Below are 55003 nucleotides of genomic sequence, written 5' to 3' on the forward strand. Positions count from 1 at the left end.
CCCCCAGCAGGGCCAGAAGCCCGATCAGAAAAACCACCGCCACCGCGCGGTTCACCCAGGTCATGATATCTGCACGCATGCGCTGCCCCTTCTCCGGACGGAATTTCCCATCGGGGTGCCACCGGAACGATCGGTTTTCAAGCCGGGCCGAACAGCCCTCGCCTCACCTTGTCGTGCGCAGGCACCATCTTTTGTGCAAAAATATCCTCTGGGGGTCCGGGGGGCGAAGCGCCGCCGGCCACCGCGGGACGCCATCAATAGGAATAATCGGCGTAGATCCGCGACAGATCGCCCTGCCATTCACCGTGAAAGCGCTCCAGCATCTCATCCGCCGGAACCTGACCCGATTCCACACTCTCCTTCAGCGCGTTCAGGAAATGCGTCTCGTCGGGGATCAGCCCGCCTGCCCCCTGCCGCGCGCGGTTCTTCAGGCCCAGTTCCGAAATCGCCAGAACCTCGCGCGCCAGATCGTGCAGCTTGATGCCATTCGCCTCGCCCTGCAGGGCATGCTCTGTGGCGGCGCGGCGCAACCCCTCGCGCGTTTCATGATCCCAGCCCTTCACCAGATCCCAGGCCGCATCCAGCGCCTCCTGATCATAGGTCAGACCGACCCACAGCGCGGGCAATGCGCAAAGCCTGCGCCAGGGACCGCCATCCGCGCCCCGCATCTCGATGAATTTCTTCACCCGCGCCTCGGGGAACACCGTGGTCAGGTGATCGGCCCAATCCGACAGCGTGGGAACCTCGCCGGGCAGGGCCGGCAAGTCGCCCTTCAGGAAATCACGGAAGGACTGGCCCAGCGCGTTGATATATTTGCCATCGCGATAGACGAAATACATCGGCACATCCAGGACGTAATCCACCCAACGGTCATAGCCGAACCCGTCCTCGAAGACGAAAGGCAGCATGCCGGTGCGCGAATCGTCCAGATCCTGCCAGATATGGGCGCGCCAGCTGCGCATGCCATTGGGTTTGCCATCCAGGAAAGGAGAGCTTGCAAACAGCGCCGTCGCCACCGGTTGCAGCGACAGGGCCACCCGCAGCTTCTGCACCATGTCCGCTTCCGAGGCGAAATCCAGATTCACCTGAACCGTACAGGTGCGATACATCATCTGCTTGCCCAGCGTGCCGACCCGGTCCATGTAATCGGTCATCAGACGGTAACGCCCCTTGGGCATCATCGGCATCTGGTCCTGCGTCCAGATCGGGGCAGCGCCCAGACCGATGAAGCCCGCGCCGATCTCATCCGCGACGGATTTCACCTCGGCCAGATGCTGGTTCACCTCATCGCAGGTCTGGTGGATCGTCTCCAGCGGCGCGCCGGACAGCTCGAACTGACCGCCCGGTTCAAGGCTGATATTCGCGCCATCGCGTTCCAACCCGATGATATTGCCCTGCTCAAGCACCGGCGCCCAGCCAAAGCGTTTCTGCATCCCGGTCAGCATCGCCTGAATGGAACATTCGCCCGCATAGGGCAGCGGCAGCTTCTTTGGTTTGCAATAGCCGAATTTCTCGTGCTCGGTACCGATCCGCCAGTCCTCGCGGGGCTTCTCACCCGCGGCCAGATAGGCCGCCAGTTGATCGCGGCTTTCGATCGGGCCACCGCCCTGCTGGGGAATCGACATGAAGCAAAGCCTTTCTCGGGGTTGGCCACCGGCCACAGGTGACAATTGCGCCGGTTCAAGTCAAGTCGCCTGATCCGAGTTTCGCCAAACCACGCGCACCGCGTCGCGCTGTTCGGTCACATGGGCCAATGCGGTGGAAACCGCGCCCATGTCCAGCCCCGGCAGGGCGGTAAAGGCATCGGCCAGCGTCGCGGCGCCGGCGGCATCGACGGGGATCAGCAAGGCCTCGCCCACACCATTGCGCAGCCGCCAATAGCCGTGGCCGCGCAGCCGCAGCAAGCGTATCTCGGTCAGATCCCGCAATGCGATCTGCCCTCCCAAAGAGACCGCGCCGTAATAGCGGATCGCGCCTTCCTCGACCTCGACCACGCCTGGCGCGTCGACGCTGCGGCGAAAGGGCAGTCTTTGCCACGCGCCGACCATCAGCGCCGCGCCGACAAGCACCGCCAGCAGACCGATCAGGCCAAAGAACCAGCCGCCCTGCAGCATCAGCCACAGCCCGGCCAGCGCCACGCCCAGCGCCACCAGCGCCTCGGACCAGCGCGACAGCCAGGCCCGGATTTCCGGGCGGATCAGGGGCATCTGCCTACCATCGTAGCAGCGAGGTTTCGTCGCTGTCCTTGGCCTGAACCCATTCGGCCTGCCCGTCGCTGGCAATCTCGCGCTTCCAGAAGGGGGCGCGGGATTTCAGCCAGTCCATCAGGTAATCCGCCGCTTCGAAAGCGGCGCGGCGATGGCGGGCGGCGGTGGCCACGAACATGATCTGTTCACCGACGCCAAGGCGGCCGTGGCGATGAACGATGCGCCAGTCGATCAGGTCAAAGCGCCGTGCGGCCTCGGCCCCGTACTCATTCATCGTGGCTTCGGTCATGCCGGGGTAATGTTCCAGTTCCAGCGCCGCCATCCTGCCGCTGTCGTCGCGCACGACGCCGGTAAAGGTGACGACCGCGCCCGCCCCTGCCCCGAAGCCCTGCAACTCCTGGGCCAGATCGAAGGCTGCGGTCTGAACGCGGGCGGACATCGGCCCTTAGCCTCCGGTCATGGGTGGGAAAAACGCCACCTCGCGCGCGCCGTCCAGAGGCGTGTCCAGATCGACCAGCTTCTGATCCACCGCGCAGCGCACGGCGCGCATATCGGCAAAAGCCTGCGCATGCCAGTCATCCATCGCCGCCAGTTGCGCGACCAGATCGCGCACGGTTCGGGCCTCGGTCGTGATCGTTTCGCGCGGCTGGCCGATGCGTTCGCGCAGCCAGGCGAAATACAGCACCTCAAGCACCATCGCCGGGCTCTTTCAGATAGGGCAGCGCCTTGACGAAATAATCCCAGCCGGTCCAGAAGGTCAGACCCGCCGCCAGCCAGATCAGCAGCAGGCCAAGACTGGTCGCCACATCGGCCCAACTGTCCATCCACAGCGGCAATTCGGCCTCGCCGACCAAGGGGGGCTGTCCACGCTCGACATAGGCCAGCCCCGTGCCCAGAAACAGCACGGCGATGGCCACCATCTGAAAGGTGGTTTTCCACTTCGCCAGCTTTGTCACCTTCAGCAGCTTGGCATTCGCGCCCAGAAATTCACGCAGGCCCGAGACAAAGACCTCGCGGAACAGGATGATGGTGGCGGGCAGGATCAGCCAGGGATTCATGCCGGAATAGCCGGTGATGACGACGATCGCGATCACCACCATCGCCTTGTCGGCAATCGGGTCCATCGCCGCGCCAAAGCGGCTTTCCAGCTTCCAGGCGCGGGCGATATAGCCGTCGAACCAGTCGGTCACCGCAGCGACGATGAACAGCACAAGGGCCGCCCAATCCGCAAAGGGACGGCTGAAATACAGAAACATCAGCGGCACGGCGGGCGCCGCGATCAGCCGAAGCAGGGTCAGGATATTGGGTATGGTCCAGCGCATGATCGCAATCTAGGCGTTTGTGCCCGCCGTGGGAAGTGGGCTTGGCAGCATCGCCGGCGGCCAATCACCGCATGCTGCGGAAACTAGCCAGCGACGGGGCGATCCGCGCGCCTATCCCTTCTGGAAATGATCCAGGATCTTCTGCGCCATCGCGGCCGAGATTCCCTCGACCGCCTGCAGATCCGCAAGGCCCGCCCGGCTGACCGCCTTGGCGCTGCCGAAATGCGCCAGCAAGGCGCGTTTTCGCGACGCGCCGATGCCCGCGATTTCGTCCAGCGGATTGGCCATCACGGATTTCGCCCGCCGCGCGCGATGCGTGCCAATGGCCCAGCGATGCGCCTCGTCCCGCAGCCGCTGGACGAAATACAGGACCGGATCATTCATCCGCAGCGCGAAGGGCCGCTGGCCGGGGCGGTGAAATTCCTCTTTGCCGTGATCGCGATCCACCCCCTTGGCGACGCCGATCATCGGAATATCCTCGACCCCCAGATCGGCCAGAATCCCATCCACGGCCGAGACCTGCCCTGCCCCGCCATCGATCAGCAGCAGATCGGGCCATGCCTCTGTCTGGCGGTCTGGATCCTCTTTCAGCAGACGGGTAAAGCGGCGGGTCAGCACCTCTTTCATCATGCCGAAATCATCGCCGGGCGTGATTTCGGTCCCCTTGATGTTGAACTTGCGATACTGGTTTTTCTGATAGCCGTCCGGCCCGGCCACGATCATGCCGCCGACGGCATTCGTGCCCTGAATGTGGCTGTTGTCATAGACCTCGATCCGGCGCGGCGGGGCGGCCAGATCAAAGGCTTCGGCCATCCCTTCCAGCAGCTTCAGTTGCGCGGCGCTTTCGGACATGCGGCGGCCCAGGCTTTCGCGGGCGTTGCGCAGCGCGTTGGTGACAAGCTCGAATTTCTCGCCCCGCTGCGGCACCTGCAGATCGACCTTGCGCCCCGCGCGTTCGGTCATGACATCCGCGGTCAGTTCGGGATCCTCGGGGCCATGCGACAGCAGGATCAGACGCGGCGGAGGTTTGCCGTCATAGAATTGCAGCAGGAAAGCCTGCATCACCTCATCGGGCGATTCCGCGCCGCCCAGACGCGGGTAGAAATCGCGATTGCCCCAGCTTTGATTGCCGCGAATGAAGAACACCTGCACGCAGGCCTGACCGCTTTCCATGTGAAGCGCGACGATATCAGCCTCTGCCACGCCCTTGGGGTTGATCGCCTGCACCGATTGCACGGCGGTCAGCGCCTTGATCCGGTCGCGCAGCGCCGCAGCGCGTTCAAATTCCATCGCCTCGGAGGCCTCGGCCATTTCCTGCGCAAGATTGGCCTGAATCGTGGTGGACTTGCCCTGAAGAAACCGCTCGGCATCGGCCACCAACTGCCCGTAATCGGCTTCCGAGATCCGCCCGACGCAAGGACCGCTGCAGCGCTTGATCTGAAACAGCAGACAGGGACGGGTGCGGCTTTCAAAAACCGAATCCGTGCAGTTGCGTAGCAGGAACACCCGCTGCAACTGGGTCAGCGTCCGGTTCACCGCGCCCGCGCTGGCAAAGGGGCCGTAATAATCGCCCTTTTCCGATTTCGCCCCGCGATGCTTCTTGATCTGCGGATAGGCGTGGGATTTGGCGACCAGAATATTGGGAAAGGACTTATCGTCGCGCAGCAGCACATTATAGCGCGGTTTCAGCTGCTTGATCAGGTTCTGTTCCAGCAGCAGCGCCTCGGTCTCGGTCCGCGTGGTCAGGAACATCATCGAGGCAGTGTCGCGGATCATCCGCGCGATACGGCCCGAATGCCCCGACGGCCGCGCGTAATTCGACACCCGCGCCCGCAGGTCGCGGGCCTTGCCGACATACAGAACCTCGCCCCGCGCATCCAGCATCCGGTAAACGCCGGGGCTGCCGTCAAGCGTGCGAAGGTAATCCTGAATTACGGTATGGCCGGTCTTTTGCGTCATGGCGATTAATAAGTGATTCTTTTCAGCCGCTGCAAGTTTTGCCACCTAAAGGCAAGCCCGAAGCTTTCCACGACTCTTGTGGATAAGCTTGTGGATGCCCTGCAGGACAGTGGCGGATCGGTCAGCAATCGTTACATTTCCTTAACTTTGCCTAATTTTTCAGCATAAACTCAAGTCATTGATTTTTATCGTTTATTTTATTAGTGAGCTTACGAATAACGAAATTATCGCGGTAAATCAGTAGCCTGCACCAAAGATCCCTTAGGGGTGGACAAAACCGCGCAGCCTGGCTGCCGCAAGGTTATTCATGCCCGACCACGTCAACGGTCTGCCACCCAAGATGCTGCCCGCCATCGACGCATAAAAGCTGCCCGGTCACGGCCTTGGCGTCGATCAGATAGCCCAGCGCGGCGCAGATATCCTCAGGGTCAGAGCCGCGCCCCAACACGGTCGCGCGGCGCTGTTCCGCAAATTGCCGGTCGCTCTGCCGCCCCCCCGCCAAAGTCGGCCCCGGACCGATGGCATTCACCCGGATATCGGGCGCCAGCGCCTGCGCCAGCATCTGGGTCATCGCCCATAGCCCGGATTTGGCAATGGCATAGGTCAGGAATTCCGGCGTCGGCTTCAGCACCCGCTGATCGACCATATTGACCACCAGCCCAGTCGCGACAGGTTCGCCCCTGTCATCGCGCCCAGCAGTTGCCGCCTGCGCGGCAAAGGCCTGCGTCAGTTGGAACGGCGCGCGCAGGTTCGATCCGATATGGCGATCCCAGCTTCGCATCGTCGCGCTGCGGATATCGTCATGCTCGAAGATCGAGGCATTGTTCACCAGCAACGACAGCGGCCCCATCTGCGCCGTGACATGCGGGATCAGTTCAGCCGTCGCGCCCTCATCCAGCAAATCGGCCTGAAAGGCATGGGCCGCAACACCCAGGTCACGCGCCTCGGCCACCGTAGCCAGCGCCTCGGGTTCCGAGCGGTCATAGTGGATGGCCACATCATATCCGCGGCCGGCCAGATACAGCGCCATCTGTCGCCCAAGTCGGCGGGCGGCTCCGGTAATCAGGGCAGCAGCCATGTCAGTTCAATCCAAATCAGCCTGGGCGGACCTTCAGCGCCCGCCCCATTTCAGTCCCAGTAACCTTGCCAGAACGCGACGAAATCCCGGCCCGCTGATCAACGCCAAAGCGACCATGACCAGCAGGAAGACGATGACCACCTTGACCATCAGCCGCCCGTGCCAAAGCGGGCAAAGGCGCTGCGTTCCTCGGCGACATCCAGCACGGCTTCGGCTGACAGACCCAGTCTGCGGAACAGCGACTGGCGCGGCGAATGCACCATGAAGCGCGTCTTGTCGCCAAAGAGTTCCTTCATCTTCGGCACCAGATGGGCGATGCCATCGGCCAGCCCCAGATCGACCGACTGCCGCCCAGCCCAGAATTCGCCGGTGAAAAGATCGCGATCCCCGGCCAGACGATCACCCCGGCGGCGGGTCACATAATCCTTGAACGCCTCGTGGATCGGCTCCAGCACATTGCGCAGACGCTCCACATCCTCGGGCTTTTCGGGACGGAACGGGTCCAGCGTGGATTTCGACCGGCCGGCCGTATGCACGCGCCGCTCGATCCCCCATTTCCCGATCAGATCCTGAAAACCGAAACCTGACGAGATCACCCCGATCGACCCCAGCACCGAGCTGTCATCCGCCCAGATCCGATCACCGGCACAGGCCAGCCAATAGCCGCCAGAGGCCGCCATATCCTCGACAAAGGCATGGACCGGCACGCCGGTTTCCTCGGCCAGCCGCCGGATCCGGGCCGCGATCAGCGATGACTGCACGGGCGAGCCGCCGGGCGAATTGATAGACAGGGCGACCGCCGCAGGCTTGCCCTTGCGAAAGGCGCGCTCGATCACCGGGGCAAGGGTGGCATCGTTCAGCCCGCCGCGACGTCCGGCCATGCCGATGGCGCCGTGCAGGCGCAGCACCGCAACGCGCGGGTTCTTGTTGATGAAACGGTCAAGAAATGGAATACGCATGGGCCACAGATAGGGCCACGGACGCCCCATCACAAGCCGCCATGCCGATCATGTCACGCGAATGGTATCGCCGGGCATGAAGGTTGGGGTCAGCGCAATGATCCGGTCTTCGGGCATAGGGTCCTTGTCCGCCACCAGCCGCGCGGCACGACGGCCGATATCCACGCGCCGCGCATCGGTGGTGGCCAGACGCACCGGGAACCCGTCCAGCAGATCGACACCATTGAACCCGGCCAGACCGATCCGGTTGGGAATATCCAGCCCCTTTTCCAGGCAGTAAAGCAGCCCGCCAGCCCCGATCATGTCGTTGGAATAATAGAGGAAATCCAGATCCGGCGCACGTGTCAGGATCCGTTCGGTCAATTCGCGCCCCTTCAGAAGAGAGGAGCCGCCCTGATAATATTCCCGCGCCTCCAGCGGCACCCCGCCCGTCGCCAGCCCCTCCTCGAAGCCCACAAGACGCTTCCGCGCGCGGTGATCTTCGGGCATATGCGTGCCGACGAAACCGATCCGGCGATAGCCTGCGGCCAGGATCCGCTCGGCCATTTCCCGGCCCGCGCGGATATGCGAGATTCCCACGATCGTATCGATCCCCTCGCCGTCGGTATCCATGATCTCGACCACCGGAATGCCCGAATTTTCCAGCATCGCGCGCGACGCCTTGCTGTGCTCCAGCCCTGCCAGGATCACGCCCGAGGGCCGCCAGGACAGCATGTCATAAAGCACCATCTCCTCGCGCGCGGGCGAATAATTCGTGACCCCGATCACCGGCTGCAACCCGGTATCGTCCAACTCGGCCGAGATCCCGCCCAACACGTCCGGAAAGACAAGGTTCGACAGCGATGGAATCACGACCGCGACCAGGTTCACCCGCTGGCTTGCCAGCCCCCCGGCGATCTTGTTGGGCACATAGCCCAGCGTCTTCGCAGCGGTCAGCACCTTCTCGCGCGTGGCAGCCGACACATCGCCCCGATTGCGCAGCACCCGGCTGACCGTCATCTCGGAAACCCCCGAAGCTTCCGAGACATCGCGCAGGGTCAGCGGGCGGCGTGGGCGTTGTGGTGTCATCGGGCGCTCGGATGGAAAGGGCTTAAAGTTTGATCCTATCCGACGACCCGCGCCGCGACAACCTTGCCAAAGCGCCCCGCCCGCGCCAAAAGGGGAAAGGATGGCCCCGTGGCTCAACTGGATAGAGCAGCCCCCTCCTAAGGGGCAGGTTGCAGGTTCAAATCCTGCCGGGGTCACCAAATTTATATCTAAAATCAAATTATTGCAACAAAGCCATCGCAGCTTCATGCTGCAGTTTGCATGATTTTCCGGTCCGTTTCGCAAGGAATCCGGCCTTTCCCTGTACAAAACCTGTACAGATGATCCCTCATCACGCTGCTGCTACCGGGTGCAGCCCAAATGAAAACCCCGGCTCGGCGGCAACCGAAACCGGGGTCAAAGTCTATGTGAAAGTATCCGACTTTCCCATTCCTTATAGCATCACCAGAGAGATGCCGTCCAGAAAAGAGGTGCAGCCATGAGGCAGCATCTGACGCACGGCGGCCTTCCTGACGGCATGACACGCTGGCAGTTCTTCGGATTGATCGAGACCGCCCGGCGTCAGCTCGGCCTCAGCAAAGGTGCTGTAGCATATCTGAAGGCCGCAATCTCGAACACGATGGCCGAGGATTTTCTTGCAGGCCGAATTTGCAGCTTCTGAACCTCGGTCACCAAAATTTCGGCTCAGGCAGAACTGGACAGACGACAGATCTCGCGCATAGAGGGTGATTTGATCCAGCCGGGGGCTGGATGATATCCCAGCTGATGGTGTAGCTGGCGGCGGGCCTCGCGCTCTGATGCGGGCCGAGCTGGTCAGTCGCGCTGCGCAGCAGGCAGGCTGACCATGACATCATCGCAGACCGGCGCAAGGGTTTCCAGCGTCATGTAGCGGCCGCGCTGGACGGTCCATTCCTCGGTCTGCTCCATCAGGATCGCGCCAACCAATCTCCGGATCGAGGCCTCGTTGGGAAAGATCCCGACGACGTCCGTGCGTCGCTTGATCTCGCCGTTCAGGCGTTCGATTGGATTCGTCGAATGCAACTTCGCGCGGTGCTGGGCGGGGAAGGTCATGTAGGCCAGAACGTCCTCTTCCGCCGTGTCCATGAGCGTGGCCAGCTTCGGTAGCCTGGGACGCATCTGGTCCGCAACCAGCCGCCACTGGGTCTTGGCCGTGGCGTGGTCGGGCTGGGCAAAGGCCGTGGCGATAAAGGCCGAGACCACCCTGCGGCTGCTCTTGCCCGCATGGGCCAGGGCATTGCGCTGGAAATGCACCCGGCACCGCTGCCAGGTGGTCGACAGCACCCGCGCCGTGGCCGCCTTGATGCCCTCATGCGCATCGCTGATCACCAGCTTCACACCCGAGAGGCTGCGGCGCACAAGATCGCACAGAAACCCGGTCCAGAACGGCTCGGCCTCGGAAGCCCCGATCGCCATGCCCAGCACGTCGCGGCGGCCAGCCTCGATGATGCCCTGACCAATGAACGGGCGGCCCGCGCCAAGCGCGAGATGCTGCATGGCGTTCTGTTCGGCGGTGCTGATCCGGTAAAGGCCGGAATCGCGCTGCGGGCGCTGGACTACGAGATGCGTCACCAGCGCAGACAGGCCCGCTTGCTCATGACCCCCGATGAAATCCTTGCCATGCCCGCAGGCAAAGCGCTGGTCTGGGCATCGGGCTAAGGCATCCGCCCCTTCGCCGTGGACAAGGTGCCGTATTACACCTGCCGTGCCCGTGCGGGGCGGTTCTTCCCGACCCCGTTCCATGACCGCGACCAGAGCCGCATTCGCATTCCGACTTGGCTAGGGATGCGAACCCGCTGCGTGATCCGTGAAGCGTTGCCGGATGCGTATCGGGATTTTCCGCAATACGCGAATGGCGAATGGGCCTTCATCGAAGGCTACCGCCCGCCAGCCTCTCCCCACATATGACCGGAGTAATGTCATGATTTTGCATAATAATCGCAAGAGTTGTATACTTAAGATAGGATCGCCTTACGGAAAGCCGCGCGATCCGTGGGAGATGGGGCCATGAAGGACGGGCAGGACAGAGAAACAGGAACTGTAACCAGCGGCGAATTCAACGTCGCCGCGAAACCCCGCATTGAGATCGACCTCGAAAAGTATCAGGCATATTTTGATGGCTCCGGCCTTACGCCCACGCAGAAGGAAGATTTCCTGCGGGCGCTGTGGTCGGTCATCACCGCCTTTGTCGATCTCGGCTTCGGGGTGCATCCCATCCAACAAGCCTGTGGACAAGTCGAGAATTCCCCTGATCTGGCCTTACAGGCCGATTCCGATGGGGTAAGCTCACCGGATACCGATCTCACAACCACATTCAACGATGCCACGGACGGGGGCTGACCCGGCGATGGCATCGGAAAGGCAGGTCAACTGAACACACACCCCAAACACATACAGAAGCCGCAGGCGGCGCTGATCTATTGCCGCGTGTCCTCCGCCAAGTAACGCCTTGAGGGCGGCGGCGATTTCATGAAGCGCCCGGGCATGATGTCGCTGCTGGCCTATCTTTCGGCGCAGCCGGGCAAGCCCTATTTGGTCATCTTTGACGATCTCAAGCGTTTCGCCCGTGATACGGAGTTCCGTATCAAGCTGCGCCGCGAGTTGGCGCAGCGCGGGGCAAGGATCGAATGCCTGAACTTCAATTTCGAGGACTCGCCGGAGGGGCGCTTCGTCGAAACCATCATTGCCGCCCAAGGCCAGCTTGAGCGCGAACAGAATCGCAGGCAGGTCGTCCAGAAGATGAAAGCCCGCGTCGAGAAGGGCTATTACGTCTTCCACCCGCCCGTGGGCTATCGCTATGCCCGCAACCTCGAGCATGGCAAGCTGTTGGTGCGCGATGAGCCTCTGGCCTCGATCATCACCGAAGTGCTGGAAGGGTTCGCAAGCGGGCGTTTTTCCTCTCAATCCGAAGTGAAGCGCTTTCTCGAACCCAAGCCAGATTTCCCCAAAAGCAGCGCCAGCGGCGACGTGCGCGTGACCAAGGTGCGCGATATCCTCGAACGTCCGACCTATGCAGGCTATGTCGAGGCACCGAATTGGGGCGTGTCCCTGCGCAAGGGCTTCCATGAGGCGCTGATCGACTACGCCACGCATGAGCGTGTGCTGGCGCGGCTGCACGGCACGTTGCAGCCTCCCGCGCGCAAGGACATCAACGAGGATTTCCCGCTGCGCGACTTCGTGCTGTGCGACGATTGCGGCGAGCCGATGACCTCCTGCTGGTCGAAGGGCCGAAACAGGCATTACGCCTATTATCTCTGCGACACGCCGGATTGCGCCTCCCGCCGCAAATCGATTCCGCGCGTGGATATCGAAGACGGGGCACGGGCGATTCTGCGCATCCTGCAACCCGCCAGCCAGCTATTCGAGGTGGCGCGGGTTATGTTCCGCGACCTGTGGAACGCGCGGCTGGAAGAGGCCAGAAACAGCCGCCGGACGCTGGCCGATCAGCTCAAGGCGCTTGAAAAGCAGATCGACGGTTTGCTTGACCGGATCGTGGACACCGACAGCGCGACCGTGGCTGCCGCCTATAAGAAGCGCATCGAAAAACTGGAACGCGAGAAGCGTATATTGGCGGATCGGGTCGAGAATGCCGTGCCGCCGCCGGGCAGGCTGAACGACTTTATCGAACCGGCCCTGCTGTTCCTCTCAAGCCCCTGGAAACTATACGATAATGGGATATTCGCGCTCAAGCGGACGGTACTGAAACTGGCCTTCGTGCAGCCCCTGCGCCACAATCGAAAAGAAGGTTATCGAACCGCGAAAATCACCTTTCCGTTCAAGGTGTTAGCGGATTTTTTAAACCAAAAGTGCAGGATGGTGGAGCCGAGGGGAATCGAACCCCTGGCCTCGTCATTGCGAACGACGCGCTCTACCAACTGAGCTACGGCCCCATAGACTGATGTTCTGGACCCCGGAACCAGCCTTGTCAAGCGACCGAAGGGCTATTGCTTCTGGTCATCCCTTTACCACTGCCTCGCCCATGCGGATGATGTCGGCTGCGGAGCGTGCGCCTGCCTCTCGGGCGCGTTCGCGGCCGCCTTGGAAGACGATCAGGGCGGGGATTCCCCGGATCTGCCAGCGTGCAGAGGCCTGCGGATGGGCCTGCGTGTCGATCTTGGCCAGACGCATCCGGCCTTTCAGGCCGAGCGCGGCCTTTTCGAATTGTGGCGCCATCGCGCGGCAGGGGCCGCACCAGGGTGCCCAGAAATCCACCATCAACGGGATCTCATCCGTTTTCGCGGCTTTCTCCAGCGTCCGGAAATCGACCGCGACGGGCTTTTGCGGCATCAGGGCCGCGCCGCAGGTGCCGCATTTGGGATTGGCATCCAGCCGGTCGGACCCGACGCGGTTGGTTTGCGCACAACTGAGACAGACGAGTTTCCTTGCAGCCATGGCGTCTCCTGTCATCTGGCGGGGATAAGGAGGCGTACTACCCGCGACAAACTCTCAGGCCTGGCCCAGCAGGCCCACCACGCGCCGCACGGCTGCGGCGTAGCCTTCAAGGCCCAGCCCGGCAATCACGCCATCGGCGCGCAGCGAGACATAGGAATGGTGGCGAAAGGCCTCTCGCTTGTGGACCTGGCTGATATGGACCTCGATCACCGGGCCGTCGAAGGCGTTCAGCGCGTCCAGCACCGCAACCGAGGTGTGGGTCAGCGCCGCCGGGTTGATGACGATGGCCGCCGCCTTGTCGCGCGCCTCGTGGATCCAGTCGACGATCTGGCCTTCCCAGTTGGATTGCAGCATCCGAATCTCATGCCCGCCCGCCACATCGCGGCACAGATCCTCGACATCCTGCAGGGTCTCGTGGCCATAGATCTCGGGCTGTCGCTTGCCCAGCAGGTTCAGGTTGGGACCGTTCAGGACATAGATCGTGGCCATGGCATCCTCGGGGTTTGGGGTTTGCCCCTTGCTAGCTTGCCAGCACCGCTTATGCCACGAAAAACGCGATGGTCATCAGGACGCCGACCAGCGTGATGAAGGCGCGCAGCAGGGTCGGATTCGTGACGCGGCGGGCAAAGATGGCGCCGACATAGCCGCCCAGAGCGCAGGCGGCCGCCAGTGGCACGACATAGTGCCAGTCGATCAGCCCGGCCACGATATAGGTCGCGACCGACACAACGGATAGCAGCGCTGAGATCAGCGATTTCAGCCCGTTCATCGTGTTCAGATCGGTGAAGCCGATCAGGCCGAAAACCGCCAGCAGCATGATCCCAAGGCCGCCATTGAAATAGCCGCCATAGATGGTGACTGCCAGCAGCAGCGCCGCCGAACCGATCCTTCCCGGACCTGCCCCGCCCTTGCGCCGCACGGATGCAAGCAACCAGGGACCGGCGGCAAACAGCACCGTCGCCAGCAAGAGCAGCCAAGGCACCAGCGCCGAAAAGGCCTGCGGCGAGGTGACCAGCAGCAAAAGCGCCCCCAGAAAGCCGCCAAGGACGGCAATTGCCAGAATGTCGCGCAGGCTCAGCGCGCCCTGCGCCCGCACGTCGTGGCGAAAGGCCCATGCGCTGCTGATATAGCCGGGGGTCGCGGCAAGGGTCGAGGTGGCATTGGCCATGATCGGCGGCACGCCGACCCAGACCAGCGCCGGAAAGGACAGAAACGTGCCGCCCCCCGCCACCGCATTCAGGATGCCCGCAGCAAAACCTGCCGTGATCAGGACGATATAATCCAGCATGGGCGCGGTTCCTTTCCGTCATGCGCATGGCGTGCCCATCCCTTGCACGCGTTGCAGGGCACATGCCAGATAGAAAAGGAAAAACCCTTGAGAAGAGGGTGATGTGAGGGCCAGACCTCAGCCCCTTGTCGGTTGCGGCAAGGCACGGCGGGCATTGATGGGCCGCCCTGCCACGCAGCGCGAATAAGATGTTCAAGAGGCTGTCAGGACTGTTGGGCGGCAGCAGCGCCGGGGATCAAAGATCTTAATCCTCAAACAGCGCCTGCTGCCCCGGCGCGACGGGTGCGGCCAGCCCAAGGTGCTTCCATGCCCGGGCTGCCAGTTGCCGCCCGCGCGGTGTGCGCGCGATCAGGCCCTGTTGCAGCAGATAGGGCTCGATCACCTCTTCGATGGCATCGCGGCTTTCGGACAGGGCGGCGGACAGCGTCTCGACCCCGACCGGGCCGCCGCCGTAATGTTCGGCCATCAGCGTCAGATAGCGGCGATCGGCGCCGTCGAGGCCCAGATGATCGACCCCCAGCCGGGTCAGTGCGGCATCGGCAATCTGGCGGTTCAGCCGGCCATCGCCCTCGACCAGCGCGAAATCGATGACGCGGCGCAGCAGGCGTCCTGCGATCCGCGGCGTGCCGCGGGCGCGGCGGGCGATTTCCAGCGTGCCATCGGGATCGGCGTCGATTCCCATCATCCGCGCCCCGCGCTGGACGATCAGGTCCAGTTCGGCAATTTCGTAAAATTGCAGCCGGGTGGGGATGCCGAAACGGTCGCGCAAGGGGGTGGTCAGCAGGCCCAGACGCGTCGTCGCGCCGACCAGCGTAAAGGGCTGCAACTCGATCCGCACCGTCCGCGCGGCCGGCCCCTCACCGATGACCAGATCCAGTTCGAAATCCTCCATCGCGGGATAAAGGACCTCCTCGACCGCCGGGTTCATGCGGTGGATCTCGTCGATGAACAGCACGTCCCGCGCTTCCAGATTGGTCAGGATCGCGGCCAGATCGCCCGCGCGCGCCAGAACCGGACCAGAAGTCATGCGGAAATTCACGCCTAACTCGCGCGCCATGATCTGCGCCAGCGTGGTCTTGCCCAGACCGGGCGGGCCGAAGAAAAGCGTGTGATCCATCGCCTTGCCGCGCATCCGGGCGCTTTCGATGAAGACGCGCAGATTGGCCCGCGCCTCGGCCTGACCGACGAAATCGGTCAGGGCCTGCGGGCGCAGGGCGCGATCCTCGGATTCGTTTTCCAGCGGCTCGGGACGCAATGTGGGATCAGGTTGGGTCATCCGCGCGCCATCGCATGCAGCCGGGCGATCCGTTCCTCGGTCGGCGGGTGGGTGGTGAACAGCCGGTCCACGCGCATCGCATGCAGCGGGTTGATGATGAACAGCGCGGCCGAGGCCGGGTTCTGTTCCGCAGGCAGGTTCACCGTGCGCCCGGCCATTCGCGCGATCTTGGCCAGGGCCGAGGCCAGCGCCATCGGCTGACCGCAGATCCGCGCCCCTTCGGCATCGGCCTCGTATTCGCGCGCCCGCGAGATCGCCAGTTGCACTATGGTCGCGGCCAGGGGGGCAAGGATCATCGCCAGAATGGCACCGATCCCGCCGCCGCGATTGTCGCGCCCGCCAGTGAAGATCAACATGTTTCCCATCATCGCGATGGCCCCGGCCATCGTGGCGGTGATCGTCATCGTCAGCGTATCGCGATATTTGATATGCGCCAGTTCATGGGCAATGACGCCTGCGATTTCTTCGGTGGTCAGGCCGTTCAGCAGGCCCTGCGTGACCGCAACGGCGGCATTCTGGGGATTGCGGCCGGTGGCGAAGGCGTTCGGCTGTTCCGTCGGCAGCAGGTAAAGCTTTAGCATGGGAAGACCCGCGCGCTGTGCCAGCTCCTGCGTCAGCGCGTGCAGATCGCCGCCCTGCTGCGGTGTGATCTCGATCGCGCCCTGCTGGTTCAGAACCATCCTGTCGCTGTTCCACCAGGTATAGATATTCCCGGCACCGGCAATCAGCAGCGCGATGATTGCGCCGCCCTTGCCGCCCATCATCCAGCCCAGACCCATCACCAGCGCGGTGAGGGCAGCCATCAATAGAAAGACCTTGGCGTTTCCGTGCATGGCGCGTTCTCCTGACTGCCTAACCCTTCGGCGCCAACAGGCGCAGCGCCGCGCGGATCAACGCAGGCGTGGCGGCATCGGGTTCCGCACCCTGTGCCTCGGCCACGGCGGCGGCGGCTTCGGACTGAGCATAGCCCAGATTGGTCAGCGCCGACAGCGCCTCGGAGACCGCACGGGCCGATGACGATGCTTTGGGTGCGGGGGGGCGCGCCTCTGCCGCGGCCATCGAGGCCGCAGCAGAGGCGGCGTCAGGCGCGGGCTCGATGCCCGCGCCTGACGCTCCTGCGCCTGCATCGACCGTCAGATCGCCCCCAAGCGCCATGATCGCCGGGGCTTTGTCTTTCAGCTCAAGCACGATCCGCTGGGCCAGCTTGGGCCCGACACCCTGGGCCTTGCGAACCGCCGCCCAGTCGCCCAGCGTGATCGCCCGCGACAGCCCATCCGCGCCAAGCGTGCCCAGCACCGCCAGCGACACCTTGGCCCCCACGCCCTGAACGCTGGTCAACAGCCGGTGCCATTCCTTTTCCAGCATGGTCGGAAAGCCGAAAAGCTGCATCAGATCCTCGCGCACCAGCAGATCCGTATAAAGCGCCACGGCCTGACCGACGGGCGGCAGCGCCGCCGCCGTCCTGTCGCTGACATGCACGATATAACCCACGCCACGGACATCGATCATCACCTGATCGCTGCCCCGATGAAGGATCACCCCCGCCAGGCGCCCGATCATGCGGCCCCCTTGGCGCGAATCTCACGGATCGAGCGTCCCTGCATGTGATGAGCGTGACAGATGGCGATGGCCAGGGCATCGGCGGCATCCGGGCCTTCGAATCTCACGCCCGGCAATTGCACCCGAACCATATGCTGCACCTGTTCCTTTCCCGCATGACCGACGCCGACCACGGTTTTCTTGACCGCATTCGGGGCATATTCGCCCACCGGCACGCCCGCCTCCGCCGGCGCCAGAAGCGCGATCCCACGGGCCTGACCCAGTTTCAGCGTTCCGACCGCATCCTTGTTCACAAAGGTTTGCTCGACCGCCGCCAGATCCGGTGCATGGGCAGCGATTACTGCGCAAAGCCCGCGATATAGCTGCGACAGACGCTGCGCCAGATCGGCCGAACTGCCATCCGCCTTCGTCTGGATCACACCATTCGCGACATGGCGCAAGCGCGGCCCGTCAACCATGATAACACCCCAGCCGGTGTTTCGTAATCCGGGATCGATCCCAAGAACCCTCATGCCTGCCCCTTCGTCTTTTTCACCGGGTTAGCACGAAAGGCGAACATCGCCTAGGGGGAACAGATAATCGCGCGGCATTTGCTTGACACCCGTTGCGCGACGGGAAACACAAAGAGCAAGCAAAAGTAAAACAACGCCAGCGGATCGAGGTCGAATGTCACCAGTCCTGATTGCCATGTTGCCATTCATCGGTGCGCTTTTGCCCGGGCTTTTGATCCGTTCCGGACGTGACGTCGCGGCAACCGCCTGCGGGACAACGACATTCCTGGCCCTTCTGGGGCTGGTCCTGCACACCCCCGCCATCATGCGCGGCGAGGTGATTACCGCGAAGTTCAACTGGCTTCCCCTGATACAGCTGAATGCGAATTTCCGCATCGACGGGCTGTCGCTGCTGTTCGGGATCCTGATTCTGGGAATCGGGCTGCTGATCATCACCTATGCGCGCTTCTACCTGTCGCGCACCGACCCGATCGGCAAATTCTATACCTATCTGATGCTGTTTCAGGGCGCGATGGTCGGCATCGCGCTGTCCGATAACATCCTGCTGCTGTTGATCTTCTGGGAACTGACCTCGCTGTCCTCATTTCTGCTGATCGGCTATTGGCGGCACCTGCCCGCCGGGCGTCAGGGCGCGCGGATGGCGCTGACGGTGACCGGGACGGGCGGGCTGGCGATGATCGCGGGCATGCTGATTCTGGGCAATATCGCGGGCAGCTATGACATCAGCCAGATCCTGCTGGCGAAAGAGGCGATTCAGTCCAGCCCGCTTTACCTGCCCGCGCTGATCCTGATCCTGATCGGGGCCTTCACGAAATCGGCGCAGTTCCCGTTCCATTTCTGGCTTCCCCACGCGATGGCCGCGCCGACGCCGGTGTCGGCCTATCTGCACAGCGCCACCATGGTCAAGGCGGGCCTGTTCCTGATGGCGCGGCTGTGGCCGGTGCTGTCGGGCACGCCGGAATGGTTCTGGATTGTCTCGACCACGGGCCTGATCACCATGCTGCTGGGCGCGTTCATCGCGCTGTTCAAGGACGATCTCAAGGCGCTGCTGGCCTTTTCGACTGTCAGCCATCTGGGTCTGGTGACGATGCTGCTTGGCTTCGGGACCGAGGCTGCGGCCTTTGCCGCCATGTTCCACATCATCAACCACGCCACCTTCAAGGCGGCGCTGTTCATGACCGCGGGCATTATCGACCACGAGGCCGGGACAAGGTCCATTGCCCGGCTGGGCGGGTTGCGCAAGCTGATGCCCATCACCTTCGGCATCGGCACCATCGCGGCGCTGTCCATGGCGGGCATTCCGCCGCTGAACGGCTTCATCTCGAAAGAGATGATGCTGTATGAAACCAGCCATCTGGAACTTGCCCGCACCGCCTTCATGGTGATCGCGACCACGGCGGCGCTGTTCTCGGTCGGCTATTCCTTCCGCTTCATCGTCCAGGTCTTCCTGGGGCCACAGCGCGATGACTACCCGCACAAGCCGCATGATCCGGGCTTTGGCATGTGGGTCAGCCCCGGGCTGCTGGTGGTTCTGGTCATCCTGATCGGCCTGTTCCCGAACACCATGGCCGGCTGGCTGGTCGATGCTTCGGCCAGCGCGGTCACGGGGACGCCGCAACATGAAAAGCTGGCCCTGTGGCATGGCTGGAACGCCGCCGTCTATATGTCGATGATCGCCACCATCGGCGGCGCAATCCTTGTCTGGATGCACAAGCCGCTGCTGGCGGCCTGGAATGCGGCCCCGCGGCCCGAGGCAAAGGCGATCTTCGACACCATCGTGCTGGCCATGGTGCGTCTGTCGCGGACCGTCACCAACAATCTGAATACCGGCTCGATGCCCCGGGCGCTGGCGGCCTTCACGCTGACGGTGATCTTCTGTGGCATGCTGGCCTGGTATTCGGGACAGGCCGGACCGACCGACCGCCCGATGCTGCCGATCTATCCGGTGCCCTTCATCAACTGGATGCTGATCCTGATCGCCACGGGCTGCATGGTGACCTTCCACCGCGTGCGCGTGCTGGCGCTGATCCTGATCAGCATCGTCGGGCTGATGACCTCGGCCTTCTTCGCCTATTTCTCGGCCCCCGACCTGGCGCTGACCCAGGCCTCGGTCGAGGTGGTGACGGTCGTTCTGCTGCTGCTGGCGCTGAACTTCCTGCCCAAGCGCACGGCGGTGGAAACGCCGGTCGTGCGCCGTGGCTGGGATGCCTTCATCGCGACGCTGGCAGGGGTGTCCTTTGGCGCGCTGAGCTATGTCATCATGCGCAGCGATTTCACCATGCCCAGCATCGCCGATTACATGCTGAAAAACAGCTATAAGGGCGGCGGCGGCACCAATGTGGTGAACGTCATTCTGGTCGACTTCCGTGGTTATGATACCTTTGGCGAGATTACCGTGCTGGGCATCGCCGCGCTGGCCATCTTTGCCCTGACCCAGACCCTGCTGCAGGGCCGTTCCTCGCGGCGTCTGCGCAATTGGGAACATACCCAGTCCCGCGCGGGCGACCGCCATCCGCTGATGCTGGTGATCACCACGCGGGTGCTGCTGCCCATCTCGCTGGTGGTGGGGCTCTATATCTTCCTGCGCGGGCATAACCTTCCGGGCGGCGGCTTTGTCGCCGGTCTGGTGGTGTCGATCGCGCTGGTGATGCAATACATGGCCTCGGGCTATGCCTGGGCACAGCAGAGGCGCTATATCCCCTATCACGTGCTGATCGGGGCGGGCGTGGTCGCGGCCGGTGTGACCGGCATCGGCGCCTGGTTCGCGGGCAAGCCCTTCCTGACCTCGGCCTATGGCTATGTGAAGCTGCCCGGGATCGAGAAATTCGAGCTGGCAACCGCGATGGGCTTCGACCTTGGCGTGTTCCTGTGTGTGGTGGGCGCGGTGATGCTGATGCTGAACTCGCTCAGCCGGATCGCGCGCCATACCGGCAGCACGATCAACCGCAAGCCGATGGATATCGACCTGAGCGACGAACAGAAGAAAGGAGCCCACTGATGGAGCTTCTCGTAGCATCCGCCCTTGGCGCGATGATGGGGGCGGCGATCTATCTGATCCTGCGCCTGCGCACCTTTGCCGTCATTCTTGGCATGACCATGCTGACCTATGCCATCAACGCCTTTCTGTTCGTCAGCGGCCGTCTGGTCGTCAACCGCCCGCCGATCCTGCAGGATCACGGCGAAACCGCCAGCATGGCGATCTATACCGACCCGATCCCGCAGGCGCTGGTGCTGACCGCCATCGTCATCGGCTTTGGCATGACCGCCGTCGTGGTGATGATGTCGCTGGGCGCCTTCGTCGAAGGCGGAGATGACCGCATCAACATGCCGCTGGATGACCGGGAGATGCCGCCGCTGAAAACCATCGACGACAATCCGAAGATCGAGGAAGAGACCGCATGACCCACTGGCTGATCGCTCCGGTCCTTCTTCCGGCCCTGATGGGATCGCTGATGGTGCTGTGGATGCGCCACGATCTGCTGTTGCAGCGCGTGTTCGGTATCCTCAGCGGATTGTTGATCCTTGGCGTCGCGCTGTTGCTGCATCACGACGCCATCAGCGGCGATATCTATGTCTACCGGCTGGGCAACTGGACCGCGCCCTTTGGCATCGTGCTGATGCTGGACCGGCTGGCGGCGCTGATGCTGGTGCTGACCGCCGTGCTGGCCGTGGTGGTGCAGCTTTACGCCATCGGATCCGGCTGGGATCGCAAGGGCTGGCACTTCCATGCGCTGTGGATGTTCCAGCTGATGGGTCTGAACGGCGCCTTTCTGACGGGCGACGCCTTCAACCTGTTCGTCTTCTTCGAGGTGCTGCTGATCGCCAGCTATGGCCTGATGATCCACGGTGGCGGCCCGATGCGCCTGCGCGCGGGCGTGCAATATATCAGCTATAACCTGGCCGGTTCCGCCCTGTTTCTGGCCGCGCTTGGCACGCTTTACGCATCCACCGGCACGCTGAACATGGCCGATATGGCCGCCCGCGTCGCCGTCATGCCGCCCGAAGATACGGCGCTGCTGCGCACCGGCGCGGTGCTGCTGCTGCTGGTCTTTGCGGTCAAGGCCGCCATCGTGCCGCTGCATTTCTGGCTGCCCTCGACCTATGCCAACGCCCCCGGCCCGGTCGCCGCACTGTTCGCGATCATGTCGAAGGTCGGCGTCTATGCCATCATCCGCTTTTTCACATTGGTCTTTCCCGGCGATTCCGTGGTCGAGACGCTGGCCAGCGACCTGATCCTGCCCGCCGCGCTGATCACGCTGACACTGGGTCAGATCGGCGTCATGGGCACGCGCAGCCTGACGCGGCTTGCGGCCTTTGCCGCGATCGCCTCGATCGGCACGCTGCTGATCCCGATCGCGGATTTTACCGCAGGCGGGCTGACGGCCGGCATGTATTACCTGATCCATTCGACGCTGGCGGGGGCCGCGCTGTTTCTGGTGGTGGACATGATCGCGGCCCGGCGCGGCGGCGATATCTGGCTGCGCCTGCGCCCGGCGATCCGCAATACGGGGCTGGTCTCGGCGCTGTTCTTTGCCTCGGCCATCGCCACGGTCGGCCTGCCGCCGCTGTCAGGCTTCATCGGCAAGCTGATGATCCTTGACGCGACCTGGACCGATCCCTGGCGCAACGGCATCTGGGCGACAATCCTGATCACCTCGGTCATTGCCATCATCGGCTTCAGCCGCGCGGGTTCCATGCTGTTCTGGAAATCGCACGAGCTTGACCCCGAGCCCGGCAATGACACCGACGAAGGCGCCCGCCCGCAGCGTGGCGCGATTCCGGTGAAGCTGGAAACCGACGAGCCGATTCAGGACGTGGACGATTCCGCCGCACCCTGGCTGTCCTTCGCGGCCCTTGTCGCCCTGCTGGCGGGCACCGCCCTGCTGACCATTTTCGCCGGGCCGGTCACCGATTACCTGCAGGATACGGCCGCCCAGCTGACGCAGCCCTCGCCCTATATCGACTCTATCCTGCAAAACCAGGAGGGCACGAAATGATCCGCAGGCTCTTTCCCCATCCCTACCTGTCTGTGACGCTGGTGCTGGTCTGGATTCTGCTGGTCAACCGCTTTGCCTGGGGATCGCTGGTCTTCGCGATCATCCTGGCCATCGCCATCCCCATCCTGACCGCGCCCTATTGGCCGGACCGCGCGCGTCTGCGCAGCCCTGCAAAGATCGCGGGCTATGTGCTGCTGGTGATCTGGGATATCATCGTGGCCAATATTCAGGTCGCGATGATCGTGCTGTTCAAGCCCAATCACAAGCTGCAGCCGGCATGGATCACCGTCCCGCTTGACCTGCGCTCACCCGAGGCGATCACCGTGCTGGCCTCGACCATCACGCTGACGCCCGGCACGGTCAGCGCCGATCTGTCGCAGGACGGGCACGCGCTGCTGGTGCACTGCCTGCATGCCCCCGAACCGGAAGAGGTCATCGACGAGATCAAGACCCGCTACGAGGCGCGCCTGAAGGAGATTTTCGAATGATCAACTATGCTTTGTATTTCGCCTTCATCTGTTTCGGGATCGGTCAGTTGTTCTGCGCCTATCGCATCATCGTCGGCCCGGGCGTCGGCGACAGGATTCTGGCGCTGGACACGATGTCGATCAACTTCATCGCGCTGATTGCGCTGTTCGGCATCACCTTCCGGACCACCATGTATTTCGAGATCATGCTGCTCTTTGCAATGGTCGGCTTCATCTCGACCGTGGCCTATGCGAAGTTCCTGCTTCGCGGCGATGTCATCGAATAGGGGGGTGGGATGATGGAATTTGCACTGGAAATCCTGATCACCGCCTTTCTGGTCATTGGCGGGATCTTCGGCCTTGTCGGGTCTTTCGGGCTGGTCAAGCTGCCTGATCAGATGACGCGGCTTCATGCGCCCACAAAGGCCGCGACGCTGGGCGTCGGCGGGATCCTGATCGCATCGGCGCTGTGGTTCTTCGGGTTCGGCGAACGGGCAAGCTGGCACGAATTGCTGATCGTGATCTTCCTGTTCCTGACCGCGCCGATCACCGGGCTGATGATCGCCAAGACCAACCTGCACCTGACCTGGCGTGCCGAGGATCTGCCCGATCCCGGCGAGGACATGCATTGGGCGACCTATGGCGATTCCGCCGAAAACAGCCTGATGGATGAGGTTGAGGACAGCGACGCGCCGAAACGGGAAAACCACTTCTGATCCTGCGCGGGGGGCCGGGCGTCACCCCGCCTTTTCCGCGCGCCGCCAGCCCACCGGCTGGACGGTGAGAACCGCAATACCAGTCACGCCCGACCTTTGCGCATCCAGCTGGGGCAGCGCCCGATATTCGCTGACCCGGCAAGCGGCAAGGATGTAGCCTGAAGCGATCTCACCCTGCGCGTTCATCACATCGACGCGCAAATCTCTGGGCGTGGCCCGACAACCTGCTGCACCCCGAACCCAGCCTTCCAGCCGCCCGTCGCTGAGGCAAATCCCCTGTTCGAATGTCACCGCCTCTTGCGCGATCCCGCGCTGAAGTTCTGCGGCCGGGCTGCGCATCTGGCCGCCGGTGTGGAAACCGGCCTTGCGGATCTGCCGACCAAGCCTGCTCATCCTGGTCATACCCAACAGCGGCATACCGCCCTCATCAGCGAAATAGACCTGAAATTTATAGGTCAGCAGCGGATTGAGCGGCTTGGTGGATGGCATGGTCTTATCCCGCGCTTCGGGCCGGGCTGTCCGCGTCAGCCGCAGGCCCGCCAGCCGTGATCGAACCGCCCGACAAAGCCAGCAATCTTGAAGCGCCCATGATCTCAGCCCCGCCTCACCTGATGATAGCATAGTCCGGGGGCCCTTGCGCGCCTTGGTGTCGGGTGGGGTCATGGCGCGTGCGGAGGATGCCCGCCCCTGCGCATTGATCAGCAGGAAGAAAACGCCCGCGCCGAGCCATCATCGGACAAAGACGCCTTTCTGGCGATGTGCCAGATCGATGAATTTTTGCAGGGCATTCGACCGCACTCTGCCCGGCGGCGTGACTGTATAGACGCCGCCACGGCGCTGCGACCAGTCTGGCACAAGGCGTTTCAACCTGCCTTGCGCGATATCCTCGCGCAGCATGAAGTCGGGCATGATGGTGTAGGAATAGCTTTCCGTGACAAAGGCGCGGATCGCAAGCGTGTTGCTGATCTCTGCGACCGTGACCGGCTGTGCGACCTCGCTGATGTCGCCCTTGGTGAACTCCCACACCCGTTTGCCCGCCAGGGCCTTGCTTGACACGAAGGGCAGGGCCGAAAGATCTGCGGGGCTGCGCACCCCGGCCTTCTGAAATGTCGCGGGCGCGCAGACGGCGATCTCTTCGAAGTCCAGCAGCCTGCGGGCAAGATTGCTGGAATCCGACAGCCAACCGACGCGAAATGTCAGATCGAACCGGCCCTCGATGATATTGGTCCGTTCATCATCCAGCGTCAGGTCGATGGTCACGTCGGGATAGGTCTCGCGAAAGCGCGCGGCGAAGGGGGCGACAAAGGCGATGCCGTAATCCACCGGGGCCGCGATGCGCAACAGGCCGCGCGGTTCGCTGTGCTTCTGCTGCACCCGCTCATAGGCGTTGTTCGCCTGTGTCAGGGCCGATTTGGCATCCTCGTAAAAGGCCAGCCCCGCCTCGGTCGGTTGCAGATGCCGCGTGTTGCGCGACAGCAGCAAGGTGCCGACCTCATCCTCAAGCAATTGCAGCTGCTTGCTGACTACCGCCTTGCTGATCCCAAGCGTCAGGGCCGCGCCGGTGATCGTGCCCGCCTCGATCGTGGCCACGAAATAGGCAAGGCGGTTGAAGTTGTTCCTGTGATCCATGTTGGTATGTTAGCTTTTAGCATACAGTCATTCAATATCATATGTCTTTCGATGACAAATGGGGACCGCTAGATCCTGCCCTAGACGCAAGGAGATATGACATGACCCAGATGACACGACGTTCCGCATTGATCGGCCTCGGCTCGGTCGCGACCCTGCCGCTGATGTCGCGCCTGTCGCTGGCATCGACCACGCCGGACTGGACCGCGCTGCGCGGCGGGGAGGATGATTTCTTCCGCGCCCCGGTGATCCTGACCGGCCAGAAAGAGGCCATCCTGATCGATGGCAGCTTCACCTATGCCGGGGGCGAGGCCGTGGTCGCGGCGCTGAAAGCCTCGGGCAAGGAACTGACCACGATCTATGTCTCGGTCAACGATCCCGATTATTACTTCAGCCTGAAGCCCATCGTCGCCGCCTATCCGGATGCCCGCGTGATCGCGGCCTCGGATACGGTCGCGCTGATACGGCAGAAGGCGCAGGCCAAGCTGGAGGCCTGGGGGCCGGTGCTGGGCCAGAACGGCCCGCAAACCATGAACGATCTGACCTTCCCGCAGATCGACGACAGCGCCACGCTGACGCTTGAGGGCGCGCAGATCCAGATCGTGACATCGGCGACCATGGCCGACCGCCGTTACCTTTACGTGCCAAGCCTGGATGCGGTCCTTGGCGGCGTCTATGTCTTCGATGACCTGCATGTCTGGACCGCTGACACGCCCACCCCCGGGGATCGGGCGAAATGGATCGCGGAACTGGACGCCCTGATCGCGCGCAATCCGGACGTGGTCGTCGCCGGTCACGGGGCGCATCCGGGCAATTCCGGCATCCCGGCGCTGGAATTCACCCGCGACTATCTGCGCAACTTTGAAAGGGAAGTGGCCAGGGCCAAGGACAGCGCCGAACTGATCGCCGCGATGACCGCGCTTTATCCAGATCTGGGGATGATGCCCGCACTGGATATCGGCGCGCGGGTCGCCATGGGCGAGATGACCTGGGGTTGATCCGGGCGATACCGAAACCGAAAGGACATGACGATGAATATCCTGTTGATCGGCGCCACCGGCATGGTGGGCAGCCGGATCCTGAACGAAGCCCTGTCGCGCGGCCATACGGTGACCGCGGCGGTCCGCGACCCCGCCAGGTTGCCGGCCCATCCGGCGGTGACGCCCGTGGCACTGGACGTGACCTCGGCGGCTGCGGTCATCCCGCAGGCACAGGCCGACGATGTCATCATTTCGGCCGTCAGCCCGCGCAACAGCGACGATGCCGTGGCCGATGCGCTGGCCTTTACCGAGGCGCTGATCGCGGTGCAGAAAGCCACCGGGAAGCGCCTGTTGATGGTCGGCGGCGGCTCTTCGCTGAACATGCCCGATGGCAGCAGCGCGCTTGACGACGCGCCAAAGGCCATCCTGCCCGAAGCCACCGGCATGCGCCGCGCCTATGCACGGCTGGTCGATGCAGATACCGACTTCGCCGTTCTGGCGCCGGGCGGGACGATCGCACCGGGCGAACGGACCGGCAGCTTCCGCCTGTCGGGGCGCACGATGCTGACGGATGACACGGGCGCCCCAAGCCACATCAGCGCCGAGGATTTCGCCATAGCCATGCTGGATGAGGCGGAAACCCCACGCCATTTCCGCACGATCTTCAACGTGGCTTACTGACGGTCATCGACCGGCGGCGCAGAAACGACCGAGTGATCGCGCGCGCCGGTTTCTGCCGTCGCGTGGCTAAGCGCGTGCTGACGGCGAAAAGATGCGGCCTATTCCGCAATCGCCTTGTCCGTCAGACCATCCAGCGCCTGCGTGACCTTGGCCCGAAGCTCTTCGGTGTCGGCCAGATCATAGCGCTCGGCAAGGGAATCCGGCGTCAGATAGCCGATGCTGGTGCCCTCTCCGTCCTGCCAGATCAGCACCTTCAGCGGCAGGTCCAGCGCGACGCGCGGATCGGCCTGCATCAGCGGGGTGCCCATCGCCGGGTTGCCAAAGATCAGCACTGTGGCGGGCTGCATCTCCAGCCCGGCCTTGGCGGCGGCGGCCTGATGATCCACACGCGCGACCAGAGAGGCGGGGCTTTCCGCGATCACCGCCTCTAGCCGGTCGGCAGTGGTGGCCACGTCATGCGGGCTGGTCTTGACCACCCATTCCTCGGCCAGGGCGGCGGTGCCGGTCAGGCAGACGGCGATCGCGGCGAAAATCCGATACATGTTCTTCCTCCTCCTTGGTCATGGCGCAGGAACGTGGCCCGCGCGGGTCGGGTTCCGGCCCACGACGGGCGCGACGGATCACCTTTGCGTTGCCAGACTTGAGCAAGCCGGGCCAGTTTGCAACAACCGGCCCAGCAGAAGGAACCCGCCGTGCCCTCAGAACAACCGCCGCATCTTCTGTTGCTGGGCGCGGGCCATGCCAATCTGCTGGCCACGCGGCCCTTGCGCGCGGCGCTGCCCGAAGCGCGGATCACGCTGATCGATGCGGCGCCGCATGCGACCTATTCGGGCATGTTTCCGGGCATGATCGCGGGGTATTACCGCGCCGATCAGCCACAGGTCGACCTGCGCCGCTTTGCGGATGATCACCGGATCACCTTTCGGCAGGGCCGCATCACCGGGATTGATCCGGTCAGGCAGCGGGTGCAGCTGCTCGACGGCGAAGAAATCCCCTATGATCTGGCCGCGCTTAACCTTGGTAGTCACAGCGCCATGCCGGAAATCGCGGGCTTTGCCGAACATGCCGTGCCGATCAAGCCTCTGGACGGGTTCGCCGACAGGCTGGCCCGGACACCGGCGCGGGCCCCTGCCGCCATTATTGGCGGTGGCGTCGCGGGGGCCGAGATTGCGCTGGCCCTGCGCCAGTCCCGCCCCGTGACGCTGATCGAGGCTGGCCCGCGCATTGCGGCCAGTCTGGGCGCGCGGGCCAGAGGGTATCTGACCGCCACGCTGAGCCGGGCCGGGGTGAGCCTGCTGACCAATGCCCGCGTGGCGCGCATTGAACATGATGCGGTGATCCTGACCGATGGCGCGCGCATTGCCAGCCGGTTGACCATCGGGCTGGCGGGGGCGCGGCCGCATGAGTGGCTGGCGCGGGATCTGCCGGTCGATCAGGCGGGCTTTGTCCGCATCGGCCCGACCCTGCAGGTCGAGGGGCACGCGACCCTTCTGGCGGCAGGCGACAGCGCGGCCATGACCCATGCGCCACGTCCAAAGGTGGGCGTCTATGCCGTCCGGCAAGGGCCGGTGCTGGCGCAGAACCTGATCGCGCTGCATCGCGGGCAGACGCTGACCCGCTATGACCCGCAGCGCGACTATCTGAAGATCATCTCGCTCGGCGATGGCAGGGCGCTGGCCGAATGGCACGGGGTGACGCTGCACGGGCGCTGGCTGTGGCGCTGGAAAGATCGCATCGACCGCCGCTTTCTGCGCAGCCTGCGCGCTTAGCGGCAGTTCCCCGGATCCAGACGGATCTGGGCCAGCACCGGATAGTGATCGGCGGGCCATGCGCCATCCGGGCGCTTTCGCAGGGCCACCGGCCTGTCGGTCAGCGTGACCGCGCAATTGACCATGACGTGATCAATGGCCCCGTAAAGGTTCAGCCCCCGATTGAAATGGAAACTGCTGCCCTTGATGGCCGTCAGCGACAGACCCGCGCGCTCCAACACCCCCACCGTCGGGCTAAGCCAAAGCGCGTTCAGATCGCCCGCCAGCACCACGGCCTCTTTGGCCGCGATCCAGGGCGCGATCCGTCGGGCAATCAGATCGACCGAGCGCATGCGGTTTTCGCCGCTGCTGAAATCCAGATGAACATTGATCACCCGCAGCGCCTGCCCGCTTTGCCGGTCGCGAAACCGCGCCCAAGAGGCAAAGGCTGGATAGGATCCGTTGAAGGTCCGCGAATAGATCACATCGGGGGTTTCTGAAAAGAAGAACCAGCCCTGATCCAAAAGCTCCAGCCGGTCACGGCGGTAAAAGATCGGCTGGGTCGAGGGGAAGCTGCGCCAATCGCCGCTGGCCGCAGCGGCAAATTCCGGCAGCGCGGCCAGCAGATCGTCGCGGGCCAGATTGATGCTGCCATCGCCGCCATGGCGAAAGCTCTCCATCTCCTGAAAGGCGATCAGATCGGCCTGCAAATCACGCAACTGGCTGGCCATGGCACCCCGACGGCGCTGCCAGCCCGCGACGGACCAGGGATCGTCATCCGGCGCATCCAGCATGATGTAATGGCTGTTCTGCGTCACGACGCGCAGGGCACCCGGCTGTGGGTCGGGCGGCGGCGCGCCGCGCGAATTCCACAGATGCGCCAGAAGCGGCAGGGCCATCAGCGCAAGAAACAGGAACAGAAGAACAATTCGCCATCGCATGAAGGCGTGATTTTCGCGGATCACCCGGCAAGTCAAGCGGCAAGGCGCGCTTCACGAAACAGTGTCCGCGCGTAACTTTCAGCCCGCGCCGACCGTATCGTCACCAAGGACGACACCGAGGAGGACCCCAGATGAAACGCCGCCTGTTCCTGGCCGCCGCTGCCACCACGCTGATGCCGCTGCGCCTTGCGGCCGCACAGGCCGTCCCGATTGCCTTTGACGGTCGCTGGAAGGCGCTGAAATTTCCGCGCCTGACCCCGACCCGCTTTGGCTTGGGCGGCGGCACCCTGACGATCCAGGGGCAGGGCGGATCCTCACTTATCTATCTGCCCGCGCCCGAGGCCGCGCGCGCCGCCCGCACTGCCCGCTGGTCCTGGTCTGTCAGCCGCAGCGTTCCGCCCACCGATCTGTCGCGAAAGGGCGGGGATGATCGCAATATCGCGCTGTATTTCGTCTTTATGGACCCGCAGGCGGCGGCGCGGCTGTCGCCCGATACCTCTCCCCGCAGGCTGCTGTCCAATCGTTCGGCCCGGGTGCTGATCTATGTCTGGGGCGGCAATCACGCGGCGGGCAGCGCCATCCCCAGCCCCTATCTGGGCGGGCGCGGCGTGACCATTGCGCTGCGCCCCTCGGGGACGGGACAGGCGCAGGCGCGGGCCGATCTGGCCGTCGATTACGCCCGCGCCTTCGGTCAGGCCCCTGGCACGCTGGTCGGGCTGGCCGTTTCCGCCGATAACGACGACACGGACAGCGCCCTGCAGGCCAGCATTTCGGGCCTGACGCTTAGCTGAGCGTCAGCACCGGCCCGCCGGCGGCCTGCGCATCGGCGCTGTCATGGGTTACCAGCAGCGCCGGGATCCGGGCGCGGGCGATGGTGTCGAAGGCAAAGCGGCGGATCGCGTCGCGCCGGTCGGGATCGAGGCCCGAAAAAGGTTCATCCAGCAGCACCGCGCGCGGCTGCGCCAGAAGCGTCCGCATCAGCGCGACCCGCGCGCGCTGACCGCCCGACAGGGTGGCGGGATCGCGCGGGCCAAAACCCTCCATCCCCGCCTGCTCCAGCGCCTGTGCAACCGCGTCACGCCGGGCCTGCCTGCCCCGGACCCGCGCGGACAGGCCGAAGGCCAGATTATCCGCGACCGACAGATGAGGGAACAGCACCGCCTCCTGGAACATCATGCCGATACTGCGCCGTTCGGCCGGCAGGGCCAGCACGTCCTGACCGTCCAGCGTGACCCGCCCGGTGGCGCGGAAATCCGGCGGCAGGTGGCCACCAATCGCCGCCAGCAATGTCGATTTCCCGATCCCCGACGGCCCGGTGATGCTGGTGACCACGCCTGGCGCGACCTGCAATGTCAGCGGCCGGAACAGCGCCTGACCGTCCGGGGTCAGAACGCCAAGCTGGTCCAGGATCAGGGTCATGCGGCTCCTTTCAGGGCGCGGCGGTTGCGATGCAGCGCGGCGGGCAGGATCAGCGCCGCCAGAAAGATCGCCCAGGGCAGCACCGCCTGCAAGACCGCATGCACCGCCGCCACCCGCCGGTCAGAGCCCGAAGACAGGGCGACAGCCTCGGTCGTCAGCGTCTCGACCCGGCCGCCCCCCAGAAACAGCGTCGGCAGATATTGCGCCACCGAGACGGCAAAGCCCACCGCCGCGGCCGTGCAGATCGGCGCCAGCAAGACGGGCAGCTTGACCTGCCACAGCCGCCGCCACGGCCCCGCGCCAAGCGCTGCGGCGCTGCGGTCCAAGCGCGGATCCAGCGCCGACCACGGACCCGCCAGCGCGATCATCACATAGGGAAAGACGAACAGCCAATGCCCCCAGATCACCGCGACCATGGGGGGCAGCGGCCCCAGGATCATCAGCCCGGCCAGCCCGATCAGAAAGGACAGTTGCGGCAGCAGCAGGGGAATATGGATCGCGGCGCGCAGCCAGCCCTCTTGCCCGCGCCGCCCCAGCCGGTCGCCGCTGTCCAGCCACAGGATCGCGGTCAGCAGGGCCAGCGATGTGGCAACCGCGCCGATCAGCGCCGTCGTGGCCACCGTGCCCGACCAGCGTGCGGCATCGGCCCAGACCCGCAGCGACAGCGAGGCAGGCCACAGATCCGGCCAGCGCCAGGCAAAGCTGATCGACCAGAGGGCCAGCGCCGCGAATGCCAGCCCGGCCAGCAGCATCATCGCACCGGCCACGGCGACCGGCAGGATCAGCAGGGGGTCCGCCCAAACCGCGCGCCGTCCTTGCCGCAGGATCGCGCGCCCGGCACCGGCCAGCAGCCGCGCCGTGCCAAGGATCAGCGCAAAGGCCGCAAGCGCCAGCGCCAGTTGCAGCAGCCCCCCGGCCGAGGCGGGCAGGATCGCCCTCAGATCCGGGTCGGCAAACATGCGGGCGACCAGCACCGCCAGCGTCGGCGGGTTCGACGGCCCCAGGATCAGCGCCATGTCCACGACCGAGATCGAGAAGGCCAGCACCACCATCACCGGCAGCCGCACCAGCGGCCAAAGCTGCGGCAGGATCAGCCACAGCCAGCAGGCCGCGCGGCCGTAACCAAGGCTTCGCCCCGCCGCCAGATGCTGCCGCAGCGGGATCTGCGTCGTCGCGCCCAGCAGCAGGAGCAGCAGGAAAGGCAGTTCCTTGACCACAAGACCAAGGATCAGCGCCAGCCCGAAGGGATCGCCCACCGTCGCCAGATCCGGCGGGCGCGCCCAGCCCACAAGCGGCGCAAGCGCGCGGGCCAGCCAGCCCGACGGCGCCAGCACAAAGGCCAGCCCGATCGCCACCGCCGCATGCGGGGCCGCCAGCAGCGGCGCCAGCAACGGTCGCAGCCGCCGCATCCGGCCGTGCAAGGTCGCCAGCACCCCGACCGCCAGCAGCAGCGACAGCGCAGTTGCCGTCAGCCCGGTCCACAGGCTGAGAACAGCGGCGCGGGCCATGCCGGGCATCGCGGCCAGATCCTGCCAGGGCTGCAGGCTTGGCCCCACGGCCCCCAGTGCCGGGAAATGCCCGAAACCGGCGCCAAGGCTATGCGCAAGGCCCAGACCGACAGGCAGGATCAACCCGCCCAGAATGACCAGCCCGGCACCTGCGCGCAAAAGCCGCGCCGATCTCATCTGGTATAGCGGGCCTGCCACTCGGCCGTCAGGCGTGTCATCCAATCGGCATGCGGTTCGGGCAGGACCGGCCCCAGCTGATCCAGTGCGGGCAAAGCCGGATCGCTGGGCAGTTCGGCAAAGGCGGCGCGCGCCTTGTCGTCCAGACGCGCGGGATCAAGCACGGAAAACGATCCCAGAACCTCGATATTCTGCATCCGGGCCTGGACCTCGGGATCCAGCAGCGTATTGGCGACCACCTTGGCCCCGGCCATATTCGCGGCGTTATAGGGGATGGCCACGAAGCTGACATTGCCGATACTGCCCGCCTGCGGGACATGCACCCGGACGGTTTCGGGCAGCAGACCATCACGGATCGCCGCCGCGGCAGAGGCCGGATCAAAGGACATATGCACGTCGATTTCCCCATCGTTCAGCAATTGCTGTTGGACCGACTGGTTTTCGGGAAAGGACTGACCCTCGCGCCAGAGGTTCGGGCGCAAGGCGTCATACCAATCCCACAGCGGTGCGGTGGCTGCGGCAAAGCTGTCATCGGTGGGCGGCACGGACAGGTCGGTGCCCTCGGGCGCCAATTCGACCAGCGCCTGTTTCAGGAAGGTCGCGCCCATGAAATTCGCCGGATCGGGATGGGTGATGCGACCGGGGTTCGCCGCCGCGTAATCGACCCAGCCCGCCATATCGGCAGGCGGTGCGTCGATGCGGGCGCTGTCATAGTTGAAGACGAATTTCGCCAGCCGCCAGGGCGATTCCAGCCCCTCAACCGGGACGGTGAAATCGACGCTATTGGCCGATCCCGGCGACAGGTCCAGATATTCCGCATTGGGCAGATTCTGAACAAAGGGCCCGTGCAACAGGCCCTGCTGCTTCATCGCCAGGAAATTCGGCCCGTTGATCCAGATCAGATCGACCTGCCCGCCCTCATCCCGGCCTGCGGTCTTTTCGGCCAACACGCGGGCGACAGCCTCGGCCGTATCGGTCAGCTTCACATGCCGCAAGCCGACACCATAACGCTCTTGCGTGCGCTGGCCGACCCAATCCAGAAAGGCATTGGTGCGCTCATCCCCGCCCCAGGCGTGGATATGCACGGTCTGACCCTTGGCGGCGTCAAGGGTGGTCTGCCAGTCCTCGGCAAGCGCGGGGGACTGGGACAGGCCAAGGGCGAGCATGGCGGAAAGCAGGGGTTTCATCGGGTCTCCTTCAAGGGTCGGCGGAAGGCTGTCCAGCCCATGCGCCAGCGCAACAGTGTGGTCACCGCGCAGGCTGCGGCAAAGATCCAGGCAAGGATCGGGAACAGATCGGGCAACAGGCACATCAGCAGAAAGGTCACGATGGTCTCGAACCCCTCCGTCAGCCCGCCCAGATAATAGATGCCCTTTTGCGGGAATGCCTCTGCCGTCTCGCCCCGGCGGGCGGCGATGGCGGCAAAGGCCAGAAAGGAAGAGCCTGTGCCGACGAAAGCCGCGATCAGTACGGCGGCGGGCAGCGCATTCGCCGCCGGATCGTGAAAGGCAAAACCCAGCGGCACCAGCGCGTAGAAGACGAAATCCAGCGCGATATCCAGAAAGGCACCGCGATCCGTGGGACCGACGCGACGCGCCACGGCACCATCCAGCCCATCCATGAAACGGTTCAGCAGGATCAGCAGCAGCGCCAGCCAGAACCAGCCCAGTGCCAGTGCCGGGATGGCCAGGATGCCGATCGCGAACCCTGCCACACTGATCGAATCCGCGCTGACGCCACGATCTGCCAGCACCGTCGCCAGGGGGCGCATCGCCGCGCGTTGCAGCGGAAGAAGCCGGGCGTCGATCATCCGCGCCTCCACTCGTGAAACCGTTCCAGCAGGGCCAGCGCACGCGGATTGACATGGGCGCGACGCCAGACGCCGGCGGTGGATTTCGCGGCCTCAGCCCAGGTGGGATAGATATGGATGGTGCCCAGGATCTTGTTCAGGCCCAGCCCGTGTTTCATCGCCAGCACGAATTCGGCGATCAGATCGCCCGCATGATCGCCGACGATGGTGACGCCCAGAATGCGGTCCTTGCCGGGCGGGGTCAGCACCTTGACGAACCCATGCGCGGCTCCGTCGGTGATGGCGCGGTCCAGTTCCGCCAGATCGAAGCGCGTCACCTCGACCGCGATGCCCTTGTCGCGGGCCTCGGCCTCGGACAGGCCGAGGCGGGCGACCTCGGGATCGGTAAAAGTGGCCCAGGGGATCACCCGGTAGTCGGCCTTGAAGCGCTTCGGCATCCCGAACAGCGCATTGACGCTGGCAAACCAAGCCTGATGCGAGGCCGTATGCGTGAACTGAAACGGCCCGGCCACATCGCCCGCCGCAAGGATATTGGGAAAGCGCGTTTCCAGAAACTCATTCACCTCGACCGTGCGACCGGCGGGGATGTCCAGCTTTTCCAGACCGAACCCTTCCAGCCGGGCGCTGCGCCCCACGGCAACGATCATCTGGTCAAAGGTGATGCGGCGGGTCTGACCATCGGCCTCGACCTCAATCCACTTGCCGTCATCCGCGCCGCAGCCGACCGCCTTGTGCCCGGTCAGCACGGTCACGCCATCCCTGCGCAAGTACTCCTCGACGAGGTCCGAGACCTCTTCATCCTCGCGGATCATCAGCCGTGGCGCCATTTCGATCTGCGTCACCTCGGATCCCAGCCGGGCGAAGGCCTGCGACAGTTCGCAGCCGATCGGCCCTCCGCCCAGAACCACCAGACGGCGCGGCGGATGGTCCTGATCCGACAGCCGGTCCCATAATGTGTCCGAGGTCAGCGGATCGACCTGATCCAGACCCGGCAAGGGGGGCATGGTGGCGCGCGCGCCCGTGGCGATGATGACGGCGCGGGTGCTCAGACGCTGCGTGCCGCCATCCTGCAAGGCAATCTCCACCGTCCAGGGGTCGATCAGGCTGGCACGGCCCTTGATCACCTCGACCCCCAGACCGGTATAGCGTTCCACACTGTCATGCGGGGCGATGCGGGCGATGGCCTGATGCACGCGCGCCATCACCTGCCGGAACGGGATCTGCGGCGGGGTATCGGTCAGCCCCCAGTGACCCGCATGGCGCATCTGATGCGCCAGCGTCGCGCTGCGGATCAGCGTTTTCGACGGCACACAGCCATAGTTCAGGCAATCGCCGCCCATCTCACCCGCCTCGACCAGTGTCACCCTGGCCTTGACCGCCGCCGCGATATAGGCCGAGACCAGCCCGGCAGAGCCTGCGCCGATCACCACCAGATTGCGGTCAAAGCGTTTCGGCCTGTCCCATCCGGCATAGACGCGCCGCCGCCGCCACAGGCCCAGCACGGCCCGCGCGATCCAGGGAAACAGCGCCAGCAGGGCGAAGGACGCCAGAATCGGGCCCGAGACGATCCCCGACAGGCTGTCCAGCCCCGCCAGCTGCGTGCCCGCATTCACGTAAACCGCCGTCCCGGCCAGCATCCCCGCCTGACTGACCCAATAGAAGGTCCAGACCGGCATCGGTGTCAGCCCCATCAGCAGATTGACCGCAAAGAAGGGCACGACCGGGATCAGGCGCAGCGAGAACAGGTAGAAGGCGCCATCGCGCTTCAGCCCCGCCTCGATCTTGTCGGCCCGCGACCCCAGCCTGGCCCGCACCCAGTCCCGCGCCAGATAACGCGCGCCCAGAAAGGCCAGCGTCGCGCCGATGGCAGAGGCGAAAGAGACCAGCAGCAATCCCTGCCAGAAGCCGAACATCGCCCCCGCCGCCAGCGTCAGCCAGACGGCGATGGGCAGCGACAGGGTGGTGATCGCGACATAGATCAGGAAAAACACCACGGCCACCGCGACCGGGCGCGCCTGTTGCAGTTCCGTCAGCCCGGCAAGCTGATCGCGCAGGCCATCAAGGCTCAGATCCTGACCGCGCAGGAAAAACAGCACCAGAATGACGACCAGCGCAAGAATGGCTATAAGAGCAGGTCGTTTCACAATGGTTCCTTCCCGAGGTTCAGCAGATCAGATCGTCATATCACTGTTGAAAGCAACTCGTTCCAGAAGGCGAAACGTTACATGATTTTTCCTTGTGGCATTACCCGCGCAGCCCGGCAACCGCCCGGACCGCTGCCTGTCCGATGCGGCGCAGCCCTGCGGCATCCTGGCCCGCGCGGGCCCGCTGCACGATCCCGCGCGCCATGGCGGCGATCAGCGACGCGCTGACCTGTGACGGGCAGTCACCCTCTTCCGGCCAGCCATCGGCGACAAGCCGTTCCGCGATCCGCGATTCCAGCGCGACCAGCCTGCGGTTACACTCTTCTTGCAGCAGGGCGTTATTGGTCGCGGCCTCCAGAAGCACGCTGGAGACAAGACAGCCCCGCATCCGCGGATCGCCTGCGGACAGTTGCACGATCTGGGCAAAGAAGGCGGTCAGATCCTCTTCCAGCGACCCCTTGGGACCAAGCGCGCGCCAAACCGGCCTCAACCGCGTTTCCGCGTAATGTGCCAGCGCCGCCAGAAACAGGCCCTGTTTGCTGTCAAAGGTCTTGTACAGGCTGTGTCGCGGCATCCCCATGGCCCGGCACAACATGTCCACCGGCGCCTGATCATATCCCTTCATCCAGAAAATGCGCATCGCGGCATCCACTGCGCTGGTCTGGTCATAGCCTCGGGGGCGCCCCCTGCTCCGCAGGAATGAGGTGTCAGGCATGAACTGAACTTGCATCAACGATCCGGTTTCAGGATAGCTGACACGCTATCAGCCAACAAGTTAACCATACGTAAATTTGCGTCAGAACTGATTTATTTTCCTTGGGCGCAGCGGCCCCTCAGCTGCCCCATTCCAAGACGATTTTCTGCGCCAGCCGGGACAGGTCGGGCGCCACCAGATCCGGCTGCGGCACATGCGCACCGGGCAGCGGCGCGTTGACGCCATGCGTGACCAGCGCGCCCTTGCCGCCAAGCGCCTGCATCCCCATCGTGTCCCAGACATGGCAGGCCACAAGGCACAGGTCCGAAAACGGCGCCTGCAGCGCATCGGCCACCAGCTGATAGGTCTGCGGCGCGGGTTTGAAATGGCCCGAGGGCGCGACGCTGAAGGCGCCTTCGAAGAAATGGCCCAGACCGGCCATATCCAGCGTCGACGGCCCGTCCGAGGGCGGCGAATTCGTCAGCGTGACCATGCGAAATCCGCTGCTGCGCAGCAGATCCAGCGCCATGGCCGCGTCCGGATGTGCGGGCATGGATCCAAGCCTGCGGCGCAGATGCGCCACATCGCTGTCGGAAATCGTCCGCCCGCGGATCTGCCCCATCATCTGCAGCACCGACCCGGCCAGCGTGGCAAAATTCTCTTTCACGCCGATCAGGGTCAGGCTTTGTGAATAAAGGATCAGCTGCGCGAACCAGTCGCGCATCACCGCCGGATCGCCAAAGAGATCGTCGAAAACCGGTTCAAGATAGGTCAGATCCAGCAGGGTCTCATTCACGTCAAACACCAGAATGGGGCGTGTCGGCATGCTGCACTCCTTCCGCTTGCCTATGGACCGGAACCGGCCGGACATCATGCGGCGGCATTGTTACAGGACCGTCGCATGTCCCGATCTTTCACCATCGCGAAGGTTTGCGCCATAGCCCGGCATGGATTCGCAGGTCGGTTTTCCGGCGCGGCACAAAGGCGCCGCCCGGCAGTTGACAGGGCGATCCGACCCCGGGGCAAGCGGCCTACCAGCTGAGATAGCGTTTGCCGGCCAGCGCGCCCAGGGTGCTGGCGATCAGCATTGCCAGCCCATACCAGATGGTAAAGAACAAGGGCGAATCCTCGACGCAATGCAGCGCATAGCCTGCGGCAATCCCGGCGGACCCCGCCAGCCCGATCAGCGCGCCGGTCAGCGCCGGCCGCACCGATGCGCCACGGCGGAACACGAAGATCCCTGTGATCAGGGTGGGCAGCGACAGCAGGGTGATGATAACCATGCAGCCGATGGCCGTATTGCCCATGATCCCCGGGATCACCTGTGACGAAGGTGTCTGAACCAGACGCGCCGTGAACAGCGCCAGCGCGGCAATCGCGGGGATGGCCAGAACGCCCAGATGCAGCGGCAGACCCGGACGCGAGGCCCGCAGCGCCAGTGCCAGCGCAGGCACCGACAAGGCCAGCGGCAACAGCGACTTGGCCAGCACCTCGGGTTGACGCATAAGCTGGCCCAGATTGGCGCGCGGCCCGAATATCATCAGGAACAGCGCCACGGTCACCACCATCGCAGCCAGCAGCACGGCTGTCGCAAAGCCCGCCGACAGCCGCGCCGGGGGCGGGCTGGCTGCAAGACGCCGGATCAGGTCGTCAGTGGCTTCTGTTGCGGGGCGGTTCGTCATTTCATCCTCTGTGCCAGTTCGGACAGGCGTTTCATGGCGCGATGCAGCGCCACACGCGCCGCACCCGGCGATACCCCCAGTTCTTCGGCGGCATCCTCGGTGCTTTGGCCTTCGATGCGCACGGCGCGCACCAGCGCGGCGGATCGGTCGTCGATCATGCCCAGCAGCCGGTCGGCATCCCGCGCGGCAAGCGGCATGGGTCCGGGTTCGGCCTCCAGCATCTCGGCCACGTCGTCAATCGGCAGATGGATCTGCCGACCGCGCTTGCGAAAAGCATCGACGACCTTGTGGCGGGCGACCGCGTAAAGCCAGGGCCGGATGGGCGAAACCCCGTCCCAGCTGCCGCGCTTCAGATGGATCGCCAGCAATACCTCTTGCAGCACATCTTCGTGCAGATCGGGCGGCAGCCCCCGGCCCCGTGCGCGGATCAGCGAGCGTAGCGGCGGCGTCACCTCGGTCAGGAAACAATGGAACGCCTGCCCGTCGCCCTGATTGGCGCGGGTCATCAGCTCATTCCAAATCCGATCCTTGTCCAGCACGGCCTCCGCCCTTGCGGCAGGCAGTCTAGCACCGCCGCTGCCCGGCAGGCAATGCCAGCCCGCGCCGATATCCACCGCCATCGTCATGCGCGGCCGACCCGCGCCGGGTCCGGGCGCATATCGCTGGCAAGGGATCGCGGCGAACAGGTCATCGCCGCGCCCGATCCAGTCCAAGGGCATAATCCACCGAGACACGCCCCGGCCCATAGGCCGCCACGGCCAGCAGCGCCGACGCCCACAGGCCATGCGTGATCCAGGCTTCGGGATAGACGAAGATCTGGATCACCGCCGTCATGGCCAGCAGCCCAAGCGCCGACAGCCGCGTCAGCAGGCCCAGCACCAGCAGCACGGGCAGCGCATGTTCGGCCGCCGTCGCCATCACCGCCGCCAGCTTGGACGGGATCAGCGGCAGGGCATATTCATGTTCGAACAGGAACCAGGTCGAGTCCTTGATGGTAAACCCCTCGACCTTGGTGCGGCCGGATTGCCAGAAGATGATCGCCGGAAAGATCCGCAGCATCAGCGCCACGAGATCGGCAGGGATCCGGGCGCAGAGGGCGTTGATGCGCCTCAGCATGGCGCACCTGCCCGGCTGATCGCGCCCTGCTGCATCAGCCAGATCAGGCGCGGGGCCGGATCGTGGTAAGGATCGACCTGCTGCGCCTGCTCGGCGGCAAAGGCCAGCGTCTCGCCCTGATGCAACGCCTCGATCAGGGCGGCATCGGCGGGGGACAGCGCCTCGACCAGCACATTGAAACAGGGGCTGCGCAGGATCAGCGCGATCTGCGGACCGGGCGGCAGGGGCGATTGCTGCGCCCCCGGCTGGTTCTGCGCCCAGATCGACACGGCCGGATGGGACAGCGACAGGATCGCGACCGAGGGATGCAGCGTCAGCCGCAGCTTTTCCGGATCCGCCGTCGCCAGAATGGCAGGCTCGATCAGATCGGCATCTGCGGCGTGAAACGCCACGCCGCGCGCATATTCGAGACGTGCGACATCGGCCATATAGGGCCATTTCGCCAGCGGCGCGAAACCTGCCAGAAAATCTGCGAAACCTGCGCCCCATTGCGACAGGACCGGGCTGCGCGGCGGATCGGCCGCCAGATAGGCCTTGGCCAGCGCGGAAAAGAAATCCGCACCGACCAGCCGCTCGATCACCGGAAAGCGGCGGCCAAGCGCCTGAGTCAGGCTGACGGCCACATTATTGCGATAGACGGCATAGCGCCGCGCGGCCTCGTCCGGGTCTGTCGCGGTGACGCCCGCAGGCAGATCGCCGCCGCTTAACGCGGCGCGGAAGGCGCTTTGGATATCAGCATGCATGAGCAGCGACCCCGGCCAGGATACGGTCGGCGCGGGCGGCCTCTTGCGCCAGCACCGACCATTCGGGCACGTCATTGTCCCACTCGACCAGCGTCGGCAGCGGGCCCATCCGCTCGATCACCTCGGCAAACAGCGTCCAGACCGGGTTCGAGACCGGCGCGCCATGGCTGTCGATCAGTAGCGGCCCCGAGGGCAGATCCTCGGAATCATGGCCGCCCAGATGGATTTCGCCAACCTTGGCCATGGGGAAATCGGCCAGATAGGCGCGGGGATCCTTGCGGTGATTGGTGCAGGAGACGAAGACATTGTTCACATCCAGCAGCAGGCCACAGCCGGTGCGTGCGGCGATGTCGGCCATGAATTCGGTTTCGGGAATGGTGGATTGCGCGAACAGCACATAGGTGGCCGGGTTTTCCAGCAACATCCGCCGCCCCAGAAATTCCTGCACCTGATCGACATGGTCGCAGATCGTGGCCAGCGTTTCTTCGGTATAGGGCAAGGGCAGAAGGTCGTTCAGATATTCGGCCCCGTGGCTGGACCAGGCCAGATGTTCGGAAAAGCTGTCGGGCTGATAGCGGTCGCACAGCGATTTCAGCCGCGCCAGATGCGCCTGATCCAGACCGTTGGCGCCGCCGATCGACAGCCCCACGCCATGAAGCGAGATTGCGTGATCGTTGCGCAGCGCGGTCAGTTGCGCATGCGGCAGACCGCCCGCGCCCATGTAGTTTTCGGCATGAACCTCGAAAAAGGCGGGCGGGTTCATATCCTTGCGGATGTCGGCGAAATGTTCGGGCTTGAAGCCAAGGCCGGCACGGGGTGGCAGACGGGTCATGATTTCCTCCTGATTGTCCGGGCGCGGGCTGGCCGCGCCCGGCATGTCTTATGCGGGCAGATCGCGATCCAGCGGCTCCAGCGAGCCCTTGCGCATGCTGCCGTCATCGGCGGCGGGCACTTCGGTCGTCATGCAGGTGCCGGCGGGAACCAGTTCCCAGGCATTGCCCTGATAATCCAGGGTCGAGGTGCCTGCACAGGTCGTGCCCGGCCCGGCGGCGCAGTCATTTTCACCAGCCATGGAAACGCCGTAGCATTTCTCCATTTCTTCGGCCTGAACCGGCGTCACAGCCATTGCGCCCAGGGCGCAGGCCAGCGACGCACCAAGCGCCAGGCGTGAGGTCATTTTGGTCATGGTGTAGTCTCCCTTTTGATCGGAAGGCATCGTCGCCTTCTCATGAAACTGCTCGGGGCGGGGGTAATGTTTGTTACAAATTTCTCTGCAAAAAATCTGCAGAGGGCTGGATAACCTTATAAAAACACGGTTTTTTCTGCGGTTTCGGACTGCGCTTGGCGTGGCATGGCAGCGCCCCGGTGGCGCCTTTGCCACCTCTGCACTGGACTAAGCGGCGGAAATTTGACGTGATGGCCGGAGACAGCCCCAAGCGATATGGTTCATGCCCCAGCTTACCCTGCGCCAGATCGAAGTCATTCGCGCCGTCGTGCTGACCGGAACGATCACCGGCGCGGCGCGGATGCTGAATGTCTCGCCCCCCGGGATCAGCCGCCTTGTGAAACATACCGAAGAATCGCTGGGCGTGCGGCTGTTCGAACGCCGGGGCAGCGTCTATGTCCCTGCCTCCGAGGCCACCGCGATCTTCGATCAGATCGGTCGCGTGTTCAGCGGGGTCGAGAACCTGAACCGCGCCGTCGATTCCCTGCAGCGCGGCGAGGCGGTGGACCTGTCCTTCGCCTCGGCCCCGTCGGTGGCGCAGTTCATCGCGGCACGCGCGGTGCGCCCGGTCCGGCAGCGTTATCCCGATCTGTTCATCGACCTGAACATCCTGAAGATCGAGGAAACCATCGACTATCTGATGCTGGATCGCGGGGAATTCGTGCTGATGAGCAGCGCGGTCGAAAATGCCGGGATCAGCAATGATATCGCCGCCCGTGGTCGGCTGGCGGCCATCGTACCCGAGGGGCATGCATTGGCGGGCCGTAACGAAGTCTCGGTCCATGACCTGATCCGCTATCCGATGATCGGGGTCGATCCCAAGGATCCCTATGGCCAGGTCTGCGCCTTTCCGCTGCAACAGGCGGGGTTGCCGGTGCGCTATTCGATGCGCGGCCGGTTTGCGCAAACGGTTGTCAGCCTTGTCCGGCATGGGCTGGGTGTCGCGGTCATCGATGAGTTTTCCGTGGCCGAGCTTTACATGCCCGGCGTGGTCCGTCTGCGCCTGACCGAAGAGGCGCCGATCACCATCTATATCGTGACCAAGACCGGCCGCGTCCTGTCCCCCTTTGCGGAATATGCGCTTCTTCAGTTGCGACGCGAATTGCAGCGCGCCACGGAATCACGACCTTGGGAACAACGCAAGGCAAGATAGGCCGCCCAGATTAACATGATGTTAACGATCGGTATGAATTTGTATTTGCGGTAAAGGTCGGTTCTTCACATGATGCAATCCATGGAGACTGCAGGATTCTCTTGCAGCAAGGGAGGCATATATGAACCGGACTTTCGTAAAATTCGCAACGGCCCTGGCCCTGACCACCAGCCTTGCTGGCGGCGCGGCACTGGCACAGGATTATCCCAGCAAGGAAATCCAGGGCATCATCCAATGGGGGGCCGGCGGCTCGACCGATACTGTCATGCGCACCGTGACCCCGCATGCCGAGGCGGTGCTTGGCGGCACGGTGGTAATGAAGAACATGACCGGCGGCGTCGGCGCCATTGCGACGAAATTCGTCTATGCGCAGAAGGCTGACGGCTACACCCTGCTGATGGGCGCCGAAAACCCGCTGCTTTACAAGGTGATGGGGCTGGGCGATATCGACTATTCCGAATTCACCCCGATCAATATCCTGGCCCGCGGCATTCCCATTCTGGTGGCCAATAACGACGCGCCCTTCGACGATTTCGCCGGGATGATCGCCTATATTCAGGCCAATCCGAATACGGTGAAATTCGGCTCGACCGGGCCGGGCGGTCTGGCCTCGGTGGTGACGGCAATGCTGAGATCGCAGACCGACATGCCCGTGACCGAGGTGCCCTATGACGGCGACGGCCCGGCGCTGACCGCGCTGCAAGGCGGCGCAATCGACGTGATGCCCGCAGTTCTGGGCGCGACGGTCGAGGGCATCAAGGGCGGTCGGATGAAGGCCATCACGCTGATCGACACCGAACCGTTCGAGGCCTTGCCGGATCTGCCCGCACTGGGCCAGACAAACCCGGAATATGCGAGCTACCTGCCCTGGGGCCCGTTCTTCGGCGTCTTCGTGAAGAATGGCACCCCTGACGAGATCGTCACCAAGCTGACCGAGGCCTATGCCACCGGTGCGCAAAGCGAGGATTTCGTCAAGCTGATGGCCGATCGTGGCTATGTGATCGAAAGCATGGCGGGTCAGGAGGCCACCGATTTCCTGAACAACTGGCAATCGGTCACCTCATGGCTGATCCAGGATGCCGGTCTGGCCAAGAAATCGCCGGAAGAATTCGGCATCCCGCGCCCCTGACAGCGCCCCGCGCCGCCCCGGAATTAGCCGGGGCGGATCCTTTCTGATCGGACAGAGGAAACGCCATGTCTGACAATCGCAAGCGCAGCGCCGGAGAGCTGGGATTCAACGCCCTGCTGTTCATCGCCAGCCTGGTGCTGCTGTGGAACGCCTACAAAATTTCCGGATTTGAATCGATTAGCTCTCCCGGCTCATTGCCGATGGCGGTCGCCCTGGCAATGGTGGTCAGCTCTGGCCTGATCCTGCTGGAGAATTTTCGCACGCCGGACCGCGACGGCACCGTCTTTTTCAAGGATATCCTGCCGCCGGTCGTGATCGTGATGATGCTGTTCATCTCGGGCTATGCGGTGCTGCTGGTGCCTTTGGGCTTCCTGCCGACCTCGCTGCTGTTTCTGTTCGTCTCGATCCTCTACCTGCGGCATGGCGGACCGGTCTTTGCCTTTACCGTGTCGCTGGCCTCTCTCATCGGCGTCTATGTCGTCTTCCGTCTGATCTTCAGCGTGCTGATGCCTGCCGGGATCGTCCCCGAGGGCGAGATTCTGGCCGCGTTCGGACGTATTTTCACGGGGGCTAACTGATGCAGGCGCTTGATTATTTCCTGATCCCCTGGCTGGATCTGAAACTGCTGTTCCTGGTCGCGGCGGGCACCTTTGCGGGTGTCTATGTCGGCGCGATCCCGGGGCTTTCGGTGACCATGGCCGTGTCGATCCTGATCGGCTTTACCTTTACCTGGGACGTCTATCCGGCGCTGTGCCTGATGGTCGGTATCTTCATGGGCGGGGTCTATGGCGGCTCGCGAACCGCGATCCTGCTGAACATTCCCGGCGCGCCTTCGGCCATTGCGACGGCGCTGGATGGCTATCCGCTGGCCCAGAAGGGGCTGGCCGGAGAGGCCATCGGCATTTCCACCGTCATGTCCTTTGTCGGCGGGCTGATCGGCATTGGCGTGCTGGCCCTGGCCGCGCCGACGGTCAGCGAATTCGCCCTGAAATTCCAGCCCCGCGATTACATGCTGCTGGCCATTCTGGGCATCCTGCTGGTCGGCTCCCTGTCCGGGGAAAGCCTGATCAAGGGCATCTTCGCAGGCTCGATGGGCCTGCTGATCGGCACGGTGGGCATGGACCCGCTGACCGCGCAGGAACGCTTTACCTTCGGCTTCACCCAATTGTGGGGCGGGATCAGCTTTATCGCGGTGATGATCGGCATGTTCGGCGTGTCCGAGGCGCTGGCCCAGTTGCACCATATCGACAAGCAGGCGGTGAAGCAGAAGATCGGCCGCATCGTGCCAAGCTGGTCGGCGGTGCGGAAATACCTGCCGCTGTCGCTGCAGACCTCGTCAATCGGGGTGATCATCGGCGCCCTGCCGGGCACCGGCGGCGATATTGCCGCGCTGATGGCCTATGACCACGCCAAGCGCATCACCAAGAACCCCGAGGTGCCTTTTGGCGAAGGCGCCAAGGAAGGGCTGGTCGCGCCCGAAACCGCCAATAACGCGGCGGTCGGCGGGGCTTTCATCCCGATGCTGACGCTGGGCATTCCGGGCGATGCGGTGACCGCGATCATGATCGGCGCGCTGTTCATCCACGGGCTGAATCCCGGCCCGATGCTGATGATCGACCAGCCGCAGATGTTCTGGTTCATCACCGGCGCACTGGTGCTGGCCAATATCTTCATGCTGATCTTTGGCCTGACAGGCATCCGCATCTTTACCAAGATCGTGGAAATGCCGCGCGCGGTGCTGATCCCGCTGATCCTGCTGCTCTCCATCGTCGGCGCCTATGCGGTCAATAACTCGATCACGGATGTCTACTGGATGCTGGCCTTCGGGGTGCTGGGCTATTTCATGAAAGCCTATGGCTATCAGCTTGGCCCGGTCATTCTTGGGGTGATCCTGTCGCGTCTGCTGGACGATAACTGGCGCCGGGCGATCCTGTCCGAAAACGGCAGCGTCGCAGGGCTGTTCAAGGGCATCCTGACCAGCCCCCTGTCGGCGGTCCTTCTGCTGATGGTGCTGTTCATCTTCTTCAGCCAGACCCCGCTGTGGCGGATGCTCAAGCGCAAGATCGGGCTGACCCCGGTGGAGCATGACCAAAACGCCCCCGGTTCGGGCGCCTGAGGAGACGGCACGGATGAAAACCTCGATCGCGACCGTCTCTATTGCGGGGAACCTGCGCGAAAAGCTGGCGGCGATTGCCGAGGCTGGCTTCGACGGGCTGGAGATCTTCGAGCAGGATTTCCTGCAGGATGCCGCCAGCCCGCGCGAGGTCGGCCAGATGATCCGCGATCACGGGCTGGAGGTGATGCTGTATCAGCCCTTTCGCGATTTCGAGGGCCTGCCCGAACCGCTGCGCGCCCGCGCCTTTGACCGCGCCCGCCACAAGTTCGACCTGATGGCCGAACTGGGCGCGGAACAGATGCTGATCTGCTCATCCGTGCATCCGCAGGCCCTGGGCGGGATCGACCGCGCCGCCGACGATCTGGCCGAACTGGCCGGGATCGCCGCGCAGCGTGGATTGCGCCTTGGATATGAGGCGCTGGCCTGGGGCCGCCATGTCAACGATCATCGCGACGCATGGGAAATCGTGCGCCGCGCTGATCAGCCCAATCTGGGGCTGATCCTGGACAGTTTTCACACGCTGGGCCGCGGGATCGACCCCGAAACCATCCGCCGCATCCCCGGCGACAAGATCTTTTTCGTCCAGCTTGCCGATGCGCCGCTGATCGAGATGGACCTGCTGTACTGGTCGCGCCATTTCCGCAATATGCCGGGAGAGGGCGACCTGCCGGTGGTGGAATTCATGCGCGCGATTGCGGCCACCGGCTATGACGGGCCGCTGTCGCTGGAAATCTTCAACGATCAGTTTCGTGGCGGCAGCCCGCATGGCATTGCCCGTGACGGGCACCGCTCGCTGATCTGGCTGATGGATCAGGTGCGGCGCAGCGATCCGGCCCTGTCGGTCGATCTGCCCGATATTCCTGACAATATCCGCGTCCAGGGCGTCGAATTCATCGAATTCGCCTCGAACAAGGGCGAAGTTCCGGTGCTGGAAACCGCGCTGCGGCAGATGGGCTTTCACCGCGCCGGGCAGCATCGCAACAAATCGGTCAGCGTCTGGCAGCAGGGCCAGATCCGCATCGTTCTGAATACCGAAGAAACCGGCTTTGCCCACAGCTTCTTTCTGAACCACGGCACCGGCGTATGCGATATCGGTCTGCGGGTCGAGGATGCGCAGGCCACGGTCGCGCGTGCCGCCGCGCTGGATGCGACGCTGTTCCATCAGCCGCTTGGCCCCGGAGAGCTGGACATCCCCGCGATCCGGGGGGTCGGCGGCTCGATCCTGCATTTCATCGATGAGAAAAGCGGTCTCGACGATGTCTGGCAGGTCGAGTTTCAGGCCACCGCGCATGAGGGTGGCGATTTCGGCCTGACCCGCGTGGATCATCTGGCCGAGACGATGAATTACGACGAAATGCTCAGCTGGACCCTGTTCTACAGCGCGATTTTCGATCTGCAGCGCCGCCCGATGATCGATGTGATCGACCCGGACGGGCTGGTCCGCAGTCAGGCGATCTCCAGCCCCGATGGCGGCACCCGGATCACGCTGAACGGGGCGCAGTCGCATCGCACGCTGGCGGGCGGCTTTCTGGCCGACAGCATGGGATCGGCCGTGCAGCATATCGCGCTTGGCAGCAGCGATATCTTTGCCAGCGCCGAGGCGATGGCCGGCGCGGGCTTCGAACCGCTGCCGATCCCCGAAAACTATTACGACGATCTTCAGGCCCGCTATGGCCTGCCTGATGACGAAATCGCGCGGTTGCGCCGCTGGAATATCCTCTATGAAGCCGATGAGGCCGGGGGCGAGTTCCTGCAGTTCTATGGCCGTCCGCTGCAATGCGGGCTGTTCTTTGAAATCGTGCAGCGCCGCGGCGGATATGACGGATATGGCGCGCTGAACGCGCCGTTCCGCATCGCGGCGCTGAAACGCCTAATGCGCGGCAAGGCAATTCCGCGCAGTTAAGACCCCAGCAGAAAGAAATACGGATGATTTCCGGCTATACCAAAATTCTGACGCATATCGGCGTCCCCACCGAAAGCTTCAAGGCATCGATGATCTATAACCCCTGGTTTCAGGCCAAGGGCATTGACACGGTGGTCATTCCCATGGGCTGCGAGGTTGAGGATTTCGCCACATTCCTGCCCCATGTCGCGCGGCTGCGCAATTTCGCGGGCGCACTGATCACCATGCCGCATAAGGTCGCGGTGGTCGATCTGCTGGACGAGGTCAGTCAGGCCGTGCGCATCTGCGGCGCCAGCAATGCGGTGCGCCGCGATCCCGATGGCAGGCTGATCGGCGATATGTTCGATGGCGAGGGCTTCGTGCGCGGCGTGCTGCGCAAGGGGCGCGCGGTCAAGGGGGCCTCGGCGCTGGTTGTGGGTACGGGCGGGGTCGGATCGGCCATCGCGGCCTCGCTGGCAGGGGCCGGCGCGGCGCGGCTGGCGCTTTACGATATCAATGCGGACTCGGCCGAACGGCTTGCCCGCAATATCCGCGCCGCCTGCCCGCAGATCGAGGTCACGACCGGCAGCAACGATCCCGCGGGCATCGACATCGTCGTCAACGCCACCCCGCTGGGCATGTCCGAGGGTGACCCCATGCCCCTGCCGGTCGAGCGTCTTGACCCCAGCAGCTTCGTGGGCGAGGTGGTGATGAAGCGCGAAGAAACTGCCTTTCTGGCCGCCGCCAAGGCAAGCGGCTGCATGACCCAGATCGGCACGGATATGCTGTTCGAACAGATCCCGGCCTATCTGCAATTCTTCGGTTTCCCCACCACCACGGCGGAAGAGCTGCGCGAGCTTGCCCAGATCCGTTATTAGGCCGGCGCCACCCGGAAAATCGAAAGCCCCGGCGAGGACCGGGGCTTTTTGATGCGGTGCGCGATGCCTTAGCCGCGCAGGGCCTTGGCCTCTTTCCGGCGGGCATGCAGCGCGGGTTCGGTATAGCCAGAGGGCTGGCTGGTGCCGGTGAAGATCAGATCTTCGGCAGCCTTGAAGGCCGGGCCGTCGAAATCGGGCGCCATGGGGATATAGTTCGGATCGCCCGCATTCTGACCATCGACCTTGACCGCCATGCGGCGCAGCGCGTCCTGCACCTCGGCCTTGCTGACCACGCCCTGCTCCAACCAGTTCGCCATATATTGCGCGCTGATACGGCAGGTGGCGCGATCCTCCATCAACTGGACATCGTCGATATCGGGCACTTTCGAGCAGCCGACCCCCTGATCCACCCAGCGGACGACATAGCCCAGAATGCCCTGACAGCTGTTGTCCACCTCGCGCAGCACCTCATCGCGCGACATGGGCGTGTCGCCGGTAAGGGCCGGGGTCAGCAGCTTGTCCAGATCGGGCACCGGGTTGCCCGCCAGCTTGTCCTGCACCGCAGCGACATCGACCATATGGTAATGCATCGCATGCAGCGTGGCGGCGGTCGGGCTGGGCACCCATGCGGTATTCGCGCCGGCCCTGGGATGGGCGATCTTTGTCTGCAGCATTTCCGCCAGCGCGTCGGGCTTGGCCCACATGCCCTTGCCGATCTGCGCCTTGCCACGCATGCCTGCCGCCAGACCGATCAGCACATTGCGATCCTCATAGGCGGACAGCCAGCCCGATTTCCGCATGCCGTGACGCCCGACAAAGGCACCGGCCTGCATCGAGGTGTGGATCTCATCCCCGGTGCGGTCCAGGAAGCCGGTATTGATAAAGACGATCCGGTTGCTGATCGCCTTGATGCAGGCGGCCAGATTGGCGCTGGTGCGGCGCTCTTCATCCATCAGGCCCAGCTTGACGGTATATTGCGGCAGGCCCAGGATCTGTTCGACCCTGGTAAAGACACGGTCGGCGAATGCGGCCTCATCCGGGCCATGCATCTTCGGCTTCACGACATAGACCGAGCCGACGCGGCTGTTGCCCAGACCTTCGCTGCGGTTCAGATCATGCATGGCGGCAGCGACGGTGACCATCGCATCCATCAGCCCTTCGGGCGTCTCCTGCCCATCCAGCAGCACGGCATCCGTGGTCATCAGATGGCCGACATTGCGCACCAGCAGCAGCGCGCGGCCCGGAAGCGTGATCTTGCTGCCATCGGGGGCAGTGATCTCGCGGTCCTTGGCCAGCCGACGGGTCATCTGCTTGCCGCCCTTCTCGAAGGTTTCGGTCAGGTCGCCCTTCATCAGGCCCAGCCAATTGCCATAGACGCCGACCTTGTCTTCGGCATCGACGGCGGCAACGCTGTCTTCGCAATCCTCAATGGCGGTCAGGGCCGCCTCCATCACCACATCGCGCAACCCCGAGGCCGAGGCCGCGCCAATCGGATGATCGCGGTTCACGACCAGTTCGACATGCAGCCCGTTATGGCGCAGGACATAGCCGGTATCCTTGCCAGCCTGATGCGTGCCGATAAAGGCGGACGGATCGCGCAGCGCGGCATCCTTGCCGTCAACGGTGGCGTGCAGACCATCCTGATCGGCGCGGTACTCTGTGACATCCGCATGGCTGCCCGAGGTCAGCGGGAAGGTATCGTCCAGAAACTTCGCGGCCCAGGCCACGACCTTGTCGCGGCGGTCGGGATCAATCCCCCCGCCACCCGAGGGCGGCGGCCCGACCACATCCGAGCCATAGGCCGCATCATACAGCGATCCCCAGCGGGCATTGGCGGCGTTCAGCGCGAAACGCGCATTGCTGACCGGAACCACAAGCTGCGGACCGGCGACCGAGGCGATCTCGGGATCGACCTTGCCATTCTCGATGGCAAAGACGGCGGGTTCGGGAACCAGATAGCCGATTTCGGTCAGGAAACCGCGATAGGCGGCGGCGTCCCAGTCCTGATTGCCCCGCGCCTTGTGCCAGTTGTCGATCTGGCTTTGCAGCGCCTCGCGATGGGCCAGAAGGTCACGGTTCTCGCCCGCGAAGTCCCGCAGCAATTCGGCATAGCCGGACCAGAACCGATCGGCATCCACACCGGTGCCGGGCAAAAGCCGGTCTTCGACAAAACCGGCAAGTTCCTGTGCAACTTCAAGACCCTGTCGTGTCGTATATGCGGTGGCGGCCATCACAACTCTCCTCTTCGCCGGGGGCGGAGCCTGTGCAAGTGGTCAATGCGGCTCCGAATCCCGGTATACTTTGGCGTACAATATTTTGCTTTCCATACGTGAGGCAATGTTATTTTCCAAGATCATTTGGAAGACTTTTCCATTTTTTGAAAAAATCTTTGCCGGTGGGAAAGCCGCCGCTGCGGCGCGGATCTGACAGGGATATGATGCAAGGTGATCGGGTGGTGACGGCTGTGGCCGGAACCTGCTGACCCGGGACGGATCTTTCCGGCCCCTTGGGCAAAAGACTGCTGGATTTTCGTGCCCCGTCACGCCGCATGAACATTCCCGATGCAGGCAGGTTATCTGGGTCAGGCGCGCGATCGGGCGCGCCATCCAAGGACGGAAGAAGGAGTTCTGAATGTATCGTCACATCGCACTTGCCCTGGGGATCGCCCTGACCGCGCCGGCAGCTTTCGCCCAAACCGCCGAGCAGGCCCCGACAGAGGCGCCGCAGGGATCCGCGATCGATCCGGGTCAGGCCTATCTTGCCGCGCGCAATCAGCTGGGCATCCTGAAGCATTGTCAGGAACAGGGCTTTACCGGACCGGAAGCCGTCGCCGCGCAGGAAAAGATGCTGGGCATGCTGCCCGGTGGCGACGCCGATGCGGGCTCCTCGGCCGAGGAAAAGGGCGCGGCGGGCACCGTCGCCATTGGCGAGACAGAGATCGCCCTTGCCGATGCCGCCTCGCAGCAGGGCACCACGGTCGAGGATCAGTGCCAGCAGATCGAGGCCGCCGTCAATCAGGTCGCCTCGCAACTGCCCGAAGGGTAGACAGCGATACCAGATGGCAGCACTGGCGGAATGCAGCGGGTCGGTCTTGTACCGGCCCGTTTCGCTTTGCGGTTTCCCTTTGCGGCGGATCAGGCGACGGTATTTTCAACGCCCGCAGGCAGGCCCAGCGGGCAGGATGAAAAGCTTTACAAGCCCTTCGTTTATGCCGATCCTGACGGCCATCCAGAAGGAAGCATCGCGTGACCGAAAGCCGAAAGCCGCCCCGAATTCATGATGTTGCAAAGCGCGCAGGCGTATCCGTCGCAACCGTCAGCCGGGTGATGTCGAACCCATCCATCGTGGCCGAGGCAACGCGGATCGCGGTCCAAAAGGCCATCGCCGAAACCGGCTATACGCTGAATGTCACCGCCCGCAACCTGCGTCAGCAACAGGTTGGCGGCGTGCTGGCGCTGGTGCCCAATCTGGCCAATCCGTTCTTTTCCGAAATCCTGGCGGGCATTGCCGATGTGCTGCGGGGCAATGGGCTGAACCTGCTGGTGCTGGACACCTCGGCCCGGGATGGGCGCAGTCAGGCCGAAACGGTCGGACCCTATCTGACACGCTCGCATTCCGACGGGGTGATCGTGCTGGACGGATCGCTTGGCGCGCAGCTTTTCGCACAACCGAACTGTCCGCCCATCGTGCAGGCCTGCGAATGGTCCGAGGATCTGGCCGCGCCGCGCGTGCTGGCCGATAATGCCGAGGGCGGACGGCTGGCCGTGCAGCATCTGACCCATCTTGGCCACCGCCGGATCCTGCATGTGACCGGCCCGGCCGGAAATTCGCTGACACGGGCGCGGCGCGAGGGGGTGCTGCGCGCCATGGCAGAAGCCGGGCTGGACGCAGGCGCGGAGCTGACCGAGGTGGAAGGGGATTTCACGCTGAAATCGGGGCATGCGGTGGCGCGCGGGATCCTGTCATCCGACAGCCGTCCGACGGCGGTGTTCTGCGACAATGACGAGATGGCTATCGGGCTGATCAACGGGCTGGCCGAGGGCGGATTGCGGGTGCCGCAGGATATCTCGGTCATCGGCTTCGACAATATCGAAATGTCGGCCTATGCCCTGCCCTCGCTCAGCACGATCCGGCAACATCGCGCCCGGCTGGGCCGCCGCGCAGCCGATTGCCTGCTGGCCCAGATCCAAGGCAAACCCTTCCCGGAAGAAACCATTCTGCCGGTGGAATTGCTGATCCGTAACAGCACGGCACCGGCGCCGCGCTGACAGACCGCTCAGCCTTTCAGCCGCGCCGACAGGGACAGAAGATCAGCCCATGCCTCGCGTTTGGCCGGCGGGTTGCGCAGCAGATAGGCCGGATGCGTCATGGGCAGCGCCGGGCGACCAAAAGCCTCGGTCCAGGTGCCGCGCAGGCGCAGGATGCCGCGTCGCCCCAAAGCCGCCTGACAGGGGATATTGCCCATCAGCACCACCACATCCGGCGCGGCCAGTTCGATATGGCGGCGGACAAAGGGCATGCTCAGCGCGATTTCCTCGGGGCTTGGATCACGATTGCCGGGCGGACGCCAGCTTAGCACATTGACGATATACAGCGCCTGTTCGGCATCGACCGCGTCGCGCGACAGGCCGATGGCGTCGAACATCCTGTCCAGCAATTGCCCCGCACGGCCAACGAAGGGACGGCCCTGACGGTCCTCCTCATCGCCCGGAGCCTCGCCAAGGATCAGCACCCGCGCCTTGGGATTGCCATCTGCGAAACAGAAGTTCCGCGCCCCCTTCTTCAGCTCGATCCCGTCATAGGCCTGTTGCGCCTCGGCCAGCGCCTCCAGTGTCTGGGCAGAGGCCGCAAGCGCGCCCGCCTGCGCAACCATGGCATCCAGATCGGGGCCATCATCGCGCCTTACAGGCGGGGCGGCGGGCGGCGCCGTCATCTGCAGCGGCGGCGCGGGATCGGGGCGTGTGCTGGCGGGCAGTTCGAAACGGTCGGTCGCCGCATCCAGCACCGGCTCATCCGCGCCCATCTCGACCTGCCATTCCAGCAGCGCAAGCGCGGTCTCGGCGTCCAGCGCGATTCCCTGATATGTCGGATTATGCTCCATCGCAGCCGCAAGCTAGGGGCAGGCCCGCCCGCAGGCAAGCCTTAGTCGGTCATCAGCATATAGCCGGTACCGCGCACGGTCTGCAAAAAGCGCGGCTCTTTCGGGTCGCTTTCGATCTTGCGGCGCAGGCGCGTGATCTGGACGTCGATGGCACGTTCCGAGTTTTCAACTTCATCGCCGGTGCCGCCGCCACGGCCCAGATCCTCGATCAGATCCGCGCGGCTGACAGGTTGGCCCCGGCTGGCGGCCAGACGCCGCAACAGCGCCTGTTCGGTGCCGGTCAGGCGGATATAGCTGTCATCCTGCCACAGCTCTCCTTTTTCCATGTCATAGCGCAAGAGGCCAAGGGTCAGGATCTTGGGCTGCGCGGCCTCGACCGCGGGCACACGGCGCAGGATTGCGGCGATCCGCAGCAGCAATTCGCGCGGCTCGAACGGTTTGGTCAGATA

Annotated in this window: 57 protein-coding genes, 2 tRNA genes and 2 pseudogenes (2 of these 61 cut by a window edge); 22 read left to right on the top strand and 39 right to left on the bottom strand. The window is 64.1% G+C overall.

What is annotated here, in order from left to right; all coding sequences use genetic code 11:
• The 10 genes from JHX87_RS10655 to JHX87_RS10700 form a co-directional block, all read right to left on the bottom strand.
• On the bottom strand, positions 1-79 hold the start of the coding sequence (locus tag JHX87_RS10655) for a hypothetical protein (RefSeq protein WP_271884988.1). 332 nt of this gene lie to the left of the window's left edge; 79 of the gene's 411 nt are visible here — the first part of the coding sequence; it begins with the start codon at positions 77-79; its stop codon lies beyond the left edge, outside the window.
• A gap of 175 nt (positions 80-254) precedes the next feature.
• Entirely contained in the window at positions 255-1625 is a 1371-nt protein-coding gene (locus JHX87_RS10660) for a glutamate--cysteine ligase (RefSeq protein ID WP_271884986.1), read from the bottom strand.
• Positions 1626-1685: 60 nt separating this feature from the next.
• On the bottom strand, positions 1686-2207 hold the full coding sequence (locus tag JHX87_RS10665) for a hypothetical protein (RefSeq protein ID WP_271884985.1): 522 nt from the start codon (positions 2205-2207) through the stop codon (positions 1686-1688).
• A gap of 4 nt (positions 2208-2211) precedes the next feature.
• The gene (locus JHX87_RS10670) at positions 2212-2646 is read right to left on the bottom strand and encodes a molybdenum cofactor biosynthesis protein MoaE (protein WP_271884983.1); all 435 of its coding nucleotides are present in this window, start codon (positions 2644-2646) and stop codon (positions 2212-2214) included.
• Between the two features lie 6 nt (positions 2647-2652).
• Positions 2653-2904, bottom strand: coding sequence for a molybdopterin converting factor subunit 1 (gene moaD, locus JHX87_RS10675; RefSeq protein WP_271884982.1), 252 nt, complete (start codon positions 2902-2904; stop codon positions 2653-2655).
• Positions 2894-3529 carry a CDP-diacylglycerol--glycerol-3-phosphate 3-phosphatidyltransferase gene (gene pgsA / locus JHX87_RS10680; protein ID WP_271884980.1) on the bottom strand — a complete coding sequence of 212 codons (636 nt, stop codon included), beginning with the start codon at positions 3527-3529 and terminating at the stop codon, positions 2894-2896. Before pgsA ends, moaD begins: the two co-directional genes overlap by 11 nt.
• 111 nt (positions 3530-3640) lie before the next feature.
• On the bottom strand, positions 3641-5488 hold the full coding sequence (gene uvrC, locus JHX87_RS10685) for an excinuclease ABC subunit UvrC (protein WP_271884979.1): 1848 nt from the start codon (positions 5486-5488) through the stop codon (positions 3641-3643).
• 301 nt (positions 5489-5789) lie between these two features.
• Complete coding sequence (locus JHX87_RS10690) at positions 5790-6566, bottom strand: SDR family oxidoreductase (RefSeq protein WP_271884978.1); 777 nt, start codon at positions 6564-6566, stop codon at positions 5790-5792.
• A gap of 149 nt (positions 6567-6715) precedes the next feature.
• Positions 6716-7525, bottom strand: coding sequence for a S49 family peptidase (locus JHX87_RS10695; RefSeq protein WP_271884976.1), 810 nt, complete (start codon positions 7523-7525; stop codon positions 6716-6718).
• A gap of 48 nt (positions 7526-7573) precedes the next feature.
• Entirely contained in the window at positions 7574-8593 is a 1020-nt protein-coding gene (locus tag JHX87_RS10700; protein ID WP_271884974.1) for a LacI family DNA-binding transcriptional regulator, read from the bottom strand.
• 102 nt (positions 8594-8695) lie between these two features.
• Between JHX87_RS10700 and JHX87_RS10705 the strand changes: the two genes are divergently transcribed.
• Positions 8696-8772, top strand: a tRNA-Arg gene (locus JHX87_RS10705).
• 278 nt (positions 8773-9050) lie between these two features.
• Positions 9051-9233 (top strand): helix-turn-helix domain-containing protein, encoded by a 183-nt coding sequence (locus JHX87_RS10710; protein ID WP_271884972.1) that lies wholly within the window; start codon positions 9051-9053, stop codon positions 9231-9233.
• 152 nt (positions 9234-9385) lie between these two features.
• On the opposite strand, the pseudogene JHX87_RS10715 reads toward JHX87_RS10710, so the two are convergent.
• A pseudogene (locus JHX87_RS10715) lies at positions 9386-10042 on the bottom strand (IS256 family transposase); the annotation flags it as partial.
• A gap of 555 nt (positions 10043-10597) precedes the next feature.
• Between JHX87_RS10715 and JHX87_RS10720 the strand changes: the two are divergent.
• Together JHX87_RS10720 and JHX87_RS18520 are read left to right on the top strand one after the other, a co-directional pair.
• Complete coding sequence (locus JHX87_RS10720; protein WP_271884970.1) at positions 10598-10930, top strand: hypothetical protein; 333 nt, start codon at positions 10598-10600, stop codon at positions 10928-10930.
• A 147-nt stretch (positions 10931-11077) separates the two neighbouring features.
• Positions 11078-11842 (top strand): annotated as a pseudogene (locus JHX87_RS18520) (recombinase family protein); the annotation flags it as partial.
• Positions 11843-12404: 562 nt separating this feature from the next.
• On the opposite strand, the gene JHX87_RS10730 reads toward JHX87_RS18520, so the two are convergent.
• The 8 genes from JHX87_RS10730 to ruvC all read right to left on the bottom strand — a co-directional run bounded on the left by JHX87_RS10730 (position 12405) and on the right by ruvC (position 17618).
• A tRNA-Ala gene (locus tag JHX87_RS10730) sits at positions 12405-12480 on the bottom strand.
• A gap of 64 nt (positions 12481-12544) precedes the next feature.
• A complete protein-coding gene (locus JHX87_RS10735) occupies positions 12545-12982 on the bottom strand; it encodes a thioredoxin domain-containing protein (protein WP_271884967.1) in 438 nt (145 codons plus the stop codon).
• Positions 12983-13036: 54 nt separating this feature from the next.
• Complete coding sequence (aroQ, locus tag JHX87_RS10740) at positions 13037-13471, bottom strand: type II 3-dehydroquinate dehydratase (protein WP_271884965.1); 435 nt, start codon at positions 13469-13471, stop codon at positions 13037-13039.
• A gap of 49 nt (positions 13472-13520) precedes the next feature.
• Positions 13521-14270: a sulfite exporter TauE/SafE family protein gene (locus JHX87_RS10745; protein ID WP_271884963.1), complete on the bottom strand. Its 750-nt coding sequence runs from the start codon at positions 14268-14270 to the stop codon at positions 13521-13523.
• A 244-nt stretch (positions 14271-14514) separates the two neighbouring features.
• Positions 14515-15546 (bottom strand): Holliday junction branch migration DNA helicase RuvB, encoded by a 1032-nt coding sequence (ruvB, locus tag JHX87_RS10750; RefSeq protein ID WP_271884961.1) that lies wholly within the window; start codon positions 15544-15546, stop codon positions 14515-14517.
• Positions 15543-16379 carry a M48 family metalloprotease gene (locus JHX87_RS10755; protein WP_271884959.1) on the bottom strand — a complete coding sequence of 279 codons (837 nt, stop codon included), beginning with the start codon at positions 16377-16379 and terminating at the stop codon, positions 15543-15545. Before JHX87_RS10755 ends, ruvB begins: the two co-directional genes overlap by 4 nt.
• Before the next feature lie 19 nt (positions 16380-16398).
• Positions 16399-17106: a Holliday junction branch migration protein RuvA gene (ruvA, locus tag JHX87_RS10760; protein ID WP_271884957.1), complete on the bottom strand. Its 708-nt coding sequence runs from the start codon at positions 17104-17106 to the stop codon at positions 16399-16401.
• Positions 17103-17618: a crossover junction endodeoxyribonuclease RuvC gene (ruvC, locus tag JHX87_RS10765; RefSeq protein ID WP_271884956.1), complete on the bottom strand. Its 516-nt coding sequence runs from the start codon at positions 17616-17618 to the stop codon at positions 17103-17105. Before ruvC ends, ruvA begins: the two co-directional genes overlap by 4 nt.
• 154 nt (positions 17619-17772) lie before the next feature.
• On the opposite strand from ruvC, the gene JHX87_RS10770 reads away from it, so the two are divergent.
• Genes JHX87_RS10770 through JHX87_RS10795 form a run of 6 tightly spaced genes read left to right on the top strand, consistent with a single transcriptional unit; the run spans position 17773 to position 23798 of the window.
• A complete protein-coding gene (locus JHX87_RS10770; protein WP_271884954.1) occupies positions 17773-20616 on the top strand; it encodes a monovalent cation/H+ antiporter subunit A in 2844 nt (947 codons plus the stop codon).
• A complete protein-coding gene (locus JHX87_RS10775; RefSeq protein WP_271884952.1) occupies positions 20616-21020 on the top strand; it encodes a Na+/H+ antiporter subunit C in 405 nt (134 codons plus the stop codon). The genes JHX87_RS10770 and JHX87_RS10775 overlap by 1 nt, the downstream gene beginning before the upstream one ends.
• The gene (locus JHX87_RS10780; RefSeq protein ID WP_271884949.1) at positions 21017-22615 is read left to right on the top strand and encodes a monovalent cation/H+ antiporter subunit D; all 1599 of its coding nucleotides are present in this window, start codon (positions 21017-21019) and stop codon (positions 22613-22615) included. The genes JHX87_RS10775 and JHX87_RS10780 overlap by 4 nt, the downstream gene beginning before the upstream one ends.
• Positions 22612-23103 carry a Na+/H+ antiporter subunit E gene (locus tag JHX87_RS10785; RefSeq protein ID WP_271884948.1) on the top strand — a complete coding sequence of 164 codons (492 nt, stop codon included), beginning with the start codon at positions 22612-22614 and terminating at the stop codon, positions 23101-23103. The genes JHX87_RS10780 and JHX87_RS10785 overlap by 4 nt, the downstream gene beginning before the upstream one ends.
• Positions 23100-23369, top strand: a complete 270-nt coding sequence (locus tag JHX87_RS10790) for a K+/H+ antiporter subunit F (protein ID WP_271884946.1) — start codon at positions 23100-23102, stop codon at positions 23367-23369. Before JHX87_RS10785 ends, JHX87_RS10790 begins: the two co-directional genes overlap by 4 nt.
• Before the next feature lie 12 nt (positions 23370-23381).
• Entirely contained in the window at positions 23382-23798 is a 417-nt protein-coding gene (locus JHX87_RS10795) for a Na+/H+ antiporter subunit G (protein WP_271885356.1), read from the top strand.
• Positions 23799-23819: 21 nt separating this feature from the next.
• On the opposite strand, the gene JHX87_RS10800 is transcribed toward JHX87_RS10795, so the two are convergent.
• Positions 23820-24287 carry a phage tail protein gene (locus JHX87_RS10800; RefSeq protein WP_271884944.1) on the bottom strand — a complete coding sequence of 156 codons (468 nt, stop codon included), beginning with the start codon at positions 24285-24287 and terminating at the stop codon, positions 23820-23822.
• A 240-nt stretch (positions 24288-24527) separates the two neighbouring features.
• Complete coding sequence (locus JHX87_RS10805) at positions 24528-25427, bottom strand: LysR family transcriptional regulator (RefSeq protein ID WP_271884942.1); 900 nt, start codon at positions 25425-25427, stop codon at positions 24528-24530.
• Positions 25428-25528: 101 nt separating this feature from the next.
• On the opposite strand from JHX87_RS10805, the gene JHX87_RS10810 reads away from it, so the two are divergent.
• Both JHX87_RS10810 and JHX87_RS10815 read left to right on the top strand, forming a co-directional pair.
• Complete coding sequence (locus JHX87_RS10810) at positions 25529-26425, top strand: MBL fold metallo-hydrolase (RefSeq protein ID WP_271884940.1); 897 nt, start codon at positions 25529-25531, stop codon at positions 26423-26425.
• A 33-nt stretch (positions 26426-26458) separates the two neighbouring features.
• Positions 26459-27088, top strand: coding sequence for an NAD(P)-dependent oxidoreductase (locus JHX87_RS10815; RefSeq protein ID WP_271884939.1), 630 nt, complete (start codon positions 26459-26461; stop codon positions 27086-27088).
• Between the two features lie 98 nt (positions 27089-27186).
• On the opposite strand, the gene JHX87_RS10820 is transcribed toward JHX87_RS10815, so the two are convergent.
• On the bottom strand, positions 27187-27630 hold the full coding sequence (locus tag JHX87_RS10820) for a DUF302 domain-containing protein (protein WP_271884938.1): 444 nt from the start codon (positions 27628-27630) through the stop codon (positions 27187-27189).
• A gap of 150 nt (positions 27631-27780) precedes the next feature.
• Here JHX87_RS10820 and JHX87_RS10825 point away from each other — a divergent pair, with 150 nt between their 5' ends.
• Entirely contained in the window at positions 27781-28857 is a 1077-nt protein-coding gene (locus JHX87_RS10825) for an FAD-dependent oxidoreductase (protein WP_271884937.1), read from the top strand.
• On the opposite strand, the gene JHX87_RS10830 is transcribed toward JHX87_RS10825, so the two are convergent.
• The gene (locus JHX87_RS10830) at positions 28854-29777 is read right to left on the bottom strand and encodes an endonuclease/exonuclease/phosphatase family protein (RefSeq protein ID WP_271884936.1); all 924 of its coding nucleotides are present in this window, start codon (positions 29775-29777) and stop codon (positions 28854-28856) included. The two genes, JHX87_RS10825 and JHX87_RS10830, sit on opposite strands and share 4 nt — an antisense overlap.
• A 131-nt stretch (positions 29778-29908) precedes the next feature.
• On the opposite strand from JHX87_RS10830, the gene JHX87_RS10835 reads away from it, so the two are divergent.
• Positions 29909-30568: a DUF3047 domain-containing protein gene (locus JHX87_RS10835; RefSeq protein WP_271884934.1), complete on the top strand. Its 660-nt coding sequence runs from the start codon at positions 29909-29911 to the stop codon at positions 30566-30568.
• On the opposite strand, the gene JHX87_RS10840 is transcribed toward JHX87_RS10835, so the two are convergent.
• The 13 genes from JHX87_RS10840 to JHX87_RS10900 form a co-directional block, all read right to left on the bottom strand.
• Positions 30561-31196: an ATP-binding cassette domain-containing protein gene (locus JHX87_RS10840; RefSeq protein ID WP_271884933.1), complete on the bottom strand. Its 636-nt coding sequence runs from the start codon at positions 31194-31196 to the stop codon at positions 30561-30563. The genes JHX87_RS10835 and JHX87_RS10840 overlap by 8 nt on opposite strands.
• Complete coding sequence (locus JHX87_RS10845) at positions 31193-32902, bottom strand: ABC transporter permease (protein WP_272833671.1); 1710 nt, start codon at positions 32900-32902, stop codon at positions 31193-31195. The genes JHX87_RS10840 and JHX87_RS10845 overlap by 4 nt, the downstream gene beginning before the upstream one ends.
• Positions 32878-34068, bottom strand: coding sequence for an ABC transporter substrate-binding protein (locus tag JHX87_RS10850; RefSeq protein ID WP_271884929.1), 1191 nt, complete (start codon positions 34066-34068; stop codon positions 32878-32880). The genes JHX87_RS10845 and JHX87_RS10850 overlap by 25 nt, the downstream gene beginning before the upstream one ends.
• A complete protein-coding gene (locus JHX87_RS10855; RefSeq protein ID WP_271884927.1) occupies positions 34065-34691 on the bottom strand; it encodes a CDP-alcohol phosphatidyltransferase family protein in 627 nt (208 codons plus the stop codon). The genes JHX87_RS10850 and JHX87_RS10855 overlap by 4 nt, the downstream gene beginning before the upstream one ends.
• Positions 34688-36835 (bottom strand): FAD-dependent oxidoreductase, encoded by a 2148-nt coding sequence (locus tag JHX87_RS10860; RefSeq protein ID WP_271884925.1) that lies wholly within the window; start codon positions 36833-36835, stop codon positions 34688-34690. The genes JHX87_RS10855 and JHX87_RS10860 overlap by 4 nt, the downstream gene beginning before the upstream one ends.
• 100 nt (positions 36836-36935) lie before the next feature.
• Positions 36936-37475, bottom strand: coding sequence for a TetR/AcrR family transcriptional regulator (locus JHX87_RS10865; RefSeq protein WP_272833672.1), 540 nt, complete (start codon positions 37473-37475; stop codon positions 36936-36938).
• Between the two features lie 193 nt (positions 37476-37668).
• A complete protein-coding gene (locus JHX87_RS10870) occupies positions 37669-38355 on the bottom strand; it encodes a haloacid dehalogenase type II (RefSeq protein ID WP_271884922.1) in 687 nt (228 codons plus the stop codon).
• Between the two features lie 205 nt (positions 38356-38560).
• On the bottom strand, positions 38561-39211 hold the full coding sequence (locus tag JHX87_RS10875; RefSeq protein WP_271884920.1) for a DUF1109 domain-containing protein: 651 nt from the start codon (positions 39209-39211) through the stop codon (positions 38561-38563).
• A complete protein-coding gene (locus JHX87_RS10880) occupies positions 39208-39924 on the bottom strand; it encodes a sigma-70 family RNA polymerase sigma factor (RefSeq protein ID WP_271884918.1) in 717 nt (238 codons plus the stop codon). Before JHX87_RS10880 ends, JHX87_RS10875 begins: the two co-directional genes overlap by 4 nt.
• A complete protein-coding gene (locus tag JHX87_RS10885) occupies positions 39899-40327 on the bottom strand; it encodes a DoxX family protein (protein ID WP_271884916.1) in 429 nt (142 codons plus the stop codon). Before JHX87_RS10885 ends, JHX87_RS10880 begins: the two co-directional genes overlap by 26 nt.
• Positions 40321-41070: an HvfC/BufC N-terminal domain-containing protein gene (locus JHX87_RS10890; protein WP_271884914.1), complete on the bottom strand. Its 750-nt coding sequence runs from the start codon at positions 41068-41070 to the stop codon at positions 40321-40323. Before JHX87_RS10890 ends, JHX87_RS10885 begins: the two co-directional genes overlap by 7 nt.
• Positions 41060-41902 carry an MNIO family bufferin maturase gene (gene bufB, locus JHX87_RS10895; protein ID WP_271884913.1) on the bottom strand — a complete coding sequence of 281 codons (843 nt, stop codon included), beginning with the start codon at positions 41900-41902 and terminating at the stop codon, positions 41060-41062. Before bufB ends, JHX87_RS10890 begins: the two co-directional genes overlap by 11 nt.
• 48 nt (positions 41903-41950) lie before the next feature.
• Entirely contained in the window at positions 41951-42256 is a 306-nt protein-coding gene (locus tag JHX87_RS10900) for a BufA1 family periplasmic bufferin-type metallophore (protein WP_271884911.1), read from the bottom strand.
• 262 nt (positions 42257-42518) lie between these two features.
• Here JHX87_RS10900 and JHX87_RS10905 point away from each other — a divergent pair, with 262 nt between their 5' ends.
• The 6 genes from JHX87_RS10905 to JHX87_RS10930 all read left to right on the top strand — a co-directional run bounded on the left by JHX87_RS10905 (position 42519) and on the right by JHX87_RS10930 (position 49453).
• Positions 42519-43448, top strand: coding sequence for a LysR family transcriptional regulator (locus JHX87_RS10905; RefSeq protein ID WP_271884909.1), 930 nt, complete (start codon positions 42519-42521; stop codon positions 43446-43448).
• A gap of 121 nt (positions 43449-43569) precedes the next feature.
• Positions 43570-44577: a Bug family tripartite tricarboxylate transporter substrate binding protein gene (locus tag JHX87_RS10910; protein WP_271884907.1), complete on the top strand. Its 1008-nt coding sequence runs from the start codon at positions 43570-43572 to the stop codon at positions 44575-44577.
• Positions 44578-44642: 65 nt separating this feature from the next.
• On the top strand, positions 44643-45155 hold the full coding sequence (locus JHX87_RS10915) for a tripartite tricarboxylate transporter TctB family protein (protein WP_271884906.1): 513 nt from the start codon (positions 44643-44645) through the stop codon (positions 45153-45155).
• The gene (locus JHX87_RS10920) at positions 45155-46693 is read left to right on the top strand and encodes a tripartite tricarboxylate transporter permease (protein ID WP_271884904.1); all 1539 of its coding nucleotides are present in this window, start codon (positions 45155-45157) and stop codon (positions 46691-46693) included. Before JHX87_RS10915 ends, JHX87_RS10920 begins: the two co-directional genes overlap by 1 nt.
• A gap of 13 nt (positions 46694-46706) precedes the next feature.
• On the top strand, positions 46707-48596 hold the full coding sequence (locus JHX87_RS10925) for a bifunctional sugar phosphate isomerase/epimerase/4-hydroxyphenylpyruvate dioxygenase family protein (protein ID WP_271884902.1): 1890 nt from the start codon (positions 46707-46709) through the stop codon (positions 48594-48596).
• A 23-nt stretch (positions 48597-48619) separates the two neighbouring features.
• Entirely contained in the window at positions 48620-49453 is an 834-nt protein-coding gene (locus JHX87_RS10930) for a shikimate dehydrogenase family protein (RefSeq protein ID WP_271884900.1), read from the top strand.
• Between the two features lie 68 nt (positions 49454-49521).
• On the opposite strand, the gene JHX87_RS10935 is transcribed toward JHX87_RS10930, so the two are convergent.
• Positions 49522-51684 carry a malate synthase G gene (locus tag JHX87_RS10935; protein ID WP_271884899.1) on the bottom strand — a complete coding sequence of 721 codons (2163 nt, stop codon included), beginning with the start codon at positions 51682-51684 and terminating at the stop codon, positions 49522-49524.
• Positions 51685-52084: 400 nt separating this feature from the next.
• Here JHX87_RS10935 and JHX87_RS10940 point away from each other — a divergent pair, with 400 nt between their 5' ends.
• Both JHX87_RS10940 and JHX87_RS10945 read left to right on the top strand, forming a co-directional pair.
• The gene (locus JHX87_RS10940) at positions 52085-52498 is read left to right on the top strand and encodes a pore-forming ESAT-6 family protein (protein WP_271884898.1); all 414 of its coding nucleotides are present in this window, start codon (positions 52085-52087) and stop codon (positions 52496-52498) included.
• Positions 52499-52698: 200 nt separating this feature from the next.
• Complete coding sequence (locus JHX87_RS10945) at positions 52699-53721, top strand: LacI family DNA-binding transcriptional regulator (RefSeq protein WP_271884896.1); 1023 nt, start codon at positions 52699-52701, stop codon at positions 53719-53721.
• A gap of 8 nt (positions 53722-53729) precedes the next feature.
• Here JHX87_RS10945 and JHX87_RS10950 read toward each other — a convergent pair whose 3' ends face one another.
• Together JHX87_RS10950 and JHX87_RS10955 are read right to left on the bottom strand one after the other, a co-directional pair.
• Complete coding sequence (locus tag JHX87_RS10950; protein ID WP_271884894.1) at positions 53730-54554, bottom strand: uracil-DNA glycosylase; 825 nt, start codon at positions 54552-54554, stop codon at positions 53730-53732.
• Positions 54555-54595: 41 nt separating this feature from the next.
• Positions 54596-55003 carry the 3' portion of a response regulator gene (locus JHX87_RS10955; RefSeq protein ID WP_271884892.1) on the bottom strand. It continues 303 nt past the right edge of the window, so 408 of the gene's 711 nt are visible here — the last part of the coding sequence; its start codon lies beyond the right edge, outside the window — the gene reads right to left on this strand; its stop codon occupies positions 54596-54598.

The sequence above is a fragment of the Paracoccus fistulariae genome, assembly GCF_028553785.1.
GTDB lineage: Bacteria > Pseudomonadota > Alphaproteobacteria > Rhodobacterales > Rhodobacteraceae > Paracoccus > Paracoccus fistulariae.

Excerpts from the sequence above, each read along its gene's own strand:
- JHX87_RS10660 (WP_271884986.1), bottom strand. The coding sequence starts at position 1,625 with ATGTCGATTCCCCAGCAGGGCGGTGGCCCGATCGAAAGCCGCGATCAA.
- JHX87_RS10665 (WP_271884985.1), bottom strand. The coding sequence starts at position 2,207 with ATGCCCCTGATCCGCCCGGAAATCCGGGCCTGGCTGTCGCGCTGGTCC.
- JHX87_RS10670 (WP_271884983.1), bottom strand. The coding sequence starts at position 2,646 with ATGTCCGCCCGCGTTCAGACCGCAGCCTTCGATCTGGCCCAGGAGTTG.
- moaD (WP_271884982.1), bottom strand. The coding sequence starts at position 2,904 with ATGGTGCTTGAGGTGCTGTATTTCGCCTGGCTGCGCGAACGCATCGGC.
- pgsA (WP_271884980.1), bottom strand. The coding sequence starts at position 3,529 with ATGCGCTGGACCATACCCAATATCCTGACCCTGCTTCGGCTGATCGCG.
- uvrC (WP_271884979.1), bottom strand. The coding sequence starts at position 5,488 with ATGACGCAAAAGACCGGCCATACCGTAATTCAGGATTACCTTCGCACG.
- JHX87_RS10690 (WP_271884978.1), bottom strand. The coding sequence starts at position 6,566 with ATGGCTGCTGCCCTGATTACCGGAGCCGCCCGCCGACTTGGGCGACAG.
- JHX87_RS10695 (WP_271884976.1), bottom strand. The coding sequence starts at position 7,525 with ATGCGTATTCCATTTCTTGACCGTTTCATCAACAAGAACCCGCGCGTT.
- JHX87_RS10700 (WP_271884974.1), bottom strand. The coding sequence starts at position 8,593 with ATGACACCACAACGCCCACGCCGCCCGCTGACCCTGCGCGATGTCTCG.
- JHX87_RS10710 (WP_271884972.1), top strand. The coding sequence starts at position 9,051 with ATGAGGCAGCATCTGACGCACGGCGGCCTTCCTGACGGCATGACACGC.
- JHX87_RS10720 (WP_271884970.1), top strand. The coding sequence starts at position 10,598 with ATGAAGGACGGGCAGGACAGAGAAACAGGAACTGTAACCAGCGGCGAA.
- JHX87_RS10735 (WP_271884967.1), bottom strand. The coding sequence starts at position 12,982 with ATGGCTGCAAGGAAACTCGTCTGTCTCAGTTGTGCGCAAACCAACCGC.
- aroQ (WP_271884965.1), bottom strand. The coding sequence starts at position 13,471 with ATGGCCACGATCTATGTCCTGAACGGTCCCAACCTGAACCTGCTGGGC.
- JHX87_RS10745 (WP_271884963.1), bottom strand. The coding sequence starts at position 14,270 with ATGCTGGATTATATCGTCCTGATCACGGCAGGTTTTGCTGCGGGCATC.
- ruvB (WP_271884961.1), bottom strand. The coding sequence starts at position 15,546 with ATGACCCAACCTGATCCCACATTGCGTCCCGAGCCGCTGGAAAACGAA.
- JHX87_RS10755 (WP_271884959.1), bottom strand. The coding sequence starts at position 16,379 with ATGCACGGAAACGCCAAGGTCTTTCTATTGATGGCTGCCCTCACCGCG.
- ruvA (WP_271884957.1), bottom strand. The coding sequence starts at position 17,106 with ATGATCGGGCGCCTGGCGGGGGTGATCCTTCATCGGGGCAGCGATCAG.
- ruvC (WP_271884956.1), bottom strand. The coding sequence starts at position 17,618 with ATGAGGGTTCTTGGGATCGATCCCGGATTACGAAACACCGGCTGGGGT.
- JHX87_RS10770 (WP_271884954.1), top strand. The coding sequence starts at position 17,773 with ATGTCACCAGTCCTGATTGCCATGTTGCCATTCATCGGTGCGCTTTTG.
- JHX87_RS10775 (WP_271884952.1), top strand. The coding sequence starts at position 20,616 with ATGGAGCTTCTCGTAGCATCCGCCCTTGGCGCGATGATGGGGGCGGCG.
- JHX87_RS10780 (WP_271884949.1), top strand. The coding sequence starts at position 21,017 with ATGACCCACTGGCTGATCGCTCCGGTCCTTCTTCCGGCCCTGATGGGA.
- JHX87_RS10785 (WP_271884948.1), top strand. The coding sequence starts at position 22,612 with ATGATCCGCAGGCTCTTTCCCCATCCCTACCTGTCTGTGACGCTGGTG.
- JHX87_RS10790 (WP_271884946.1), top strand. The coding sequence starts at position 23,100 with ATGATCAACTATGCTTTGTATTTCGCCTTCATCTGTTTCGGGATCGGT.
- JHX87_RS10795 (WP_271885356.1), top strand. The coding sequence starts at position 23,382 with ATGGAATTTGCACTGGAAATCCTGATCACCGCCTTTCTGGTCATTGGC.
- JHX87_RS10800 (WP_271884944.1), bottom strand. The coding sequence starts at position 24,287 with ATGCCATCCACCAAGCCGCTCAATCCGCTGCTGACCTATAAATTTCAG.
- JHX87_RS10805 (WP_271884942.1), bottom strand. The coding sequence starts at position 25,427 with ATGGATCACAGGAACAACTTCAACCGCCTTGCCTATTTCGTGGCCACG.
- JHX87_RS10810 (WP_271884940.1), top strand. The coding sequence starts at position 25,529 with ATGACCCAGATGACACGACGTTCCGCATTGATCGGCCTCGGCTCGGTC.
- JHX87_RS10815 (WP_271884939.1), top strand. The coding sequence starts at position 26,459 with ATGAATATCCTGTTGATCGGCGCCACCGGCATGGTGGGCAGCCGGATC.
- JHX87_RS10820 (WP_271884938.1), bottom strand. The coding sequence starts at position 27,630 with ATGTATCGGATTTTCGCCGCGATCGCCGTCTGCCTGACCGGCACCGCC.
- JHX87_RS10830 (WP_271884936.1), bottom strand. The coding sequence starts at position 29,777 with ATGCGATGGCGAATTGTTCTTCTGTTCCTGTTTCTTGCGCTGATGGCC.
- JHX87_RS10835 (WP_271884934.1), top strand. The coding sequence starts at position 29,909 with ATGAAACGCCGCCTGTTCCTGGCCGCCGCTGCCACCACGCTGATGCCG.
- JHX87_RS10840 (WP_271884933.1), bottom strand. The coding sequence starts at position 31,196 with ATGACCCTGATCCTGGACCAGCTTGGCGTTCTGACCCCGGACGGTCAG.
- JHX87_RS10850 (WP_271884929.1), bottom strand. The coding sequence starts at position 34,068 with ATGAAACCCCTGCTTTCCGCCATGCTCGCCCTTGGCCTGTCCCAGTCC.
- JHX87_RS10855 (WP_271884927.1), bottom strand. The coding sequence starts at position 34,691 with ATGATCGACGCCCGGCTTCTTCCGCTGCAACGCGCGGCGATGCGCCCC.
- JHX87_RS10865 (WP_272833672.1), bottom strand. The coding sequence starts at position 37,475 with ATGCGCATTTTCTGGATGAAGGGATATGATCAGGCGCCGGTGGACATG.
- JHX87_RS10870 (WP_271884922.1), bottom strand. The coding sequence starts at position 38,355 with ATGCCGACACGCCCCATTCTGGTGTTTGACGTGAATGAGACCCTGCTG.
- JHX87_RS10875 (WP_271884920.1), bottom strand. The coding sequence starts at position 39,211 with ATGACGAACCGCCCCGCAACAGAAGCCACTGACGACCTGATCCGGCGT.
- JHX87_RS10885 (WP_271884916.1), bottom strand. The coding sequence starts at position 40,327 with ATGCTGAGGCGCATCAACGCCCTCTGCGCCCGGATCCCTGCCGATCTC.
- JHX87_RS10890 (WP_271884914.1), bottom strand. The coding sequence starts at position 41,070 with ATGCATGCTGATATCCAAAGCGCCTTCCGCGCCGCGTTAAGCGGCGGC.
- bufB (WP_271884913.1), bottom strand. The coding sequence starts at position 41,902 with ATGACCCGTCTGCCACCCCGTGCCGGCCTTGGCTTCAAGCCCGAACAT.
- JHX87_RS10900 (WP_271884911.1), bottom strand. The coding sequence starts at position 42,256 with ATGACCAAAATGACCTCACGCCTGGCGCTTGGTGCGTCGCTGGCCTGC.
- JHX87_RS10905 (WP_271884909.1), top strand. The coding sequence starts at position 42,519 with ATGCCCCAGCTTACCCTGCGCCAGATCGAAGTCATTCGCGCCGTCGTG.
- JHX87_RS10910 (WP_271884907.1), top strand. The coding sequence starts at position 43,570 with ATGAACCGGACTTTCGTAAAATTCGCAACGGCCCTGGCCCTGACCACC.
- JHX87_RS10915 (WP_271884906.1), top strand. The coding sequence starts at position 44,643 with ATGTCTGACAATCGCAAGCGCAGCGCCGGAGAGCTGGGATTCAACGCC.
- JHX87_RS10920 (WP_271884904.1), top strand. The coding sequence starts at position 45,155 with ATGCAGGCGCTTGATTATTTCCTGATCCCCTGGCTGGATCTGAAACTG.
- JHX87_RS10925 (WP_271884902.1), top strand. The coding sequence starts at position 46,707 with ATGAAAACCTCGATCGCGACCGTCTCTATTGCGGGGAACCTGCGCGAA.
- JHX87_RS10930 (WP_271884900.1), top strand. The coding sequence starts at position 48,620 with ATGATTTCCGGCTATACCAAAATTCTGACGCATATCGGCGTCCCCACC.
- JHX87_RS10935 (WP_271884899.1), bottom strand. The coding sequence starts at position 51,684 with ATGGCCGCCACCGCATATACGACACGACAGGGTCTTGAAGTTGCACAG.
- JHX87_RS10940 (WP_271884898.1), top strand. The coding sequence starts at position 52,085 with ATGTATCGTCACATCGCACTTGCCCTGGGGATCGCCCTGACCGCGCCG.
- JHX87_RS10950 (WP_271884894.1), bottom strand. The coding sequence starts at position 54,554 with ATGGAGCATAATCCGACATATCAGGGAATCGCGCTGGACGCCGAGACC.